Annotated in this window: 46 protein-coding genes and 2 pseudogenes; 28 read left to right on the plus strand and 20 right to left on the minus strand. The window is 73.9% G+C overall.

Annotation, left to right across the window (positions count from 1 at the left end; genetic code table 11):
• Positions 1–202: 202 nt before the first annotated feature.
• The gene (locus tag UW392_RS06915) at positions 203–937 is read left to right on the plus strand and encodes a helix-turn-helix domain-containing protein (RefSeq protein WP_320773980.1); all 735 of its coding nucleotides are present in this window, start codon (positions 203–205) and stop codon (positions 935–937) included.
• Positions 934–1,704, plus strand: coding sequence for an SDR family NAD(P)-dependent oxidoreductase (locus tag UW392_RS06920; protein ID WP_320773981.1), 771 nt, complete (start codon positions 934–936; stop codon positions 1,702–1,704). The genes UW392_RS06915 and UW392_RS06920 overlap by 4 nt, the downstream gene beginning before the upstream one ends.
• 64 nt (positions 1,705–1,768) lie before the next feature.
• On the opposite strand, the gene UW392_RS06925 is transcribed toward UW392_RS06920, so the two are convergent.
• The 4 genes from UW392_RS06925 to UW392_RS06940 all read right to left on the minus strand — a co-directional run bounded on the left by UW392_RS06925 (position 1,769) and on the right by UW392_RS06940 (position 5,365).
• The gene (locus UW392_RS06925) at positions 1,769–2,002 is read right to left on the minus strand and encodes a hypothetical protein (RefSeq protein WP_320773982.1); all 234 of its coding nucleotides are present in this window, start codon (positions 2,000–2,002) and stop codon (positions 1,769–1,771) included.
• A 45-nt stretch (positions 2,003–2,047) separates the two neighbouring features.
• A complete protein-coding gene (locus UW392_RS06930) occupies positions 2,048–2,752 on the minus strand; it encodes a hypothetical protein (protein WP_320773983.1) in 705 nt (234 codons plus the stop codon).
• Between the two features lie 211 nt (positions 2,753–2,963).
• The gene (locus UW392_RS06935; protein ID WP_320773984.1) at positions 2,964–4,241 is read right to left on the minus strand and encodes a sulfite oxidase; all 1,278 of its coding nucleotides are present in this window, start codon (positions 4,239–4,241) and stop codon (positions 2,964–2,966) included.
• Positions 4,242–4,276: 35 nt separating this feature from the next.
• Entirely contained in the window at positions 4,277–5,365 is a 1,089-nt protein-coding gene (locus UW392_RS06940; RefSeq protein ID WP_320773985.1) for an amino acid ABC transporter permease, read from the minus strand.
• A gap of 574 nt (positions 5,366–5,939) precedes the next feature.
• Between UW392_RS06940 and UW392_RS06945 the strand changes: the two genes are divergently transcribed.
• The 10 genes from UW392_RS06945 to UW392_RS06990 all read left to right on the plus strand — a co-directional run bounded on the left by UW392_RS06945 (position 5,940) and on the right by UW392_RS06990 (position 14,936).
• Positions 5,940–7,067 (plus strand): LLM class flavin-dependent oxidoreductase, encoded by a 1,128-nt coding sequence (locus UW392_RS06945; protein WP_320773986.1) that lies wholly within the window; start codon positions 5,940–5,942, stop codon positions 7,065–7,067.
• A complete protein-coding gene (locus UW392_RS06950) occupies positions 7,064–7,585 on the plus strand; it encodes a GNAT family N-acetyltransferase (protein WP_320773987.1) in 522 nt (173 codons plus the stop codon). Before UW392_RS06945 ends, UW392_RS06950 begins: the two co-directional genes overlap by 4 nt.
• The gene (locus UW392_RS06955; RefSeq protein WP_320773988.1) at positions 7,582–8,514 is read left to right on the plus strand and encodes an ABC transporter substrate-binding protein; all 933 of its coding nucleotides are present in this window, start codon (positions 7,582–7,584) and stop codon (positions 8,512–8,514) included. Before UW392_RS06950 ends, UW392_RS06955 begins: the two co-directional genes overlap by 4 nt.
• Before the next feature lie 19 nt (positions 8,515–8,533).
• A complete protein-coding gene (locus UW392_RS06960; RefSeq protein WP_320773989.1) occupies positions 8,534–9,565 on the plus strand; it encodes an amino acid ABC transporter permease in 1,032 nt (343 codons plus the stop codon).
• Positions 9,562–10,326 (plus strand): amino acid ABC transporter ATP-binding protein, encoded by a 765-nt coding sequence (locus UW392_RS06965; protein ID WP_320773990.1) that lies wholly within the window; start codon positions 9,562–9,564, stop codon positions 10,324–10,326. Before UW392_RS06960 ends, UW392_RS06965 begins: the two co-directional genes overlap by 4 nt.
• Positions 10,327–10,400: 74 nt before the next feature.
• Positions 10,401–11,381 (plus strand): ABC transporter substrate-binding protein, encoded by a 981-nt coding sequence (locus UW392_RS06970; RefSeq protein WP_320773991.1) that lies wholly within the window; start codon positions 10,401–10,403, stop codon positions 11,379–11,381.
• 89 nt (positions 11,382–11,470) lie between these two features.
• Positions 11,471–11,554, plus strand: coding sequence for a putative leader peptide (locus UW392_RS06975; protein ID WP_320774022.1), 84 nt, complete (start codon positions 11,471–11,473; stop codon positions 11,552–11,554).
• A 114-nt stretch (positions 11,555–11,668) separates the two neighbouring features.
• On the plus strand, positions 11,669–12,346 hold the full coding sequence (locus UW392_RS06980; RefSeq protein ID WP_320773992.1) for a winged helix-turn-helix domain-containing protein: 678 nt from the start codon (positions 11,669–11,671) through the stop codon (positions 12,344–12,346).
• 137 nt (positions 12,347–12,483) lie between these two features.
• Positions 12,484–13,755: an acyl-CoA dehydrogenase family protein gene (locus UW392_RS06985; RefSeq protein WP_320773993.1), complete on the plus strand. Its 1,272-nt coding sequence runs from the start codon at positions 12,484–12,486 to the stop codon at positions 13,753–13,755.
• A 284-nt stretch (positions 13,756–14,039) separates the two neighbouring features.
• Positions 14,040–14,936, plus strand: coding sequence for a glutathione S-transferase C-terminal domain-containing protein (locus UW392_RS06990; RefSeq protein ID WP_320773994.1), 897 nt, complete (start codon positions 14,040–14,042; stop codon positions 14,934–14,936).
• A 144-nt stretch (positions 14,937–15,080) separates the two neighbouring features.
• Here the strand turns inward: UW392_RS06990 and UW392_RS06995 are convergent, their stop codons facing one another.
• From UW392_RS06995 to UW392_RS07025, 8 genes are all read right to left on the minus strand, one after another.
• Positions 15,081–15,983 (minus strand): ABC transporter permease, encoded by a 903-nt coding sequence (locus UW392_RS06995; RefSeq protein WP_320773995.1) that lies wholly within the window; start codon positions 15,981–15,983, stop codon positions 15,081–15,083.
• Positions 15,970–16,767: an ABC transporter ATP-binding protein gene (locus tag UW392_RS07000; protein ID WP_320773996.1), complete on the minus strand. Its 798-nt coding sequence runs from the start codon at positions 16,765–16,767 to the stop codon at positions 15,970–15,972. The genes UW392_RS06995 and UW392_RS07000 overlap by 14 nt, the downstream gene beginning before the upstream one ends.
• A 74-nt stretch (positions 16,768–16,841) precedes the next feature.
• Positions 16,842–17,948, minus strand: coding sequence for an aliphatic sulfonate ABC transporter substrate-binding protein (locus UW392_RS07005; protein WP_320773997.1), 1,107 nt, complete (start codon positions 17,946–17,948; stop codon positions 16,842–16,844).
• A 163-nt stretch (positions 17,949–18,111) separates the two neighbouring features.
• Positions 18,112–18,219, minus strand: coding sequence for a putative leader peptide (locus tag UW392_RS66925; protein ID WP_414495698.1), 108 nt, complete (start codon positions 18,217–18,219; stop codon positions 18,112–18,114).
• A gap of 138 nt (positions 18,220–18,357) precedes the next feature.
• Positions 18,358–18,816: an Rrf2 family transcriptional regulator gene (locus tag UW392_RS07010; protein WP_320773998.1), complete on the minus strand. Its 459-nt coding sequence runs from the start codon at positions 18,814–18,816 to the stop codon at positions 18,358–18,360.
• A gap of 136 nt (positions 18,817–18,952) precedes the next feature.
• On the minus strand, positions 18,953–19,417 hold the full coding sequence (locus tag UW392_RS07015; RefSeq protein WP_320773999.1) for a DUF3618 domain-containing protein: 465 nt from the start codon (positions 19,415–19,417) through the stop codon (positions 18,953–18,955).
• Positions 19,414–19,863: a phage holin family protein gene (locus UW392_RS07020; protein WP_414495701.1), complete on the minus strand. Its 450-nt coding sequence runs from the start codon at positions 19,861–19,863 to the stop codon at positions 19,414–19,416. Before UW392_RS07020 ends, UW392_RS07015 begins: the two co-directional genes overlap by 4 nt.
• Positions 19,864–20,007: 144 nt before the next feature.
• Positions 20,008–20,307 carry a hypothetical protein gene (locus tag UW392_RS07025; protein WP_320774000.1) on the minus strand — a complete coding sequence of 100 codons (300 nt, stop codon included), beginning with the start codon at positions 20,305–20,307 and terminating at the stop codon, positions 20,008–20,010.
• Between the two features lie 270 nt (positions 20,308–20,577).
• Between UW392_RS07025 and UW392_RS07030 the strand changes: the two genes are divergently transcribed.
• Positions 20,578–22,731 carry a SpoIIE family protein phosphatase gene (locus tag UW392_RS07030; protein ID WP_320774001.1) on the plus strand — a complete coding sequence of 718 codons (2,154 nt, stop codon included), beginning with the start codon at positions 20,578–20,580 and terminating at the stop codon, positions 22,729–22,731.
• 16 nt (positions 22,732–22,747) lie between these two features.
• Here UW392_RS07030 and UW392_RS07035 read toward each other — a convergent pair whose 3' ends face one another.
• The gene (locus UW392_RS07035) at positions 22,748–23,074 is read right to left on the minus strand and encodes a helix-turn-helix transcriptional regulator (RefSeq protein ID WP_320774002.1); all 327 of its coding nucleotides are present in this window, start codon (positions 23,072–23,074) and stop codon (positions 22,748–22,750) included.
• Positions 23,075–23,243: 169 nt separating this feature from the next.
• On the opposite strand from UW392_RS07035, the gene UW392_RS07040 reads away from it, so the two are divergent.
• From UW392_RS07040 to UW392_RS07055, 4 genes are all read left to right on the plus strand, one after another.
• Positions 23,244–23,588, plus strand: coding sequence for an STAS domain-containing protein (locus UW392_RS07040; protein WP_320774003.1), 345 nt, complete (start codon positions 23,244–23,246; stop codon positions 23,586–23,588).
• A 293-nt stretch (positions 23,589–23,881) separates the two neighbouring features.
• Positions 23,882–24,673: a class I SAM-dependent methyltransferase gene (locus tag UW392_RS07045; protein ID WP_320774004.1), complete on the plus strand. Its 792-nt coding sequence runs from the start codon at positions 23,882–23,884 to the stop codon at positions 24,671–24,673.
• Positions 24,670–27,219: an amidohydrolase family protein gene (locus UW392_RS07050; RefSeq protein ID WP_320774005.1), complete on the plus strand. Its 2,550-nt coding sequence runs from the start codon at positions 24,670–24,672 to the stop codon at positions 27,217–27,219. The genes UW392_RS07045 and UW392_RS07050 overlap by 4 nt, the downstream gene beginning before the upstream one ends.
• A 659-nt stretch (positions 27,220–27,878) precedes the next feature.
• The gene (locus UW392_RS07055) at positions 27,879–28,082 is read left to right on the plus strand and encodes a DUF5302 domain-containing protein (protein ID WP_320774006.1); all 204 of its coding nucleotides are present in this window, start codon (positions 27,879–27,881) and stop codon (positions 28,080–28,082) included.
• A 96-nt stretch (positions 28,083–28,178) separates the two neighbouring features.
• On the opposite strand, the gene UW392_RS07060 is transcribed toward UW392_RS07055, so the two are convergent.
• Positions 28,179–28,682, minus strand: a complete 504-nt coding sequence (locus UW392_RS07060; protein WP_320774007.1) for a DinB family protein — start codon at positions 28,680–28,682, stop codon at positions 28,179–28,181.
• 103 nt (positions 28,683–28,785) lie between these two features.
• On the opposite strand from UW392_RS07060, the gene UW392_RS07065 reads away from it, so the two are divergent.
• The 6 genes and pseudogenes from UW392_RS07065 (at position 28,786) to UW392_RS07090 (ending at position 32,534) form a co-directional block, all read left to right on the plus strand.
• Positions 28,786–29,520, plus strand: coding sequence for a phosphotransferase (locus UW392_RS07065; RefSeq protein ID WP_320774008.1), 735 nt, complete (start codon positions 28,786–28,788; stop codon positions 29,518–29,520).
• 332 nt (positions 29,521–29,852) lie between these two features.
• Positions 29,853–30,248 carry a DUF485 domain-containing protein gene (locus tag UW392_RS07070; protein ID WP_320774009.1) on the plus strand — a complete coding sequence of 132 codons (396 nt, stop codon included), beginning with the start codon at positions 29,853–29,855 and terminating at the stop codon, positions 30,246–30,248.
• Positions 30,245–31,873, plus strand: a complete 1,629-nt coding sequence (locus UW392_RS07075; protein ID WP_320774010.1) for a cation acetate symporter — start codon at positions 30,245–30,247, stop codon at positions 31,871–31,873. Before UW392_RS07070 ends, UW392_RS07075 begins: the two co-directional genes overlap by 4 nt.
• Positions 31,840–32,058: pseudogene (locus UW392_RS07080) on the plus strand (VOC family protein); the annotation flags it as partial. The gene UW392_RS07075 and the pseudogene UW392_RS07080, both read left to right, overlap by 34 nt.
• Before the next feature lie 15 nt (positions 32,059–32,073).
• A pseudogene (locus UW392_RS07085) lies at positions 32,074–32,255 on the plus strand (alpha/beta hydrolase); the annotation flags it as partial.
• Between the two features lie 39 nt (positions 32,256–32,294).
• Positions 32,295–32,534 carry a hypothetical protein gene (locus tag UW392_RS07090; protein WP_414495708.1) on the plus strand — a complete coding sequence of 80 codons (240 nt, stop codon included), beginning with the start codon at positions 32,295–32,297 and terminating at the stop codon, positions 32,532–32,534.
• Here UW392_RS07090 and UW392_RS07095 read toward each other — a convergent pair.
• Positions 32,474–33,199 (minus strand): alpha/beta fold hydrolase, encoded by a 726-nt coding sequence (locus UW392_RS07095; protein WP_320774011.1) that lies wholly within the window; start codon positions 33,197–33,199, stop codon positions 32,474–32,476. The two genes, UW392_RS07090 and UW392_RS07095, sit on opposite strands and share 61 nt — an antisense overlap.
• 159 nt (positions 33,200–33,358) lie before the next feature.
• Between UW392_RS07095 and UW392_RS07100 the strand changes: the two genes are divergently transcribed.
• From UW392_RS07100 to UW392_RS07110, 3 genes are all read left to right on the plus strand, one after another.
• On the plus strand, positions 33,359–34,198 hold the full coding sequence (locus UW392_RS07100) for a helix-turn-helix transcriptional regulator (protein ID WP_320774012.1): 840 nt from the start codon (positions 33,359–33,361) through the stop codon (positions 34,196–34,198).
• A gap of 354 nt (positions 34,199–34,552) precedes the next feature.
• Entirely contained in the window at positions 34,553–35,830 is a 1,278-nt protein-coding gene (locus UW392_RS07105) for a TfuA-like protein (RefSeq protein ID WP_320774013.1), read from the plus strand.
• Positions 35,820–36,962 carry a YcaO-like family protein gene (locus UW392_RS07110; protein ID WP_320774014.1) on the plus strand — a complete coding sequence of 381 codons (1,143 nt, stop codon included), beginning with the start codon at positions 35,820–35,822 and terminating at the stop codon, positions 36,960–36,962. The genes UW392_RS07105 and UW392_RS07110 overlap by 11 nt, the downstream gene beginning before the upstream one ends.
• A gap of 5 nt (positions 36,963–36,967) precedes the next feature.
• On the opposite strand, the gene UW392_RS07115 is transcribed toward UW392_RS07110, so the two are convergent.
• On the minus strand, positions 36,968–38,191 hold the full coding sequence (locus UW392_RS07115) for a wax ester/triacylglycerol synthase domain-containing protein (RefSeq protein WP_320774015.1): 1,224 nt from the start codon (positions 38,189–38,191) through the stop codon (positions 36,968–36,970).
• A 30-nt stretch (positions 38,192–38,221) separates the two neighbouring features.
• Positions 38,222–39,514: a phthiocerol/phthiodiolone dimycocerosyl transferase family protein gene (locus UW392_RS07120; RefSeq protein ID WP_320774016.1), complete on the minus strand. Its 1,293-nt coding sequence runs from the start codon at positions 39,512–39,514 to the stop codon at positions 38,222–38,224.
• A 238-nt stretch (positions 39,515–39,752) separates the two neighbouring features.
• On the opposite strand from UW392_RS07120, the gene UW392_RS07125 reads away from it, so the two are divergent.
• A complete protein-coding gene (locus tag UW392_RS07125) occupies positions 39,753–41,297 on the plus strand; it encodes an NAD(P)-binding domain-containing protein (protein ID WP_320774017.1) in 1,545 nt (514 codons plus the stop codon).
• Positions 41,290–42,750, plus strand: coding sequence for a long-chain fatty acid--CoA ligase (locus UW392_RS07130; protein ID WP_320774018.1), 1,461 nt, complete (start codon positions 41,290–41,292; stop codon positions 42,748–42,750). Before UW392_RS07125 ends, UW392_RS07130 begins: the two co-directional genes overlap by 8 nt.
• A 76-nt stretch (positions 42,751–42,826) precedes the next feature.
• Here UW392_RS07130 and UW392_RS07135 read toward each other — a convergent pair whose 3' ends face one another.
• The 3 genes from UW392_RS07135 to UW392_RS07145 all read right to left on the minus strand — a co-directional run.
• The gene (locus UW392_RS07135) at positions 42,827–44,107 is read right to left on the minus strand and encodes a cation:proton antiporter (RefSeq protein ID WP_320774019.1); all 1,281 of its coding nucleotides are present in this window, start codon (positions 44,105–44,107) and stop codon (positions 42,827–42,829) included.
• Positions 44,104–45,468, minus strand: coding sequence for a cytochrome P450 (locus UW392_RS07140; protein WP_320774020.1), 1,365 nt, complete (start codon positions 45,466–45,468; stop codon positions 44,104–44,106). The genes UW392_RS07135 and UW392_RS07140 overlap by 4 nt, the downstream gene beginning before the upstream one ends.
• Positions 45,465–46,227 (minus strand): alpha-hydroxy acid oxidase (locus UW392_RS07145; RefSeq protein ID WP_320774021.1); only part of this gene is annotated, 763 nt, incomplete at its 5' end. The genes UW392_RS07140 and UW392_RS07145, both read right to left, overlap by 4 nt.

Genomic DNA, 46,227 nt, shown 5'->3' on the forward strand with positions numbered 1-46,227 from the left:
GCGACGGCGTGACGACGGCGCCCGTCCCGCCCCCGCCCCGCTGCGCGCCGTCCGCCACCTCGCCTCGACGGCAGCCGAGGCCCTGGCCTCCGTGGCGGCCGGGGTACTGGCCTCGGCGACGGGCCGACCGCGCTGAACGACGCGGCGCCACGCGGGCCGCGACAAATGTCCCGACGGGACAATACGGGTGTACGATGCACACATGAGTACGGGTGCCGTCGCCCCCGGTGATGCGGGCGACGCGGAAGAGACGACACCGGACCGCCGACGGCTCCGGTCCCGCCGGACCAGGGCGGCCCTCTCGGCGGCGGCCGTCGACCTCATCCTGGAGGCGGGCCTCGCCGCCACCGGCGTCGAGGCCGTCGCCGACCGCGCGCAGGTCACCCGGCGCACCTTCAGCCGGCACTTCACCGGCAAGGAGGACGCCGCTCTCGACTTCGCCCGTGCCGACGGCGAGCGCATCAACGAGGCGCTGCGCCGGCGCCCCCGGGACGAGCCCCTGCTGAGCGCCTACCGCGCCGCGGTGCACATCTGGCTCACCGACCCCTGCCGCCCCGCCGAACACAGCCGCCCCGGACCGCGGGCCCTCCTCGCGCTGGTCCCGGAGGAACCCGACCTCTTCGCCGCCTACGCGCGCATCCGCGCCGCCGAGCAGAACACCTCGGTGGGCATCCTCGCGCGGCGGCTCGGCGTGGACCCCGCCGCCGACCCGCGGCCCGGCATCGTCGTCGAGGCGGGTGCCGGAGTCCTCGGCACCGTGCTCTACCAGTGGGCCCGGGACACGTCCGCGGGGCCCGAGGACTTGGCCGGGAGAGTGGACCGGGCGTTCGACGCGCTTCTGGAGGAGTCCTTCCTCGCGCGCCGCCCCACGGCCGCCCTCCCGGTCGCGACGCTTCCCGCCCCGGGCAGCGCGAACCAGGAAAGGCGCAACAGATGACATTCCCCGTACTGGACGGCAAGGTCGCCATCGTCACCGGCGCGGCCATGGGCATGGGCGAGGCCACCGCCCGCCTCTTCGCCGAGGCCGGCGCGAAGGTGCTCGTCGCGGACATGAACGAGGAGCGCGGCCGGGCCGTCGTGGAGCAGATCACCGCCGACGGCGGCACCGCCTCCTTCCAGAAGGTCGACGTGGCGGACAGCGCCCAGGTCAAGGAGATGGTGAAGGCCGCCGTCGACACCTGGGGCCGTCTCGACGTCGCGGTCAACAACGCGGCGCTCACCCCCGACGACAAGCCGACCGCCGAGTTCGACGAGGACTACTTCGACCGGCTCATCGCCGTCGACCTCAAGGGCACCGCGCTCTGCCTGAAGTGGGAGCTGCGGCAGCTCATCGCGCAGGGCGACGGCGGCTCGATCGTCAACATCTCCTCCGTCAGCGGCTTCCGGCCGCAGCCGGACAACCCCGCGTACGTGGCCGCCAAGCACGGCGTCAACGGCCTCACCAAGACCGCCGCCGTCGAGAACGGCGCCCACAACATCCGCGTCAACGCGGTCGCGCCGGGCGCCATCGACACGCCCATGCTGCGCGGCGCGCTGGACCAGTTCGGTTTCACCGAGGAGGAGTACGCCCCGCAGCTCAGCCTGCTCGGCCGGTTCGGCCAGCCGCGCGAGGTCGCCCAGGCCAGCCTGTGGCTCGCCTCCGACCAGGCGTCGTACGTGACGGGTTCCGTCATCCACGTGGACGCCGGGTACACCAGCCGCTGAGCGGTACCGCAAGCCGGTGACGCGCCCCGGCGGAGCAGTTCGGGCCGGTGGCGCGCGGTGCAGGTCAGGCCGACAGCGCCACGTTGTCGGGGACGGTGAGGGCGATGTCCGTGAGCACCGGGCGGCCGCCGTGGCGCCGGCCGACCGCGTCGAGGCGCAGCGGACACGGCCCGGCCCCGTCCGGGCCGATCGCCCGGTCCAGGGCCGCCGGAAGGTCCGCCGGCCGAGCCGTGTTGAGCAGATGGCCGGCCTGCGGGTGCCGGACGCCCCGGTGGGCGCGCCGCGAAGGGCGCGCCACCGCGCGATGGGTCCGTCCGGGCGGGTGAGCCGGGTACGGAGTCGCTCACTCGGCCTGCTGGGCCCCGGTCTCCTTCTCGTCCGCCGACGCCTCGGTGGTCTCCGAGACGGTGTAGAAGACGGAGGTGCCCTGCTTGGTGCGCTGCACCAGGTTCTTGGCGACCAGGCCCTCCAGGGTGTTGCGCACGACCGTGGTCTTGACCGGGCGGTCGGCGTGGGCCTCGCCCAGCGCGGTGGCGACCTCGGCGGCGGAGCGCGGCTCCTTCTGGTCGGCCAGCACGCCGCGGATCAGCTCGCCCAGGGTCGGGCCGCCGGTCTTCTTCGCGGCCGGCTTCGCGGCGGGCTTGGGCGTGGACTTGGCGGCCGGCTTGGCGGCGGCCTTCGCGGGCTTGGCGGCAGCCGCCTTCTTGTCGGCCTTGGGCTGCTGCGCAGCGGCCTTCTTGGCGCGGGTCCGCTTGGCCGTACCGCCCTCGGCGGAGGCGGACTTCTTGCGCGGCGCGGGCACCGACGCGGTCTCCGCCACCGTGTCGGCCACGGCGGTGTCCTCGACGGTGGCCTGCGTCGAGCCCAGCGCCTGGCGGATGTTGACCAGCACGCTGTGGTCGCGCTGGAGCGAGGCGAGCTGCTCCTGGAGGGCGGTGATCTCCGTGCTGAGGCGCTCCTGCTCCTTGGCGTTGCGCTCCAGGTCGCCGGTCACCTGTGCCGAGTACTGCGAGGCGAGTTCGGTGGCGGTGGACGCTGTCTCCGACATGGTCGGTCACTCTCCTTGATGCTGACGAAGTCGAACTGTCGGCGGGCAACAGCCCGGTGCCGACGGGCGGTGGGCCGCCCTGCCCGCCGTGTGCGACGGGCGCCGGGACCGGTCTGCTGCGCATGCCCTGAAGTGGAGATACTACGTACAAGTGGTGCCACTTGTTCCTCTCAGGTCGTTTTCCGCTCACTCGACGGTGTCTGACACACCATCAGGTGACGGTGACGGGGTGGCGTACGACCGCGTCGAACAGATATCCCTGGGTGTTGTGGACGGTGGTGTCCGGCTGGGTGTGACCGGCGCCGTCCGTGGCCCTGGCCAGCAGGGTGTACGAACCGGGCGTCCGCGGAAGCCAGTCGGCCGACCAGCGCACCCAGCCGGCCCGGCGGGGCGCGTCGTGCAGCCGCGCCGGGCGCCAGGTCCCGCCGCCGTCGGTGCTCACGTCGACCCGGACGACACCGGCCGCCCCGGACCAGGAGCGGCCGGTGAGGCGGTGTGCGGTGCCGGCGGCCACCTGGGCACCCCACTCCACCTCCCACGCGCTCTTCACCGTCTGCCGGGTGAGCGGAGCACTCCCCTCCACCGGGTGGGCGTCGCCGAACAGCCGGTAGAAGTCGGTGTTCCAGGGCGAGTAGAGGGGCTGCGCGGACACCTCGATGTCCCCCACCCACTTCACGGAGGAGACACCGATCCAGGAGGGCACCAGGACACGTACGGGATACCCGTGGTCGTACGGCAGCGGCTCGCCGTTCATCTCATAGGCGAGCAGCACGTCGTCGAGGGCCTTGGCCAGCGGCAGCGGGCGGCGCACCCGGCCGAGGTTGGCGCCGTCGGCGGTGACGTAGTCGGCGTCCAGGCCGCGCGGCATGACGTCGACGGCGTGCCGCCCGAGCCCCGCCCGGCGCAGCACGTCGGCCAGGCGGACACCGCGCCAGCGGGCGGTGCCGACCGCGCCGAGCGTCCAGGCGGTGCCGCTGACGGTCTGCCCCTGCTGGGTGGTGAAGAAGCTGCGGCCGTTGCCGGCGCACTCCACGAACGCGGTGCGGGTGACGGCCGGGAGCCGTCTGAGGTCGTCGAGGGTGAACTCGACGGAACGGTCGTGGGTGAGTCCGTCGCCGCGCACGGTGAGCACCCAGTCGTCGGCGTCCAGGACGGGGGTGGAGGTGTGGTTGCGGACGAAGAAGCGCTCGTTGGGGGTGTGGTAGCCGGTCTCCGCGAAGGAGGCGAAGCGGGACTCGGCGTTGGTGCCGCGGACGGTGAACCAGCTGTCCGGCAGCGGCTTGACGATGCCCGGCGCGGTGGCCGCGGCGGCGGGCGGGCCGAACGCGGCGGACGTGCCGGCGGCGGCTCCGGCCACCGCCAGCAGCCGCAGCAGGGTGCGCCGGGAGACACCCTCGGCGCGGGCTCCGCCGGTGAGCCACTGGCGCAGTCTGCGGCGGTCGTAGGCGGATTCGGAGAGCTGGGGAGGAAGTGCTTCCGGAGTGTTCACGGGGTGCCTCTCTCGGGAGAACGGAGTGGTGTGTGTCAGGACGGGCGTGGTGCACCGGCCTCGGGCCGGGCGTCGGGTGCCGTCGCCGCGCCCAGCCGCGCGCGCAGGGCGGCGAACCGGCCGCGTAGCCGCCGCACCGGGGTGGGCGGCAGATCGCGGGACGTACCGCGCGCGTAGTGCCGCTCGACGTAGAACTGACCCACGCTCAGTACCGTGGTGACCGCGATGTACCACAGGGTGGCCACCATCAGCAGCGGGATCACCTGGTAGGTCCGGTTGTAGACCAGCTGCACCGAGTACAACAGGTCGTGCACGGCCAGCACACTGACGATGCTCGTCCCCTTCAGCGTGCCGATGAGCATGTTCCCGGCGGTCGGCACGATGGAGCGCATCGCCTGCGGGATCACGATCCGGCGCAGGGTGCGGCGCCTGCTCAGGCCGAGCGCCTGGGCGGCCTCGGTCTGTCCGGCGTCCACCGACAGGATGCCGCCGCGCACCACCTCGGCGGCGTAGGCCGACTCGTGCAGGGTGAGGCCGACGACCGCGGTGAGGGTGGGCCCGAACAGGTTGACCGTCTTCACGGTGACGAACTCCGGGCCGAACGGGACGCCGAGGCCGAGCGTCGGGTACAGCGCGCCGATGTTGAACCAGAACAGCAGCTGCACCAGCAGTGGCGTCGACCGGAAGATCCAGATGAAACCCCAGCTCAGCGTCTGCAGCACCGGGTTGGCCGACAGCCGCGCCACGGCCAGCAGGGTGCCGATCAGGAAGCCGAGCACCATCACGGCGGCCGTCAGCCACAGGGTGAGCAGCAGCCCGTCGACAACGGCGGCGGTGGTGAAGTACCGGCCCACCACCGCCCACTGGAAGGCGTCGTTGCGCACCACGGAGTTGAGCACCATCGCGAAGACCACCAGCGCCGAGGCGGCGGCCACCCAGCGGCCGGCGTGCCGGCGCGGCACGATGCGGGGCGGCTCCGCGCCGGGTGTGTCCGGGGCACGGCCGGGACCGCTGACGACGGGGGAGGCGCCGGCCTCGGAAGAGGCGCCGGCACCAGAGGAGGCGCCCGCATCAGAGGAAGCGCCGGCAGCGGAAGAAGCGGTGACGTCGGAAGGTGTGGCCATCGGGAGGCTCTCCGGGAGGGATGCGCGGGCATGGAAGGCCACCCGGCGTCGTCACACCGCCGCGTCCCTCAACGCGGCGGACCGCACCGCGCGGGGCGGAGCCGGTCCGCGCCGATCGTACGTGCCCCCGGCGCCGGCCTGTCAACAGGGCGCGGGGGCGGTACCGGTATCCGGTCGCTGCTTGACGAGCCGTGAGATGTCCTGCTCAATTAGTTCGCATGACTGCCCAGCAGCGCTTGGTCTCGCGTGACCACATCGACTTCGGTCGGGTGTGGTCCGCGGCGTGTCGCGGCTGACCTCGGCAGCGGGCTGTCCGACCGGCCCTTCCCTCCCTCGGTGACCCCGTCGCGGGCCGAGTCCTTCCTTCCCGCGGGCGCGCGCTGCCATCCCGTTCCCCTTCGCCACTCGGCGTCGTCACGTCCCACCGGTCCGGCACCGGCCGCCCGACCGTCCTGACGCACCACCGGCCCGAACCGACCGGGCCGGCGTCCTCTGACGCACCATCACCTCTTCGTCCACCGGCGGTCGCCCGCCCCGCGCGCGGGCCCGGCGACCCCTGCGAAAGGCCCCTGCCATGCCCGTGGAATTTCTCGGCATCGCCGCCACCAACGACGGCTCGGAGACCACCCCGCGCTCCGGCGCCGCCTTCGACAAGGAGTACACCCTCCGGCTCGCCCGAGCCCACGAGGACCACGGCTGGGACCGGGTGCTCTTCGCCTACGGCTCCGGATCACCCGACCCCGCGCCGGCCGCCGCGTACATCGCGAGCCGCCTGGAACGCCTGGAGATCCTCCTCGCCCACCGGCCCAACGTCTCCTACCCGACCTTCGCCGCCAAGACCTTCGCCACCCTCGACCGGATCAGCGAGGGACGGCTCACCGTCCACTTCATCACCGGCGGCAACGACCACGAGCAGGGCCGCGAGGGCGACACCCTCACCAAGGACGAGCGCTACGCCCGGACCCGCGAGTACATCGGCATCGTCAAGAAGATCTGGACCACCCACGAGCCCTTCGACCACGAGGGCGACCACTACCGCTTCCACGACTTCGTCAGCGACGTCTTCCCGGTCCAGCGGCCGCGCCCCGCCGTCTCGTTCGGCGGCTCGTCACCCGCCGCGTACGCCGCCGGGGGAGCCGAGGCCGACATCTACTGCCTGTGGGGCGAGCCCCTGGAGAAGACCGCCGAGCAGATCGAACGGGTCAAGGCCGCCGCGAAGGCCGCCGGCCGCACCGACGTCCCCCGCATCCAGGCCGCCTTCCGCCCGATCATCGCCCCCACCGAGGAACTGGCCTGGGAGAAGGCGTACCGCACGGTCGGCGCCATCAAGCAGCGCCGCGAGAACGGCCTCGTACGCCACCACCGCGACGGCACCCCGCAGAACACCGGGTCCCAGCGGCTGATCGCCATCGCCGAGGCGGGGGAGCGCTACGACCGCGCCCTGTGGACACCCACCGCCGCCGCCACCGGCGGCGCGGGCAACTCCAACGCCCTGGTCGGCACCCCCGAGACGGTCGCGCAGGCGCTCCTCGACTACTACGACCTCGGCGTCGACATCCTCTCCGCCCGCGGTTACGACCTGCTCGGCGACGCCATCGACTTCGGCCGCCACGTCATCCCGATCGTCCGCGAGGAGGTCGCCAAGCGCGACGCCGAACGCGCCGCCCGCGGCCCCCAGGCCCTCACGGCGGTGCGCGGATGACCGCACCCGTCGAGGCGGCCGACCTGACCTTCGTACGGGTGCCGGTGAGCGACCCCCGGGTCCGGCCGTTGCTGCGCGAACTCGGCGACGAGTACTCCCGGCGATACGGCAAGGACGCCCACGCCGAGCTGGCCCGCTACCCCGACGAGGAGTTCACCGAACCGTACGGCGGCGCCCTGCTGCTGCTCCTGGAGCGCGGCACCCCCGTCGCGGGCGGCGCCTACCGCCGCCACGACACCGCCACCGCCGAACTCAAGCGGATCTGGACGCACTCCGGGCACCGCCGCCGGGGCCTGGCCCGCCGGATCGTCGCCGCCCTCGAACACGAGGCGGCCGCGCACGGCTACCGGCGGATCTACCTGACCACCGGACCACGCCAGCCCGAGGCCCGCGGCCTCTACCTCGCCACCGGCTACACCCCGCTGTTCGACACCGCGGCCGACCCGGAGTCCATCGGCCCGCTGCCGTTCGAGAAACACCTGCCCACCGGGAAGCACCTCAAGGAGAACGACTCGTGACCCGCCGCCCGCGCCATCTGGCCGCCGCCCTCGCCCTGCTGCCCCTGCTGGCGCTGACCGCCTGCGGCTCCGGCGACCCGGAGCCCGTCGGCGCGCAGTCACCGGCACCCTCCGACGACCCGGTCGCCGCCGTCCGAGAGGTCGCCTCCGTCGCCGCGCTGATGCCCGAGGAGGTCCGCAAGGCCGGCACCCTCCGGCTCGGCGGCTCGGTCGGCGCACCGCCCTCCGCGTACTACCCGGACGGCTCCGACAAGGCACCCGCGGGGCAGGACGTCGACATCGCCGACGCCGTGGCCAAGGTGCTCGGCCTCGACATCGAGCGCCAGGACGCGTCGTTCGAGACGATCCTGCCCGCCCTGGAGAGCGGCAAGTACGACGTCGGCACCGGCAACTTCGGCGTCACCACCGAACGTCTGAAGACCATCGACTTCGTCACCTACATCGACGACGGCCAGGGCTTCGCGGTGAAGAAGGGCAGCGACACCCTGAAGAAGAAGGTCACCGACCTCACCCAGCTGTGCGGCCTGACCATCGGCACCAACGCCGGCACCACCTTCGAGACCACCCTGAACGCCCGGAAGGACGTGTGCGCGGACGCGGGGGAGAAGCCGTACGACGTCAAGGTCTACTCGGAGCAGGGAGCCACCCTCACCGCCCTCCAGCAGGGCCGCGTCGACGTCATCATGTCGACCATCAACGGCCTGCGGTACCAGGCCTCCCAGCCCGCCTCGGGCACCGCCTTCCTCGGCGAGTACCACCGCCTCGACGTCGGCTTCGCCTTCAAGAAGGGCTCCCCGCTCACCGAGGCGTTCCGCGCCGCCGTCGACGAACTGATCGAGGACGGCACCTACGCCCGCATCCTCAAGAAGTGGGGAACCTCAGCCTCCGCGATCGACGCCTCGCGGATCAACCCGCCCGAGCACGCGTAAGCCGAGCAGGAACCCCACCATGCGACTCACCACCGACCCCGCCGCACCGCCGGGCACCGCTCCGGCCGCACCGGTCCCCGCCGACCCGGCCTCGCTCAAGGTCGTCCCCGCCCGCCACCACGCCCGGTGGGCCGCGGCCCTCGTCGTCGCCGTGCTCGTGGCCCAGTTCGCCCACGGACTGGCCACCAACCCCGTCTGGGAGTGGGGCGTCTTCGGCGACTACTTCCTGTCCGAGACGATCGTCCAGGCGGTGTGGGTCACCCTCCAGCTCACCGCGTACGCCACCGTCCTCGGCTTCCTGCTGGGCACCGTCCTGGCGTTCATGCGCCTGTCCCGCAGCCCGCTGCTGCAGACCGTCGCCTGGAGCTACATCTGGATCTTCCGGTCCATCCCGATGATCGTCCAGCTGGTGTTCTGGTTCAATCTGAGCGCCCTGTACGAGCGTCTCGGCGTCGGCGTCCCCTTCGGACCGGTCTTCTGGTCCGTCGACAGCGACAGCGTCGTCGGCACCATCGGCGCCGCCGTCATCGGCCTCTCCCTCCACCAGGCCGCCTACGCCGCCGAGATCGTCCGCGGCGGCGTCGTCTCCGTCGACCCCGGCCAGCTGGAGGCCGCCGCGGCGCTCGGCATCCCCCGGCTGCGGCAGATCCGCCGCATCGTGCTGCCGCAGGCGATGCGCGCCATCCTCCCCACCGCCGGCAACGAGATCATCGGCCTGCTCAAAGGCACCTCGGTGGTCTACGTCATGGCCATCGGCGAGCTGTTCTACCAGGTCCAGGTCGTCTACGGCCGCAACGGCCGGGTCATCCCGCTGCTGCTGGTCGCCACCGCCTGGTACGTGGTGCTGACCTCCGTGCTGTCGGTCGCCCAGTACTACGTGGAACGCCGTTTCGCCCGCGGCGCCGACCGCACCCCGCCGCCCACCCCGCTCCAGCGTCTTCGGAACACCGTCCGCTCCCTTCGCGCGGCCGCCGCCCGGCGCGAGGAACCCGTCGTACCGCCGAAGACCCCGTCCGCCGTACGGCCGAAGACCCCGGGAGAGAACCGATGAGCGAGTTCATGGTGGACGTCCGAGGCGTCCACAAGAGTTTCGGTCCGCTCCACGTGCTGCGCGGCGTCGACCTGCAGGTCCGCGCCGGACAGGTCACCGTCGTCCTCGGGCCCTCCGGCTCCGGCAAGTCCACCCTGCTGCGCACCGTCAACCACCTGGAGAAGGTGGACCGCGGCTGGATCAGCATCGACGGCGAACTCATCGGCTACCGCCGCTCCGGCGACAAGCTGCACGAGCTGAAGGAGAAGGACGTCCTCAGGCAGCGCACCCACATCGGGTTCGTGTTCCAGGACTTCAACCTCTTCCCGCACCTGACCGTCCTGGAGAACCTCGTCGAGGCACCCGTCTCCGCGCTGCGACGCCCCCGCAAGGAGGCCGAGGAGCACGCGCACCGGCTGCTGGAGCGCGTCGGCCTCGCCGACAAGGCCGGTGCCTACCCCCGCCAGCTCTCCGGCGGCCAGCAGCAGCGCGTCGCCATCGCCCGCGCCCTCGCCCTGGAGCCGAAGGTGCTGCTCTTCGACGAACCCACCTCCGCGCTCGACCCCGAACTGGTCGGTGAGGTCCTCGACGTCATCAAGGACCTCGCCGGCACCGGCACCACCATGATCGTCGTCACCCACGAGATCGGCTTCGCCCGTGAGGTCGCCGACACCGTCGTGTTCATGGACGGCGGTGTCGTCGTCGAACAGGGCACGCCCGCGGCCGTCCTGGACGCCCCCCGCCACGAACGCACCCGCGCCTTCCTCGCCAAGGTCCTCTGACCTCTCCCTTCTTCCAGTGATCTGCCCCTGATCTGCCCCTGACCGTCCCCTTCTTCCACACCAGGAGAACCGCCGTGCCCGCCCTCGCCCGCACCGCCACCGCCGTCGCCCTCGGGCTGTCCTCCGCCCTCCTCCTCGCCGGCTGCTCCGACCCGTCCGACGGGGGCACCACCGAGATCGCGGACACCTCGGGCGCCAGGACGAGGATCAACCTGAGCGCCGACCAGAAGCGGATCACCACGGAGAAGGTCGACTCCATCGCCGCCCGCCTCCCCGCGGAGATCCGCGAGCGGGGCACCCTCAAGACCGTCGCCTCCTCCACCTCCTCCGCCCCGCTGACCTTCTACGCCACCGACAACAAGACCCAGATCGGGGTCGAGACCGACATCGCCCACCTGGTCGGCGACGTCCTCGGCCTGAAGATCGACACCACCCCTGTCTCCTGGGAGAACATCTTCGTCGGCCTCGACAGCGCCAAGTACGACGTGGGCTTCAGCAACATCACCGTCACCGAGGAGCGCAAGGAGAAGTACGATTTCGCCACCTACCGCGAGGACAACCTCGGCTTCGAGGCGGAGAAGGGCAGCGGCCTGGAGGTCGACGGACCCGAGGACGTCGCCGGTCTGACGGTCGCCGTCAGCAGCGGCACCAACCAGGAGAAGCTGCTCGTCGAGTGGTCGAAGGAGAACGAGGAAGCCGGCCGGAAGCCGGTCGACATCAAGTACTACCAGAACGAGAGCGACACGTATCTCGCCCTGCGGTCCGGGCGCATCGACCTCTACCTCGGTCCCAACCCGACCGCCGCGTACCACGCGGCCACCAGCGGGAAGACGGAGGTCGTCGGCACGTACTCCGGCGCCGGCGACACCCTCCAGGGGCTCATCGCGGCCACCACGAAGAAGGGCAGCGGACTGGTCGAACCGCTCGCCGACGCGCTGGACGAGGTCATCGACAACGGCACCTACGCGAAGGTGCTCGCGCGCTGGGGCCTGGCCGACGAGGCTGTGGAGAAGTCGGAGATCAACCCGCCCGGCCTGCCGAAGACCGATGAGTGAGCGCCCGCCGGACGCGACTTCCCTATAATCCCTACCGGATTTATAGGAAAGCGTTGACTAAGGGAGGCGGGGTGCGCAGGATGGAACACATGTCCAGCACGCAGCAGCCACTGGTTCGCCGTCGGCATGTCGACTTCTGTCGCGTCGCCAGCGCCGTCTGCCGCCGCGCGTGACGCCCCCGGCGACGCGCTGGACCCGCGCCGTCACCCCCACCCCCTCAGCCGCTCGCTCCCCTTCCGGCCGCCCCGTGCGCGCGGCCGCCCGGCGCCCCCGACGAGGAACCCGTCATGACCACCGCCCTGCCCTCCGGGGCCCCGCTCCCCGGTGTCACCGACCCCGGCCCCCGCCATCTGCGGCTCGTGCCCGAACGCCTGCCCGGCGGCCGGGAGACGGCGGGCGCCGAACCGCTCGTCGGCTACCTCGTGTTCGTGCCCGAGGGCACCGACCCCGCCCGCCTGCTCGTCGAGGGCGGGCCGCGGCCGGTCGTCCACCCCCTCACCCCCGTACCGGCCGCCCCCGGCACGGACGGTCCCGCCACCGGGAGCGCGTCCGGCAGCGCGGCGGGAGCGGACGCCGAGGACGCGGCGGGACCGGAGGCCGGTGGCGCGGCGCGACCGGAGGCAGGCGGCGGGGCCGAGGAGGAGCCCGGCATCCGCGTCGACACCGTGCGGCGCGTCGCGGAGGTCGACGGACGCGTACTGGACCTGACCTACCTGGAGTTCGAACTCCTCGCCCACCTCGTCGCCCACCCCGACCGGGTCCTCTCCCGCGAGACGCTCATCGGCAGCGTCTGGGGGTACGGCCACGTCGGTGACGGCCGCACCGTCGACGTGCACATCGCCCGGGTGCGGGCCAAGCTCGGCCGCGCCCACCGGCACCGGATCGTCACCGTCCGGCGGATCGGCTACAAGTACACCCCCGGCCGGCGGCCGTGTTCCGGCGCCGCGGCCCGCGGACAGTCCTGAGGAGGAACGACAGTGGCACAGCCCGAGCCCGGCCCGGTGTCCTTCCGGCACCGGCCCACCGCCCCACGGCCGAACGGACGTGCCAGAACCACCGGGAGCCGCCCGGCGGCCGTCCGCTCCGGCCGGGCGGGCCGGCCGTGACGCCGACGTGCCCCGCCCCCGACGGAGTGCGGGACCGCGCCCACTGGCTGCGCGTCGCCCGCGAGGTGGCCGACGACCTGGCGACCGACGCCATCGTCCGCGACCAGGCGGGCAAGCCGCCCTTCGACGAGGTGGCCCGGCTGCGCGAGGCCGGCCTGCTCACCCTGCTGATCTCCGCCGAGCACGGCGGGGGAGGGGCGGACTGGGCCACCGCCCACGCCGTCGTCCGTGACATCGCCGCGGCCGACGGTGCGATCGGCCAACTCCTCGGCGGGCACTACGTACTGTCCTGGACCGCCCGCTTCTTCGCCGGACCCGAACCGGCCGAACGGGTCGCGCGGGAGTCCGCCGCCGGGCAGTGGTGCTGGGGCGGCGGCTTCGCGGCCCACGAACCGCCACTCCGGCTGACCCCGGACCCCTCCGGCGGCTTCGCGCTGAACGGCCGTCAGGGCACCGTCGGCGGCGCCCGGGTCGCCGACCGGCTGGCCGTCCGCGCCGCCCGGTCCGACACCGGCGAGCCACTGGCCGTCCTCGTCGACCCCGCCCGTCCCGGCGTGACGAGCGGCGACGACGGGGACGCGTTCGGCCAGCGGCTGTCGGGCGGCGGCAGCGTGGAGTTCGACGCCGTGCCGGTCGCGGACGACGCGGTCCTCGGCTCGCTCTCCTCCGACGAGGGCGCGCTGCCGCCGTTCGCCGGCCTCGCCGCCGCCACCGCGCGCCTGGTCTCCGCCCAGCTCTGCCTCGGCATCGCCGAGGGCGTCCTCGCCGAAGCCCGGGAGTACACCAGGACCCGGGAGTACACCCGGGCCGGTGAGTACACCCGGGCCGGTGAGTTCGGCCGCCCCGGCGAGTACGCCGAGCCCGGTGTCCCGGTCTGGCAGGGCGGCCTCTCCCGGGACCCGTACGTCCTCGTCACCTACGGCGAACTCACCGTGGACGCGCGGGCGGCGTCCGCCCTCGCCGACCAGGCCGTGGCCGCCCTCGACGACGGCCTCGCCCGCGGCGAGGACCTCACCGACGACGAGTGCGCCGAGATCTCCGTGCTCGCCGCGGCCGCCGAAGCCGCCGCCGCGCGCGCCGTCCACGACGTCACCACCCGCACCCTGGACGTCATCGGCCCCGGAGCCGCCTCCTCCCGCCACGGCTTCGACCGCTTCTGGCGCAACGCCCGCACCCACACCCTCTCCCACCCCGTCGCCCACGGGCTGCGGGAGGTCGGCGACTACTTCCTCAGCGGCGCCCACCCGCCGTTCGCACTCCCCGCCTGACGGCACCCTTGACGGTTCGGGAAGGCTGATCGACACTCACAAGCAGAATCCCTAGTGAATCGGTAGGAAACATGGGGCGTCAGTCACGGGCAGGAGAGCGTGTCCTTCGCACGCGCCGCCCGTCCCCCCTCCTCACCTCCCGCCGCCACATCGACCTGCTGCGTGTCTGCAGCGCGGCGAGCCGCACGCGCTGAGCCCGGCGCCGCCTCCTCGCCGCACCCGGGTCCGCGCCGACGCCGCCGCGCGCCCGAGCACTGTTCCGAGAGCCGTCCACAGGGAGAGACATGCCCGCGATGCCCCCGCCAGCCGTGCCGTCGCCCCCCGGAGCCACCCCGCCCTTCCGGGGCAGGATCGGCCGGGACGCCCGCAGCGGTCACTACGCCGTGCCCCGCCGCTACCGCCTGCACCTCTCACCGGCCTGCCCGCACTGTCTGGGCATCGCCATCACCCACAGCCTCCTCGGCCTCCACGACGTCCTGCCGGTGACCATGCTCCCCGCCGTGCCCGACGAGAGCGGCGGCGGCCACTCGGCGCTGCGGCCCCTGTACGAGGCCAGCTCCCACCGCCACCCGGGACCGGCCACCGCGCCCGTGCTCAGCGACGACTGGACCGGCCGCATCGTCAGCACCCACACCCCCGACATCCTGCGCGACCTCGCCCGGCACTTCGGCGCGGACGGCCGCGGGGGCCCCGCGCTGTACCCGCACGGCGCGGAGGCGGAGACGGATGCCGTACGGCACCTGTGCGAGCAGGGGATCAACGAGGCGGCGCAGGCGGCCGGGGACGCCGGCACCGACGAGGCGGAGCGCGCGGCGTCCCTCGCCTCCCTGCTGCGCGTACTGGACTCCCTGGAATGGCGGCTCTCCTCCGGGCCGTACCTCCTCGGCGACGGCCTCACCGCCGCCGACGTCCATCTGTGGGTGACGCTGGTCCAGCTCGACACGGTGCACCGGCGGCACCTGGACGCCGCCGCCGTGCACCGGATCGCCGGTCATCCGCGGCTGTGGGCCTACGCCCGGCGCCTCGCCGCGCACCCGGCCTTCGGCGGCAGCCTGGACCTCGACGCCATCGCCCGCCGGCACGACGCCCACTGCCGCGGACCGGAGGCCGCCGGGGCGGCGCTGCACATCCTGGACTGGACCGTGCCCGCCTGCGCCGACGTCCCGGCCGAGGCGGTCTGAGCCGGTACGGACACGAGTCACCGGCCGTATGACGAGTCACCGGCCGTGAGACGAGTCACCGGCCGCACAACGAGGCACCGGCCGCGCGGAGGCGGTGACGCCCCGCACGGCCGGTGCCCGGCACGGTACTTCGACCTGGTCGGTTCAGCGCGTGACCAGCAGCCCCCGCCCGCGCAGCACCCGGCGCTCCAGCGGGCTGAAGACCAGCAGATCGACGGCGATGCCCACGACCAGGATCAGCAGGATCGCCAGGAACACCTGCGACATGCTGGAGTTGTTCCGTCCGTTCTCCAGCAACTGGCCCAGTCCGATGCCCAGATCGGGCGAGGACGCGATGATCTCGGCCGCCATCAGCGACCGCCACGAGAACGCCCAGCCCTGCTTGAGACCGGCGAGGTACCCGGGCAGCGCGGCCGGCATCACGATGTGCCGGGCGCCGCTCAGCCCCGTCGCGCCCAGGGTCCGCCCGGCGCGCAGGAACAGCGGCGGGATCTGGTCCACCCCGGCCACCAGCCCGTTGGCGATGGACGGCACGGCGCCCAGCAGGATCACCGCGTACATCATCTTGTCGTTGAGCCCCAGCCAGATCACGGCCGGCGGCACCCACGCCACGGACGGCAGGGACTGCAGCCCGGACAGGATCGGCCCGATCGCGGCCCGCACGAACTTCACCCGGGCGACCAGGAGTCCCAGCGGCGTCCCGATGACCAGCGCCAGCAGGAAGCCCAGCAGACCCCGGGAGACGGACGTCCAGATGTAGTCGAGCAGGGTGCCCTCCAGCCACGCGGTGGACACCTCGTCCCACACCGCGGACGGCGACGGCAGTTTGTACTCCGGGGCGACCTCCGCCCACACCAGTACCTGCCAGACCACCAGGACCAGCAGGACGGCGGTGACGGGCGGCAGCACCTTGCGCAGCAGGGTCTCGCGCAGCGGCGTACGGCCGACCTGCACCGTGTCCAGTGCGTCGAGCCCGGCCTCCAGGCCGGCCAGGTCCTGCGACGCCTCGTCGTGCTTCGGCGCCGGATCGGTGTCAGTGCTGGCCATGGCGGCGGATCTCCCCCCGTAGTTCCTCGGTGATCTCGGCGGACAGCTCGGCGACCGCGCTGTCCTCCAGGCGGCGCGGCTGCGGGATGCCGACCGTCCAGGACCGGGCGATCCGCCCCGGCCGCGACGACAGCAGCACGACCCGCTGGGCCAGCCGCACCGCCTCGCGCACGTTGTGCGTGACGAACAGCACCGACAGGCCGGTCTCCCGCCAGATCCGGGTCAGTTCGTCGTGCAGCACGTCCCGGGTGATGGCGTCGAGCGCCGCGAAGGGCTCGTCCATCAGCAGCAGCCTGCTGTCCTGGGCGAGCGCACGGGCCAGCGCCACACGCTGCCGCATGCCGCCGGAGAGTTCGTGCACCCGCTTGCCGTACGCGCCCCGCAACCGCACCAGTTCGAGCAGCCGCTCCGCCTCCGGCCCGCGCTCGGGCTTGGTCACCCCGCGCATCTTCAGGGCGAGTTCGATGTTCTTGCCCGCCGTCAGCCACGGGAACAGCGCGTGTTCCTGGAACATCAGGGCGGGCCGGCCGTCCGTGCTGATGGCCCCGGCGGACGGCCGGTCCAGGCCGGCCACGAGGTTCAGCAGCGTGGACTTCCCGCACCCGGAGGCTCCCAGGAGGGTGACGAACTCACCCGGCGCGACATCGAGGGTGATGTCGTCCAGGACGAGCTGCCGCCCACCGGGCGTCCCCGGCGCGGGGAAGGACTTCGAGACATGCTCGACACGGGCGGCGTGCCGGGCGGCCGTGGCCTCATCGGCGGACTTGGCGGTCGCGGTGGCCATGGTCGTCACCTCCTGGGAGCTTCATGGGAATCCGTTCGCCGTCACTCGGTCACTCGGTCACTCGGCCGACGCGGTCACTCGGTGCCGAGACCGGCGTCGTCGACCTCGGACTCGCCCTCGGCCTTGAGGACCTTGTTGAGCGGGGCGAGGTCGTAGATGCCCTTGAGGTTCGGCTGCTCCAGCAGTCCGGCCTTCACGGCGTGCTCGGCCTCGGCGTCGAGGGTGGAGGCCAGCGGGTCGTCCAGGAACGAGATGGACTCCCAGGCCGGGTCGATGACCTCGGCGGGCAGCGCCTTGCCGGAGAGCTTCTCCAGCGCCTTGTTGGCGGACGCCTTGGCCTTCTCGGAGTTGGCGCCGATCCACTCGTTGGTCTTGACCGAGCCGCGCAGCACGGCCTCGACGACGTCCGGGTGCTCCTTGAGGAACTTCTGCGACACGATGATGTTCGTGATCACGAACTTCTTGTCCGGCCACAGGTCGGACTCGTCCAGCAGCACCTTCGCGCCGTCGGCGACCAGCTTCGACGCGGTGGGCTCGGGCACCCACGCGCCGTCGACGGAACCGGACTTGTAGGCGTCCGGGGTCACCTTGTTGTCCGAGCGGACGACGGAGACGTCACCCTTGCCGCTCTGCGCGTCGACCTTCCACCCCTTCTCCGCGATCCAGTTGAGGAAGGCGACGTCCTGGGTGTTGCCGAGCTGCGGCGTGGCGATCTTCTTGCCCTTGAGGTCGTCCTCGGACTTGATCTTGTCCGGGTTGACGACGAGCTTGACCCCGCCGGAGGCCGAACCGCCGATGATGCGCAGGTTCTTGCCCTCGGACTTGGTGTAGCCGTTGATGGCGGGGGAGGGGCCGATCCAGCCGATGTCGATGGAGCCGGAGTTGAGGGCCTCGATCTCGGAGGGGCCGGCGTTGAACGTCGACGCCTTGATCTTCGTGCCGCCGAGTTCCTTCTGGAAGAGGCCCTCCTGGACCCCCACGAGCGCGGTGGCGTGGGTGAGGTTGGGGAAGTAGCCGATCTTGACCTCGTCGGCGGAGAGCTTCTTCGCATCCGCGGCGACGCCGGTCTGCTGGTCGTCGTCCTCGGACTCGGAGCCGTAGCCGCAGGCCGTCAGCAGAAGGGGAAGCGCCGCTATGGCGGCGAGGGTGCGCAGTGCGGTGAACGGTCTGGCGGCAGACACGGGAGTGTCCTTTCGGATGGCGGGTCGTGAGAGGAGCGACTGCGGAGGCACGCGGGCACGCGGGCACGACGGCGCGTGGCACCGGCACGTTCAGGCGCGGATGTGCGCGGATACGCGCGCCGGCGTGCGGAGAGGGGACGGCGATGCGGACGCCGGCCGGGTCTCAGGCGGTGGCGGTGCGACAGACGGCGCTGGACGTGCGGACGAGGTCGATGTGGAGACGGGAGGTGAGAAGGGGCAGCGATCGGCCTGCGCGGCTGAGCGTTCTCATGATCACCCCTCGAAGATTCCTAGTTTTCCCACCGGGTTGATAGGGATCGTGGCAGAAGGTGACGCCCACCCCAAGGGGTTGTTCACATAGTGGTCAGCCGCGTCTCATGAAGTGAGATTCAGGTGATCGGGCACCGCCTCAGGGGTTGGTCCAGGCCCCAGGGGTGTCGGTCAGCGCGGCGACATCGTCGGGCAGCCGGGCCGAGGCGACGTCGGCGAGGGTCACGCCGTCGAGGATCTCCCGCACGTTGGAGCGCAGCGCGATCCACAGCGGCAACAGGGACTCGGCGGGACCGCGGTAGGACAGCTCCGGGGGGCGCACGCCGCGCACCGACACCAGGGGGCCGTCCACGACGCGGATGACGTCGGCGATGGAGATGGCCGCGGCCGGCTTGGCCAGGCGGTAGCCGCCGTTGCCGCCGCGCTGACTGACCACCAGCCCGCCGCGCCGCATGTCGCTGAGGATGCCCTCCAGGAACTTGTGCGGGATGTCCTGGGCATCGGAGATGGCCTCGGCCTTCACCGGCCCGTCATCGCCCGACGCGACGAGTTGCAGCGCGGCGCGCACCGCGTAGTCCGCCCTGGCTGAGATCCGCATACGGGCATTATTCCGCACGTGGGGCCAGGTCCGTCCCCCGCCCGCGCGGGGCCGGGCCGGGAACGCCCCGCACGACGCGGACCGCCCGCCCCCGACCCGTGAGATCGAGGACGGGCGGACCCGGAACGGTCACCGGTCAGTGATCGCGACGACGCAGCGCCAGCCACAGGAACACGACCCCCGCGCCCGCGCCGGCCAGCAGCAGCGCCCGGTTGTCGCCGGCCGCCTTCGCCGACCGGGCGGCCTTCTCCCGCACCGGCTCCGGTGCCTTCTCGTGCCACATCCGGCCCGCCTGCGACGCCGCCTGGGCGGCCTTGTCCCGGACCGGCTCCGGCAGCTTCTCCTGCACCTGCTGGGCTACCTCGGCGGCCTTGGCCTTCGCCTGGCCCGCCACGGAGGCGGCCTGCTCCCGCGCCTGGCCCGCCATCGAGGCGGCCTGCTCCCGTGCCTGCGTCGCCTTCTCCTGGGCTCGGGCCTTGACGTCGGTCTTGGCCGCCAGTGCCTCCACCGTCTCGCCCAGTTCCCGGCGAGTGTGCTCCACCTGCTCGCGCAGTTCCTCAGGGCTCTGCGCGGTCGGCTCGTCGTGCGGCGGCTGGGTCATCGGTGTGCGCTCCCCTTGATCTCGGCCACGTCGGCCTTGACGTTCTCGATGGTCTGCTGCGGTGCGGGCGGGGCGGCCTTGCCGACCTGCTTCTTGCCGGTCATGGCCATCACGGCGGCGATCACCCCGAGCACCGCGGTCACGATCAGCGCCGCGGCCCACACGGGCAGCGGCACCGCCAGCGCGGCGATCGCGGTGGCCACGAGGGCCTGGAGCATCAGGAAACCGACCAGACCGGCGCCGCCGAACAGGCCACCGCCCTTGCCGTACCGCTTCCCCTTCTCCTTCATCTCGGCCTGTGCCAGCCTCAGCTCGCCGCGCACCAGCTCGGTCAGCTGCTGCGAGGCACGCTGCACCAGCTCGCCCACCGGCTCCTGCCCCGGGGCGTGACCGTCCAGCCGGTCCGTCCGCGGGGGATGCGGCTGTGTAGTCGCCACGGTGATCATCTCCCGTTCCGTTCGCCGCTCGCCGGGTCCGCCTCGTGGCGCCCGGCCTCCGTGAGCGCGCGAGTACCCCCGACGGGGCGGTTAAGGACACCCGGCGTGGCTTTGCACGACACGTTCACACACGCGACGGCCGTGGCTCCGCGCTCAGGCGGCTTCCGCCTGAGCGCCCGCCTGCTCGCCCGCCCGTTCGTCCACCCGCGCGGCCGGCTCCCCGGCCGGTTCCGTGGCCGGTTCTACGATCGGTTCTACGGTCGGTTCCTCGGCGCGGCGGTGCCGGTGCTCCGTCGCCGTGCCCCCGATCAGCCGCAGGTGCCCGCGCCGCCGCCCGTGCCGCGCCGTCGACGGACGCGACGGCGGATCGAACATCCGCGTTTCGAGACGGTCCATCCCGAAGAGCAGGAGCCCCAGAAACGGCAGCAGCAGAACGGCGACGACTATCATCACGGGCCCCTTCGAAACCGACGGCACCCCTCCGTGTGCCCCCTGTCCGCCGGGTAAGCCCCCACCGGGGGGCCGGGCGAGGTGAAGGTTCGATGACGGCGGGACGGCCGGCATCCGCCCGCCGGTCGTCCGGCGGGGGGATGCCGCGAGCGGATGGCGTCCCCGAGCGGGGGAAGTCGTACAGAACGCCGGGTTCCCGAGAGGCCCGGCGCGGACGGCGCGGGACCGCGCGCCACCGAAGAACCGCTCTCCCGGTGTCGCTGGAGGTGCCCGGTGACCGTCACCCGTCGACCGTCGGCCGGCCTCGACGCGCTGGACGCCGCCTTCGCGGAGACCGTGCGGCGCACCGGTGCCGCCGTGGGCGCCCTCTACCTGCTCGCCCCGCACGCCCCGATCCTGCGCCTCGACGCCCTGTACGGGGCGCCCGCCGAGTTCGCCGAACCGTGGGCCAGGGTGCCGCTGTCCGCCCCCGCCCCGGTCGCCGACGCCGCCCGGGAGGACCGGCTGGTCTGGGTCGGCGGCCACGAACAGATGGCGCGGTCCTACCCCCGTACCGCCGTCGCCCTGCCCTACCCGATGGCCCTCGCCGCCGCCCCCGTCACCGGCGTACGGACCTGGGGAGCGCTGCTGCTCATGTGGCCGTCCTCCCGCCCGCCGCACATGTCCGCGCGGGAACGCGGCCACATCACCTCCAGCTGCCGGCGGCTGGCCCGGCTGATCGAGGGCGCCGCCGGGCACGGCGTGCTCGCGGCGCCCGACGAGGCACCCCGGGCCGTCCCGGCCGGACCCGCCCGCCGGGAGGCCGAGACGTCCGCCGCGCAGGCCGCCGCGGACTTCGCCGAGCGGCTGCCCGGCGGCTGCTGCGCGGTGGACCTGGCGGGACGCTTCACCTACCTCAGCTCCGGCGCCTGCGAACTGCTGGGCCGCGACGCGGACCGGCTCCTCGGCACCCTGCCGTGGCAGTCCCTGCGCTGGCTCGACGACCCCGTGTACGAGGACCGCTACCGCGCCGCCGTCCTCAGCAGGGAACCGGTCTCCTTCACCGCCTGCCGTCCCCCGGGCCGCTGGCTGGACTTCCACCTCTACCCCGACACCAGCGGCATCAGCGTCCGCGTCGTGCCCAGCGGCGGCGAGCCGCCCCCGGCCCCGGCGCCGCACCGGTTCGTCCGCCCCGCCGCCCCCGCCCGCGCGGGCCGGCTCTACCAGCTCACCCACCTGGCCGCCGCGCTGGCCGAGGCCGTCGGCGTACGGGACGTGATCGAACTGGTCGCCGACCAGGTCCTGCCGGCCTTCGGCGCCCAGGGCATGCTGCTCTCCGCCGCCGACGCCGGCCGGCTGCGCGTCACCGGGTCCCGCGGCTACGACCCCGCGACCGTCGACCGCCTCGACGGCCTGCCGGTGGACAGCACCCTGACCCCGGCCGGCCGCACCCTGCGCAGCGGCGTCCCCGCCTTCTTCCCCGACCCCGACTCGCTGCGCCGCGCCTACCCCGACGCCCCGCTGATCACCGACAACCGGGCCTGGGCGTTCCTCCCGCTGGTCCTCTCCGGGCGTGCCGTCGGCTGCTGCGTCCTGTCCTACGCCGACCCGCACGACTTCCCGGCCGAGGAACGCGCCGTCCTGACCGCCCTCGCCGGCCTCGTCGCCCAGGCACTGGACCGCGCCCACCTCTACGACACCAAGCTCGACCTCGCGCAGAGCCTCCAGCAGGCGCTGCTCCCGCACACCCTGCCCGCCGTCGACGGCCTGCGCGTCGCCGCCCGCTACCTGCCCGCCACCCGGGGCATGGACATCGGCGGAGACTTCTACGACCTGATCCGGCTCGGCGACGGGTCCGCGGCGGCCGTCATCGGCGACGTGCAGGGGCACAACGCGGCGGCCGCGGCGCTCATGGGCCAGGTTCGCACCGCCGTCCACGCGGGCGCGACCCGCGGCACACCGCCCGGCGAGGTCCTCTCCAGCACCAACCGGCTCCTCACCGACCTGGAACCCGACCTGTTCACCAGCTGTCTCTACGTCCACCTCGACTTCGCCCGCGGCCGGGCGACCCTGGCCAGCGCCGGCCACCCGCCGCCGCTGGTACGGCTGCCCGACGGCCGGACCCGGCCCGCCGACGTGGTCCCGGGACCGCTGCTCGGCATCGACCCCCGCGACGTCTTCCCGCAGAGCGAGCTGCCGCTGCTGCCGGGTCTTGTGATGCTCCTCTACACCGACGGCCTCATCGAGGTGCCCGGCGTCGATCTCGACGACTCCATCGACCGTCTCGCACAGCAGCTCTCCCGGGCCGACGCGGACGACCTGGACCTGCTGATCGACCACCTCCTGGCGAAGGCCGGCTCCGGCGGGGCGCGCACCGACGACGTGGCGCTGCTGGCCCTGCGGCAGACCGCCGACGACGCGTTCAGCGCCGCCGGGGGAGCGCCCTAGGCCGGCCCAGGCCGGCCTAGGTCTTGGGGCCGCGCCGCGCGTCGTGGCTGGCCAGTATGGACAGGATGGCGGCGACGGTCAGACCGGCCTCGGCCTCGGCGGGGTGCCGTAGGGGGACGCCCGGCTCGACCCGGTAGATGTTCGACCGTCCCTGCCGCGTGTGCGAGAGGTAGCCGTCCTCCTCCAGATCGGAAATGATCTTGTGGACGGCGCGCTCGGTCAGCCGGCAGTGCGCCGCGATGTCCCGCACGCGCGTGCTCGGATCGTCGGCGATCACCGCCAGGACGCGGGCGTGATTCGTCAGGAACGTCCAGCCGGTGTGTGGCTCAGGTACTCCACCCATGACAAGCAAGTATGACGTGTGTTTCATGCATCAGTACATAGGAACTAAACTTCAGGTATCTATTGACAGGCCAAGCCGCCGGGACCGATCCTTGCATTCATACCGAGCCGGCGCCGCCCCGCTCGCCATGAGCCCGCCCGCCACGAGTGTCGAAAGGACGACATGGGCCATGACTCCGCAACCGTTCTCCGCCGTACGCTCGCTCACGCCCGACGGCGTGACCGTGGTGACGCTGCGCGGTGACATCGACCAGGACGTGGGTACCGAGGTCCGGCAGGCCCTGCTGCCCACCGGCACACCGGACCCGTTCACGGTGGTCGACCTCGCCTCGGTGTCGTTCATGGACACCGCCGGCATCAACGCCCTGATCCTGGCCCACCGCGCCGCCGCCTCCCGGGACGGCTGGATAAGGCTCGCGGCGTGTTCGCCCACGATCCTGCGCGTGCTCGACGTCCTCGGCATCGCCGGGGTCATGCGCTGCTACCCCACCGTGCAGGACGCCCTCGGCGACTGACGGACCGTCCCGGCGGCACCGTAGTGCGGCGGGTGGGGCGGGACAACCGCACATGAGGGGAGGGGGCGACCGGTGGCGGCCCCACCGGACCGGACCGGAAGCTGTCATCCGGACGGGGGGCGGTCGAAGCGCACGGTCCGGCCACGGCGCCCCCGGGCGTGCGCGCGCACCGGCCCGTGCTTCCACGCGCTCTGTCCGGGCCCCGCGACCAGCGCGCCGCTCACCCGCCACGCGGCCCACAGTGTCACTGTGCCAGTCGTCAGTGGCACGGCCCGCGAAAGGGGACCCCAGACATGGAGCCGCACAGGACCGTTCCGACGGGCGGTCTGCGGACCGACGAGGACGCCTACTACGACGCGTTCACGCTGTTCCTCTCCCACAGCGACGAGAAGGCCCTCACCCACGCCTACTTCGACGACGTGGTACGCCACCTGCCCGCGCGGCGTGTCTTCCTCGACGTGGGCGCCGGTGACGGCGTGACCTCCCGGTACGTCGGCCGCTCCTTCCGGCGCACGGTGTGCGTCGAACCGAGCGCAACCATGCGCCGGGCCATCGCCCGTGCCTGCCCCGACGCGGAGGTCGTCGCCGAACCGGTGGCGCGGGCTCGCCCCGGCGTCCTCGCCGACCTGGCGCTCCTCTCCCACGTCCTCTACTACGTCCCCCGCGCCGAGTGGGCGGCGACGGTCCGCCGCGTCCTCGGCTGGGTCGCCCCCGGCGGCACGCTGCTGGTGCTCATGCAGGACCCGGACAACCCGTCCATGCGGATGGTGCGCCACTTCACCGGCGCACGCTTCGGCCTGGCGGACCTCGCGGACGAACTCACCGCCGCCGACGGCGCCGGTGACCTCGGCGATCTGCGGCTGGAGTCCGTGCCCGCGCTCTACCGCAGCGCCGACCTGGAGGAGACGGTCACCGTCGCAGGGTTCCTGCTCAGCGTCCCCGCCCACCACCGCCCGGACCACGGCACGGAGCCCACCCGGGACGCCGTACGGGAGTACGCGCGGCGGTACTTCGCGGACGGTGACGGCACGTACCGCATCGACCACCGCCAGGACGTCCTGCGCATCCGGCGCGCCGCCACGTGAACCGGCCGGAGCGCGACGCGGGCGCACGCCGCAGGACGGACGGCGGGGTCAGCCGACGCGGCTTCCTCGGCGCGGCCGGCGCGGCGGTCGCCCTGCCGGCGGCGGTGTCCGGACCGGCCGACGCCCGTGTGTACGGCGGCCGTTCCGACGGACCCACCGTCACCTTCACGGAGGCGACCGGCGGCTCGGTCACCGGCGTCCCGGGGTGCGGCTTCCTGGTCGCCGAAGTACAGGGCGTGCTCTGGCGCGTTCCCCGCGAGGGCGGCACGGCCGTCAGGCTGAGCGAGTGGGACCTGGAGGCGACCCGCCCCGCGCTGTCGCCCGACGGCACGGCGGTGGCGCTGGTCGCCTACCGCGGCGGCGCCTTCCACCTGTGGGTGACGGGCGTCGACGGCGGCGGACCGCGGCGGCTGACCGACGGGCCGTGGGACGACCGGGGCGTGGCCTGGTCCCCCGACGGGACCCGGCTCGCCTTCTCGTCCGAACGGGGCGGCGACGACGTGACCGGCACCGCCTACGGCTTGTGGACCGTCGGCCGGGACGGCACCGGGGCACGGCGGGTGACCGGTGGCGGCCACGACGACCACGACCCGGTCTGGACACCGGACGGACGGTCGCTGGTCTGCGTACGCGCGGGGCGGCTGCCGGACGGTACGACGGACGGCGGCCGGACCCTGGTGCGGGTACCGGTCGCCGGGGGCAACGCCGAGGTACTGCACACGGTGGCCTCGGGCCGCCTCGTGGGCCCGGCCGTCTCCCCGGCCGGCCGCGTCGCCTGCGTGCACCTGTCCGGCACGGGCACCTCGCCGTCCGAGCCGGCCGCGCGCACGGTCCTGCTGGTCGACGGCCGCGCCGTCACCGACGACGAGGACCTGGCCGCGGCGCCGCCGTCCTGGCTGGACGCCCACCGGCTGCTGTACGTGGCCGACGGCCACATCCGCGTCCGCACCGTCACGACCGGGCCACCGGCCCCACCGGAAGCGACGGCGCCCGCTGCGTCGGCGGAAGCCGCGGTGCCTCCCGTGCCGGCGGGGGCCGCGGTGCCTTCTGTGTCGGCGGGGACTGCGGTGCCTCCTGTGTCGGCGGGGGCCGTGGTGCCTTCTGTGTCGGCGGGGGTCGTGGCGTCCCCCGCACCGGCGGGAGTCGTGGCGTCCCCGGCTTCCGCCGGGCCGGGGCTGCTCACCCTGGACGGTGACGGCGCAAGCACCGTTCGCCCGGCGGGTCCGGCCGGACCCCTCACGTCCCCCGCGCCGGGCGCCTCCCGCGAGCCGCTGCGCGTCCACGCCGGACAGCTCTGGGACGGCACCGGCACACCCCCGCGCCACGACGTCGACATCCTCGTCCGCGACGGCCGCGTCCACGCCGTCGAACCCCACCGCACCCGCCGGCCGGGCCACCGCACCCTCGACGCCTCCGCACAGACCGTGCTGCCCGGCCTGTTCGACAGCCACACCCACCCCTACAGCGCCACCTACGGTGCCCGGCAGCACCTCACGGCCCTCGCGTACGGCGTCACCACCACCGCCTGCCTCGGCGCCTCCCTCTACGAGGCGGTCCGGCTCCGCGAGTCCCTGGCCGGCGGCCACAGCACCGGCCCACGTCTGCTGGCCTGCGCCGAACTCATCGACGGCGCCCGCACCGCGTACAGCACGGGCCGCGCCCATCGCACCGGCGCCGGGCTGCGCCGGACCCTGGACCGGGCCACGGCGCTCGACGTCGACTTCGTCAAGACCTACGTACGGGCCTCCGGTTCCTTCATGGCGTCGGCCGCCGAAGCGGCCCACCGGCTGGGTGTGCCGTGCGGCAGCCACCTGTGCGCTCCCGGCCGGTCGGCCGGACAGGACCTGACCACCCATCTGCAGGCCACCCAGCGCCTGCCGTACGGCCACGCCACGACCCCCGCGGGCCACATCCACCAGGACCTGGTCGAGCAGTACGCGGACGGCCGCTTCGCGATGATCGCCACTCCCTTCACCGCGCAGATCCTGCTCGCCGCCGACCCCGGTCTGGCCGACGACCCCCGGGTCAGCGTCCTCATGCCGCCGTGGGACGCCGCCGCCGTCCGCGAGCGGGCGGACACCCCGGCCACGGCCGCGGAACGGCACGCGCTGGACGTCGAGATGAGCAACTACCGGCAGCTCGTCGAGGCCGGTGCCGCGCTCGCCCTCGGCACCGACGCACCGCTCGTCCCGCCCGGCCTGTCCCTGCACCTCGCGCTCCGCGCCCTGCACGCCCACGGGTTCTCCGCCGCGCGGGCCCTGCAGACCGCGACCACCGTCCCGGCCCGCCTCTTCGGAGTCGCGGCCGACCTCGGCACCGTCGAGCGGGGCAAGGCGGCCGACCTCAATCTCGTCGACGGCGACCCGTTCACCGACTTCTCCCACCTGATCCGTACCTCCGCCGTGCTGCGCGCCGGGACCCTCTACCGTCAGGCCGACCTGACCACCGCCCACCGCGCCGTCACCCGACGGCCGCCGGACCGCTCCACGTGGCTCGACGTCGCCCACCGGCTCCGGCGCGGCTCCTGCTGCGGTCCCGACGACTGACCCGGGTGACCCGGACGGACGGAAAACGCGTTGCCGCCGCCACCCCGTCCATGTCAGCGTTGCCCCGCGACTGTCGTCGACCAGCGGAGCGGACATGCTCATCCAGGACGTTCACCCGACCCCGCGGCCCGTCCCGGCCGCCTCGATCGCGGACGTTCCGGAGCACCCGCATGCCCACGCAGACCACCGCCCGCGCCGTCACGACGGCGGACCGCGGACGGCTCGTCCCCGACTCCGCCGGCCGCACGCTCGCCAGGGGTGAGCACAGCGGTCGACACAGCGGCGAATACACTGGTGAGCACACCGGTGCGGCAGCCGGTGCCGCAGCCGCCGCCGTAACCGCCGCCGCAGGAGAGAGCGGCGGCCTCGTGGTCCGCACCGACGGCGGCGCCGGCAACTTCCGCAGAACGCCGAACGGCAGAACACCGTACGGCAGAACGCCACACGGCAGGACACCGTACGGCTGCCGTCGCACCGGACCGTCCGGCGGAGCGTCGGCCACGCCCCGGCCGTCCTCCTCGCCGCCTGCCCCGCCACCCTCGCGGCGGTTCCTCAGGACCGCCGGTGCCGCGTGTGCCGGCGCGGCGACCGCCTCGCCCTCCCGGCCGCCCGACCCCCCCACCGACCCCCGTACGAACCCGCAACGAAGGAGGCACCACATGACCGACGACGTCACCCCGCAGGAGACCGAAGGTTCCGAGGAGACCAAGGAGTCCGAGGCCAAGCGCAAGTTCCAGGAGGCACTGCGGCGCAAGGCCGGCGCCAGCCGGGCCCAGCAGGCCCATCAGGAAGGACGCCAGAAGATCAAGGGGCTCAACGGGCCCAAGGGTCAGAACCGTACCTTCCGCCGCAAGTCCGGCTGACACCCGTCCGCCACCGCCCTCGGGCCGCCGTCCTCCCCGTTCCCGCGGGGAGGACGGCGACCGAGGTGCCCGGACGATGTCGATGACGGGGCGCCCTCAGACGCCCGTGACCCCGTCGAGTCGCTCCCTGATCAGGTCGGCGTGGCCGTTGTGCCGGGCGTACTCCTCGATCAGGTGGACCAGGATCCAGCGCAGCGGGGTCCGCCCGCCGCCGAGCGGGTCGTCCAGCGACGCGCCGGCGATCAGCGCCCGGCCCTTGTCGATCTCGTCCCGCCAGACGGCCGTCGCCTCGTCGAGTCCCCGGCCGGGAAGGAGCAGGAACCCGTCGGGGTTGTCCTCGCCGAACACGGGCGGCACGTCCAGGCCCGCGAAGACGCCCTGGAACCAGTGGCGTTCGACCTCCGCCAGGTGCTGGACGAGGCCCAGCAGCGTCATCGGCGACGGCGGGGCCGAGGCGGTCCGCAACCGGCCGTCGTCCAGGCCCGCGCACTTGTGGACGAGCGTCGCGCGGTGGAAGTCGAGCCACGCCTCCAGCAGAGGACGCTCGGCGGCGTGCGTCGGCGGGACGGGCCGGCCGTCCGGTGTCGTGGTCGTGGTCATGGCGGCCACCCTGGCAGCCGCGGACACGGCGCACAGCCCGCTTCCCCGCCGTTTCCCCGCCGTTTCCCGGATGCGGACGGCCGCGATCCGGCAGGGTGGGGGGATGCTCGAACTGCCCTTGCCAGGAGGCTTCGTCAACACCGTCGTCCGGGTCGGCGACACGGTCCGCCGCCCGCCCCCGGACCGCGCCGACTTCGTCCACGGACTGCTGCGGCTGCTTCAGACGCGGGACTGGCCCGGAGCGCCACGGCTCCTCGGGACGGACGAGCGGGGCCGCGACATCTTCGGCCACCTCGACGGCCACGTCGCCTGGGAGGAGCGGCAGCCCGCCGACGTCACCTCGGACGAGAGTCTGGCGGCGGCCGCCCGGCTGGTGCGCGAGTTCCACGACCTGACGGCCGGCACCCCCCTCGCCGGGGACCGGGAGGTCGTCTGCCACAACGACCTGTCGCCCAGGAACACCGTCTACCGCCCGGTCGAGGGCCGGCTCCGGCCGGTGGCCTTCCTCGACTGGGACCTCGCGGCACCGGGCCCGCGCCTCCACGATGTCGCCCACGTCTGCTGGCAGTACGCCGGGCTCGGCCCGGCCGCCGACGCCGCGGACGCGGCCCGCCGGGTCCGGCTGATCGCCGACGGCTACGGCCTCACGGACCGGCGCGACCTGGTGTCCACGGTCCTGTGGTGGCAGGACCGCTGCTGGCGCGGCATCCAGAGCGGCGCCGACGCGGGCGACCCCGCGATGCGGCGGCTGCGCGACTCGGGGACGGTCACCCGCGTGCGCAGGGCGTACCAGTGGACCGCCGATCACCGCGGCGCCCTGGAACGCGCGCTCCTCTGAGGACGGCGGGGGCGGGGAACACCCGGGCCCGGCGCGGGACGGCCCGCCACCGCGGCGGACGTAGCGGACGCCGTTCCGCCGTCCACCGGCCACCACCGCCCGGCGGACGGGTGCGTGAACACCCGTACGACATACGGGGGACGCGCGCCGCGCGGAGCGAGCCGCACAGGTCGCTCACGTCGCTCCCGCCCCAGCCGCCCCACCGGCAACATCCGAGGTCAGCGGCGCGCTCCACCCCCGCCGGGAAGTTCAATGGAAAACCCTCCGTGCGGCGTGGCACCCGCATAGCGTGCGGTCCAATGTCGGGCCCTCGCCGCGCTAGGAGACTGGGGATGTCCTACCACAGCTCGGAGCCGGACCCGGTTCGACAGCACGCCGGGCCGCCCCCCGCCGCCGGCGGACACCGCCCGGCCTCGTGGTCCGGGTACCACCGCGCCCTGCGGGTCCTGCGCCGCGCCTGCCGGTGGCAGCGGCGGGTCGCCACCCTCGCAGCCCTCGGCTACTTCGCCGTCTTCCTCACCCTCACCGTCGAGGCCCCCGCCCTCATGGCCCGCCCCGCGGCCGGCGGCCTGCCCACCGGACTGCTGCTGGCCCTGGTGCAGGTCCCGGTCACCTGGCTGGCCGTGGTCCTCTACGAGTACGCGGCGAGCCGGTACGTGGACCCGCTGGCCCGCCGGGTCGGCAGGTACGGCCGTCCGGCCGGCGGCGACGGACAGCCGCGCGGATGACGGACATCGGCGGCTCCGCGCAGTCCTGGTCCCTCGTCGCGTTCTGCAGTGTCGTCACCGTGACGCTGCTGCTGTGCGTCCTGACCGGCCCCGACCGCGACGACCTGGAGGAGTTCTACACCGGCTACCGTTCGCTGTCGCCGCTGCGCAACGGCCTGGCCGTCGCCGGTGACTACATCTCCGCCGCGACCGTCCTCACCATCGGCGGGGTCATCGCGCTGTGCGGCTACGACGGTGTCGTCCTGGCCCTCAGCACCCTCCTCTCCCTGCTCCTGCTGATGTTCCTGCTCGCCGAACCCCTGCACAACACGGGGCGGTTCACCATGGGCGACGCCCTCGCGCGGCGGATGCCCGGCCGGGCGGTGCGCGTCACGGCGTGCGTGGTCACCGTGTTGTCTCTGGTACCGATGATGATCGTGCAACTGGCGGGCGTCGGACAGCTGCTCGCCTTCATCCTCGGCTTCTCCGACAGCGCCATGAAGACCGGGTGCGTCATCGGCGCGGGGATGCTGATGATCAGTTACGCCGCCCTCGGCGGGATGAAGGGCACCGCCCTGATCCAGATCCTCAAGACGGTGATCCTGCTGGGCTCCGGACTGGTCGTCGCCTTCATCATCATGCACACGTTCGGCTGGCACCCCGGGACGATGGTCGACACGGCCGCGCGGCGCAGCGGGGCCGGTGAGGCGTTCCTGCGCTACGGGCTGCAGTTCGCCGACGGACCGCACCCCGCGGCCGACATGATCAGCACCCAGGTGGCCATCGTGCTCGGCGGTGCCTGTCTGCCGCACGTCACCATGCGCATGTACACGGCGGGCAGCCCCCGCCAGGTCCGGCGGACGATGTCCTGGGCCGTGTCGTCGGTGGCCCTGTTCATGCTGGTGATCACCGTCATCGGCATCGGCGCCACGGCTCTCGTCGGCCGGGCCGGGATCACCGCGGCGGACCCGCGCGGCAGCACGGCGTACCTGCTGGGGGCCCGCGCCGCGTTCGGCCCTGAGGTGTCCCGCGCCGAGAGCCTGCTCTTCTCCACGGTCACCACGGCGATCTTCCTCACCCTCCTGGCGTCCGTCGCCGGGATGACGCTGGCCTGCGCCAACTCCCTCGCCCACGACGTCGCCGCCTCCCGCCGAGCGGGCCTCGCGCCGATGAAGGAGATGACGCTGGCCCGCGTCTCGGCGCTGATCGTCGGGGTGCCGGTGGTGGTGCTGGCCGCCCTCGCCCAGCACCGCAGCCTCCAGCCGCTGGCGACCCTCTCCTTCTGCATGGGCGCCTCCGCCATCGCTCCCGCGCTGGTCTACACGCTGTTCTGGCGGCGGTTCGGCCGCACCGGCCTGCTGGCCACCCTGATCGGCGGCTCGGTCACCACGCTGGTCCTGATGTCCGGCACCCGGCTGGTCTCCGGCTCCCCGACCTCCGCCTTCCCGGAGATCGACTTCAACTGGTTCCCGTTCTCCACGACCGCCCTGGTGTCGGTGCCCGCGGGCTTCGCCTGCGGCTGGCTCGGCACCCTCCTGGCCGGACGGCGGGCCGCCCAGCGCGAACGCGACCGGTACGCCGCCCTCGAACACCTGGTCCTCGCCGGCCCCCCGCGCCGCCGGCCGGGGTGGAGCCCCGACGACTGACCCACGGGGCGGGCCCCGACACCACCGAGGAGCAACAGGCCGAGGTACGGCGGCTGATCGGCCTCGGTGCCCGCGCCGTCGACTGGGACCTGTACCCGGCCGACCCCGACTTCGTGGTCCTCGCCGACCCCGACGGCAACCTCTTCTGCGTCGTCGACCTCAGCAGCGCCCCCAGTGGTGGGTGATGTGCGGTCTTCGTGACCGTCGAGGACATCGACGAACTGCTGGCGTCACTGGAGTCCGACTACCTCGGCTGGTCCTCCGCGACGGCCCCGGTCGTCATGGGCAACCCCGACCGGCCCGAGCTGGGCCAGGAACTGCCAACAGCTTCTGCGCCACCGACCCGGACATCCCGCGCGCCGGGGGAGCCGCCGAGTTCCTGCGCACCCCCGGCGACACCCTGCTGCTGTACACGGACGGCCTGACCGAGGCGCGCAGCGGCCGCGCGCGGGACGGTTTCTACGGCGAGGAGGCGCTGCGGGCCTACGCCGTGACGCACGCGCCCGGCGGCCCCGGAGGGATGATCGCCGCGCTGACCGGTCCGCTGGACAGCTTCGGCGACGGCCTGGACGACGACACCGCGCTGCTCGCCCCCGGCCCTCAGGCCAGTTCGAGCAGCAGCCCGGTCAGTTCCTCGGGCGCGGTGACCATGCAGTCGTGACCGGCGGCCAGCTCCCGCACCCACGACGGGGAACCGTCGGCCTGCACCGCAGGCACCGGCCGCCGGTCGAACCCCTCCGGCTTGCCCACCGTGCAGTGGATGTGCGCCCGCGCGACCGTCCGGGCCCGGGGGTCGCGCAGCCGGACCGGCTGCTGGAGGCAGCGCACCGGATGGTCCGACAGCATCGAGCGCACCCAGGCCACGTCCGCCGGGTCGGTGATCCCGAAGAGCCCCGCAGGCGGCGGCAGCTCCGGCAGCGGCGGTACCCGCCAGCCGCTCTCCGAGCGCAGGGCCGCGTCGATCAGCCGCCGGGTCACCGGCATCACGTCGGCCGCCGTCTCCCCGTCCTCGGGCACCATCGCGTCGAGGTACACCAGCCGGGCGAGCCGCTCCGGGACCCGTTCGGCCACGGCCGTGACGACCAGCCCCGCGTAGCTGTGACCGACGAGCACCACGTCGGTCAGGTCCTCCTCGGCGATCAGACCGGCGATGTCCTCGACGTGCGTGTCCAGACCGACCTCCGGGCCGAGCAGGTGCGCCTTGTCGCCGTAACCGGTCAGCGACGGCGCGAGGACCCGGTGACCGGCGGCCGTCAGCAGCGGCACCACCCGCTCCCAGCACCGTCCCTCGTGCCACGCGCCGTGCACCAGTAGATAAGTCGACATAGCGTTTCTTGCCTTTCGTGGGGTACGCCGGTCCCGGCCCGGTACGGGCCGCCGGCCGCCGCCCACGCTGCCGGGCGCCGCGCGGCCGGCCCAGAGCCCCGGTGATCCTGGGGGTGACAGGACCAGGCACCCGGCGCCCGCGCGCACTACGGTGGACGGATGTCCGATGCACCGAACCCGCTGGGCGAGTACGTACGCGCGCGGCGCGAGCTCGTCACCCCGGAGCAGGCCGGCATCCCCGCCGCGGGCACCCGTCGGGTGCCGGGACTGCGCCGGGAGGAGGTCGCGATGCTCGCCGGTATCAGCGCCGACTACTACCTCCGCCTGGAACAGGGCCGCGACCGCAACCCCTCCGCGCAGGTCCTCGAAGCGCTCGCCCGCGTCCTGCGGCTCGACGACGACGCCACCGCCCACCTGCTGCGCCTCGGCGCCGCCGCGTCCGGGCGGCGGACCCGCCGGCCCCGGGCGCACACCGTCCCGGCGGGTATCGCCCAGCTCGTCGCCACGCTCCACCTGCCCGCCGTCCTGGAGGACCGCCGCTTCGACATCGTCGCGGCCAACCCCTTGGCGACGGCGCTCTCACCCCGGCTCGCCGAAGGCTCCAACCGCCTGCGCGACCTCTTCCTCGACCCCGAGGAGCGCGCCTTCCACCCGGACTGGGAGGACGTCACCGCGGGCGCGGTCGCCGTCTTCCGCGAGGCGGCCGGCATCGACACGGACGACCCCCGGACCGTGGAACTCGTGGCCGAGCTGACCCACGCCAGCCCGCGGTTCCGCCACCTGTGGGCCCGCCACGACGTACGGGCGTGCGAGGGCGGCCCGCTGCGCCTCACCCACCCGCAGCTCGGCGAGGTCCGGCTCAACCGGGAGAAGCTCGACGTCGGCGGCACCGACGGCCTGACTCTCCTCGTCCTGCACCCGGACCCCGGCACCACCGACGCCGACAAGATGGCGCTCCTCGCCTCCGCGGCCCGCACCCCGGCCCGAACCGGCGGCTAGACCCGCCTGCGGCCCTCCCCGCCCGCTGAACCCGCGGACCGGCCTTCGAAAGCGCGTACCGAAGGCCACGGGAGGCCGCCCCGCGCCGGCCCGTCGGCAACACCTACCGCCGGCCACCGAAACCGGACACCGCCCGCTGGACGTGCGGACCGGCCACCGGGAGAGTCGTGTGCCGGGCGCCGGGGGTGCGCAGCGGTTCGTGGTGTGGGGGTGCGGCGGTGCATCCGGTGGCGCCGCTTCCCGGGAAGCACCTGCCGGAGGTGAAAGCCCCACCGGGTCCGGTGCGCGCACGCACCGTTTCCGGCGGCCCGCTTCCACCGCGACCCTGCCGCCCCGGACGAGAGCCTCGCCCTCATGATCCACGTGTACGTCGGTCCGACCCTCCCGCCCGACGAACCCCTGCTGCGCGGCCCCGCCGTGCGCGTCCGCCCGCCCGCCCGCCACGGCGACCTGCTGCACGACGCCATAGCGGGCACCGACACGGTGGTCGTCATCGACGGCCTGCGCCGCCCCGGGGCGGCCCTGCGCCACGAGGAGGTACTCACCGTCCTCACCCGCGGCGTCCGCGTCATCGGCGCGGGCGGCGTCGGCGCGCTGCGCGCCGCCGAACTCCACGGCTACGGCATGGAAGGCGTCGGCCGGATCTTCCGCGGCTACCTGTCCGGCCGGCTGACCGGCGACGACGAGGTAGCGGCCGGCCCCGACCCCGACGACGGCGGCACCGCGGCCACCTGGGCCCTGGTCGACCTGCGCTACGTCCTCGGCCTCGCCGTACAGGACGGCGTCGTCCCCCAGGACACGGCCGACACCCTGCTCCGCGCGGGGGCGGACGTCTACTACGCGCGACGTACCCGGGCCGTGCTCGACGCCCTGTGCGCGCGGCACGGAGCCACCGCCCTGACCGAGTGGATCGCCGAACGCCGCCGACAGGACCCGTACTTCGGTGGGCTGAGACGGCTCGACGCCCTCAAGGCGCTGCGCGCGGCCCGCTCGGGGATCGCGCCGACCGTCCGCGCCGGAGTCCCCGACGGCCCGTGGCCGACCGCCGGTCACCGCGGCCGGCAGGCACACGCCGCCACCGTCGGCGTCGACGGCCTCACGCTGCCGACCGGGCTCCGCGTCGCCTACCAGCAGGTCTTCGACCCCGACTTCCCCGAGGTGTGGCACGCCCACCTCGACCGCCTCTCCCGCGAACCCGGCGACGGCGCCTCCGGCCTGCCGCTGGCGGAACGTCTGCGCCGGCTCACCGGCGACTCCGGTGGCGCGCCCCCCGCGTACGCCGTCTTCCGTATCCCCGTCGACCTCACCGACGACGCCACCGTCACCCGCCTCCTGGCGCACGAGACGGAGCCCGACCGAATGGCCGTGGCCCGCTGCGCCGCCGAGACCGCCGCGCTCCGCCGCGACCGGCCGGGTCTCGTCCTCGCGTCGATCCACGACCGCGAGGCGTCCCGAGCGCTGGAGAGCCTCTGGCGGTGCCCCGCGGCGCGCCTGGAACACGCCGCGGCCGCCCGCGGCTTCGACAGTGCCGCCCAGGCGGCCGAGACGATGAAGATCTTCCTCATCGGCCTGCCGCACGATCCCGAGCAACCGCCCGGACGAGCCGAGGAGCCGGCCGCCCATGTCCACTGACCTCCTCCACCTCGACGGCACCGTCCGCGCCCGCGACCCCGAGGACACCTGGCGGGCCCTGGTCCCGCGGCTGGCCGACTACGGCATCACCCGTGTCGCGGACCTGACCGGCCTGGACCACCTGGGTCTGCCCGTATGGGTGGCCCACCGGCCCACCGCCGCCGCCCTCACCGTCTCCCAGGGCCGGGGAGCGACGTCCCGGCTCGCCGCGGTCGCCGCCGCGATGGAGGCCGTCGAACGGTGGCACGCCGAGCAGCAGCCGACCGTCGACGTCCACGGCAACGCCGGTGAGATCGGCCTCGACCACCCGCTCGACGCGCTGCCGCTGCGGGTCCCCCCGCAGTCGATGCGGGACCTGCGCGGTCTCGGCCGCGTCCCGCAGGACTGGACGGCCGGACAGGGCCTGCTCACCGGCCGCCTGCTGCACGTGCCCTCCGGCCTCGTCTCCCGTGCCCCCGGCCCGCTGTGGGCACCGGGGCTGTGGCGTGCCACGAGCACCGGACTGGCCTGCGGCAACACCTGGCACGAGGCGGTCGCGCACGGCCTGTTCGAGGTGATCGAGCGGCACGCGCTGCACGTCGACGAGCAGGCCGGCGGCCACTTACGGACCCCCGTCGACCCGGACAGCGTCGAGAGCCCCTACGCCCGCCGTCTCGTCGACCGGCTGGACGACCGGGGCGCGCTGGTCCGGCTGTACAGCGTCGGCAACGCCTTCGGGCTGCCGGTGTGCCTGGCCGGGGTGTGGTCCGAGGACTACCCGGCGTGGTTCGTCGGGGCCGGCTGCCACCTCGACCCGCACATCGCCCTGACCCGTGCCCTCACCGAGGCGGCCCAGGCCCGCCTCACCAGCATCGCCGGGCTCCGCGACGACCTGCCCAGCCGGGCCGTCTTCACCGACCCGCAGCCCGCGGACCCGCCGTCCAGGGAGCAGCCGAGCAACTGGACGGCCCTGCTGCGCACCTGGCCGACGCCGGCCGACTACACCCTCGCCGACCTGGTCCGTACCGCCGCCGAACGGCTGCGCCGGGTCACCACGTACGAACCCGTCGCGGTGACCCTCTCCCGGCCCGACGCCCCGGTCGACGCGGTGAAGGTCGTCGCACCCGGCGCCCGCGGCGGCGCCCGCGACTGAACGGATCAGCCGACGGCCCGCACCCAGTACCGGGGGAGCGCGGTGGTGTGGGGCCGGGCGGCGTCGGTGACGACGGTGCAGCGCACGGTGTCCGGGGTGCGGGTGAAGGACACGTACACGGGCCGCTGTTCCGTGTCGGCGATGTGCAGGAACAGCGAGGCGCCGGCGAGCCGGCCGCCGAAGCAGGGGAACGCCTCCGGGAAGGAGACACTGCTCACGGCGAGGGGGTAGAGCCGGATGTTGACCGCGGCGCGCACCGCCAGGACCGGGGGCGCCAGAGGCCCCGGCAGGGACTGCACGGTGCGCAGGGCGTCGCGGCGCAGGGTGCGCCGCACGGCGTCCGTCTGCCGCCGCACCTCCGCCACGGAGGCCGCGAACGTCGGTGCGGTGACCGGGAGATGGAGCCGGTGGTACGCGATGTGGTTGCCGGGCCGCAGGCGCTGCCGCGGGCCGCGGGTGGACATCGCGACCAGCGTCCGGGCGGGTACGGGGGCGTCGGGGAGCGACAGTTCGGCGCTCCAGGAGCGCAAGGCGAGGGACAGCGCGGCGAGGGCGGCGTCGTTGACGCTGGTGCGGTGGGCGTCGGCGAGGGAGCGCAGCCGGGCGAAGGGGACCTCGCCGTGGGCCCAGCGCGCCGCGGCCGCCTCGCCGGGGCCCGCGGGGAACCGGCGTACGGCGTGCCAGGGCGGTCCCGGGCGGAGGGCGGGGGCCGCCGTCTCGCGGGCGGCGCTCAGGACCGCGCGGAGTCCGCTCGGGGCGGGCGGGTAGAGGCGGGGCCCCCGCGCGGGGGTGTCCGCGAGCAGCCCCAGGACGCTGTGCGCCGCTCCGACACCGTCTTGCAGCGCGTGATGGGTCCGGAAACAGATCCGGAAGCGCGCGCTCCCCGGCGGGCCGGTGAGCAGCCAGCAGTCCCACGGCGGGTCGCCCCGGCCGGGCAGCTCCCGCGCCAGGAGCGCCTCGCAGAGGTCGGCGAGCTCCTGTTCCGAGGACACGGCCCGGTGGTGGACGTGCACGTCCGGATCGACGGGGGCGGCACGGGGCGACCAGTGCCGTGCCCGCCGCTCCGGCAGGAGGTGGGTGAGCGCGGGGAGCGCCCCGGCCCGGGACACGACCCGCTCCCTCAGTCCGTCCGGGTCGGGGGCCGGGCCGTGGAAGTCGAGGAAGAAACCCGCGACGGGCGGCCGGCGCATGGCGAGGAAGGTGCGGTCGATCGGTCCGATGGTGTACACGCGCGGGCAACGATTGCGTCGGCCGGGCGGTCACGTCGCCACGACGCCCACGCCCAGGGCACGTTCCGCGGTGCGGCCCAGGGCGTCGGCGAGGTGCTGGGTCTGCTCGGCGGTGAAGAAGGCACGGGGCAGGGCGAGGGTGAGGCTCAGGGTGCTGGTGTGGTGTCCGGACAGGGCGACCACCGGCACCGGGCCATGTGTCTCGACGTACCCCCACGGCGTGGACGCGGTCAGTCCCGGCGGTGTGGTGAGGACGGGGGTGTTGCCGGTGAGGTCGGTGACGGCCACGCTCATCGGCAGGGCGGGGCCGCGGGTCAGGGCCTGGGCGGCCAGCTCCGGCAGGGCGGCGATGGACAGGTCCAGCTCACCGCTGCGGACCGTGGCGCGCATCTGCTCCCACACCTGACCGGCGACGCGGACCGGATCGTCCCCGTCGGTGACCGAGACGCTCGCCTCCATCGCGCCGGCCGCCATGACCAGCCGGTGCGGCGGCAGCGGCGGCGTGATGCGGCGCCGGACGTCGAGGGCGGAGGTGCAGGTCAGCGTGCGCGTACCGGGGGTGTCGTCGGCGATGTCGCGGACCGCGGTGAGGATCAGGCCGCAGGCGAGGCTGTGTGTGCTGACACCGCCGTCCCGGGCGGTCCGCACCAGGCGGTCGGTCTGCTCGCGGCCGAGGTCGACGCGGCGGGTGTGCACGCCGTGCGCCGGACCGTAGGGGTCGCGGCCGGCGGCCTCGGCGGGGAAGCACAGCGGGGCGAGAGCCTGCACGTGGGCGGCGCGGCGGGCCAGGAAACCGTCGAGTTCCCGCCGGGTGACCTTGCCGCGGAAGTACGGCTCGACGGGCTGCGGCAGTCCCGCGGCGGCGGGCGGCAGCCGGGGGGCGCGGCCGGTGACCCTGGCCGTGTAGATCTCCCACAGCAGCGCCAGGGCGGTGAGGCTGCTGACGCCGTCGGCGATGGCGTGGTGGACGCACAGGACGAACCGGCGCTCCCCGCCGGGCCGGCCGAGCAGCGCCGCGCGCACCATCGGCGACCCCGGCACGAAGGGGGCGGTGGCGGTGGCGAAGTCGGTGTCGGGCTCGGTGCGCAGCGTCGGCGGCGACGCCGGGCAGCAGGTCAGCAGATGCCCCCCGGCCACGGGGCGGCACCGGGCGGTGAGCACGGGGTGGACCTCGGCGAGCACACCGAGGGCCTCGTCCAGCACCCCCTCGTCGACCGGCCCGCTCAGCGAGTGACACAGCGTCATGGGCATACCCGACTCGACGAACATCGCCTCGCTGACGGCCAGCGGACGCTCGTACACCGCTGTGGTCGTGATCGACACGGTCAACCTCCTGCATGGGGCGGGCCGGCACCGCACACGCCGACTGCCATGGGTCTTGCCACCCCGCACTCCTGACACGCCCGCCCCCGGCGGCGTACGGAAGCACCGGACACGTCCGCGCGAGCCGGTGCGCGCGGGGCGCGGGGACCCGGCGGCGGGAGCGGAGGCCGTGCTCCGGCCGGAGCCGGCCCGCGCCAATCTCAGAGCCCTCTGAGTTCACCCGGCTAGCGTCCCGTCCATGGTGCGCGATTACCTGATCATCGGGGCCGGACCGGCCGGACTTCAGCTCGCCGCTCTGCTCGAACGCGACGGGCGCGACTACGTCGTCGTGGAACGGGGGAGCGGACCGGGGACGTTCTTCACCCGCTTCCCCCGGCATCGGCAGCTGATCTCCATCAACAAGGTGAACACCGGATACAGCGATCCGGAGCTGAGGCTCCGCATGGACTGGAACTCGCTGCTCAGCGACGACCCGGAGCTGCTGTTCACCAAATACAGCGACGACTACTTCCCGCACGCGGACGACCTGGTGCGCTATCTCGCCGACTTCGCGGCGAGCACCGGCGTCCGCGCCGAGTACGACACGGAGATCGTCCGGATCACCCGCGAGGACGGCGTCTTCCGGGCCGTCGACACCGCGGGCAAGGTTCGGCAGGCCCGCCGGATCGTCGTCGCCACCGGCGTCTCCCGGCTCAACGTGCCGCCGATCCCCGGCATCGAACTCGCCGAACGCTACGACGACTTCGACACCGACCCGGCGGCCTTCACCGGCCGGCGGGTGCTGATCATCGGCAAGGGCAACTCCGCGTTCGAGACCGCCGACGCCCTGCTGCCGAAGGCGGCCGTCATCCATGTCGCGGGCCCGCACACGCTCAAACTGGCCTGGCAGACCCACTTCGTCGGCCATCTGCGCGCCGTGAACAACAACTTCCTCGACAGCTACCAGCTCAAGTCGCAGAACGCGCTCCTGGACGGCACCGTCGAGTCCATCGAGAAGGCCCCGGACGGCGGCTTCCGGGTCCTCTTCCGCTACGCCCGCACCGTCGAGCGGCTGCGGGAACTGCGCTACGACAGCGTCGTGCTCTGCGCCGGATTCCGCTTCGACGCGGACCTCTTCGACGAGACCTGCCGCCCCGCCCTCGTCATCGACGACCGGTTCCCCGAACAGACCTCCGCCTTCGAGTCGGTGAACGTGCCCGGCCTCTACTTCGCGGGCACCCTGACCCAGCAGCGGGACTTCAAGAAGGCCACCAACGGCTTCATCCACGGCTTCCGCTACGGCGCCCGCGCCCTGCACCGCGTCCTCGGCTCCCGGTACCACGACACGCCCTGGCCCGCCCGGAGCGTCCCGGCGACCCCCGAGGCGATCGCCGACGCCGTCGTGGAGCGCGTCAACCGCTCCTCCGGCCTCTGGCAGCAGTTCGGATTCCTCGGCGACGTCGTCGGTGTCGACGGCGACACGGCCGTGTACCAGGAGGAGGTCCCGCTGGACCTCGTCACCGACGGCGGTCTCGGCGCCGCCGCGCACCGGTTCACCGTGAACCTGGAGTACGGGCCGGGCCACGACGACGTCGACCCGTTCGACATCTCCGTACCGCGCGTGGTCGAGAACGACGTCGAGCACGCGCAGGACTCCGTCTACCTCCACCCCGTCGTCCGCCACTACCGCGACGGCGTCCTCGCCGGGGTCCACCACCTCGCGGAGAACCTGGAGAACGACTGGGACATCCCCGAGATCCACCAGCGGCCGCTCGCCGCGTTCGTGAAGGACTGCCTTGACTGAACAGTTCCCCGGCCCCGTCCTGGACCTCCTCGACGCGGCCGGCGACCGCGTGGTCTTCGAGCACCCCGGCCGCGCGGTCACCGGCGCACGACTGCTGTCACTCGTGCGCCGGGTGACGGCCGGTCTACGTGAGCGCGGCGTCGGCCCCGGGGACGGGGTCGCCCTGCTGCTGGGTGTCAGCCCCGAGGCGTTCGCCGCCGTGGTGGCGGCCCACACGGTGGGCGCCCGCGTCGTCGGGGTGCGCCCCGGCCTGACCGGGCGTCAGCGGGAGCACCTCCTCACGGACGTCGCCTTCCGGATCACCGACGCCACCGGCGGGCAGGGCACGGACGCCCCGCCCGCCGGCCCCGGCACCGTCCTGGCCCTCGACGACCTGCTGTCGGCACCGGACGACGGCGTCCGGCCGCGGGTCACCGCACGCCCCGGGGACGTCGCCCGGCTCATCCACACCAGCGGCAGCACCGGCCTGCCCAAGGCGTGCGCGCAGACCTACGCGGCGATGACCGCCGCGTGGGCGCTGCGCCCGGACGCCTGGCCGCCCGCGATCCGCGAACTCGCCTCCCGGCTCGAGAGGTTCCTGGTCTTCGGCACCCTGGCCAGTCAGGTGATGATGGAGTACGGGCTGCTCACGCTCGCCGCCGGCGGCACCCTCGTGACCGCCGACCCGCCCGCCTTCCCCGACGCCCTCGTACGGCACCGGGCGACCGCCAGCGTCATCACCGTGGCCCGGCTGACGAAACTGGTGGCGAGTCAGCGCGAGTCGCCCGTGGACCTCGGTTCCCTGCGCGCGCTCATGGCGTCGGGTTCCCCGCTGGAACCCGACCGGCTGCGCGAGGCCACCGAGGTCCTCGGGCCGGTCGTCTTCCACGGCTACGGCCAGACCGAGACCGGCATGATCTCCATGGCGGTCCCCGGTGACGAACCGGGCTCGCTCGGCGTCCCGCCCGTCGACCTGGAGGTCCGCGACCCCGCGGGCCGCCCCGTACCGCCCGGCACCGACGGCGAACTCTATGCCCGCACCCCCGCGCAGAGCAGCGGCTACTGGGGCGATCCCGCCCTGAGCGCCGAGGTGTTCACCGGCGGCTGGGTCCGTACCCGCGACCTCGGCCGCCTCGACGGGCACGGCCGGCTCTGGCTCACCGGACGCGCCCGCGACGTGATCATCGTCAACGCCAACGTGTACTACGCCGGACCCGTCGAGCGGCTCCTGGCCACCCACCCCGCGGTCGCCGAGGCGTACGTCACCGCCGTCCCCGACGACACCACCGGGGAGGCCGTGCACGCCTTCGTCGTCCCCGCCGAGGGGCAGAGCCCCGGCCTCGGCGAGCTGCGCGCCCTGGTGACGGAGCGGCTGGGCGAGGCGAGCGCGCCGACCCGGCTCACCCTCATCGGGGAGGTGCCGCTCACCCCGGCCGGCAAGCCGGACAAACGCCGGCTGGCCGCGGGGATCTAGGTTCCGTCGTACGACGGACGGCCCCACCGCCACGCGTCACGCGCGGCGGTGGGGCCGTCCCCGTTCCTGCTGTCGCTCAGTGGCTCTCGGCCACGACCGCCGGCCGCGGCCGGTCGTCCCGCTCCCCGGGCTCCTCCCGGCCGCGCTGGCGCCGGTCGATCAGCGTGAGCAGCGGAGTCGCCATGACCGTCGTCACGATCGCGACGACGACCAGCGCGCTGAACATCGCCTGCGTCACGATGCCCGCCGCCAGCCCGAGGTTGAGCGCGATCAGCTGCATCAGACCGCGCGCGTTCATCAGCGCGCCCACCCGCAGCGCCACCACGTTGCGCTCCCCGGCGAGGCGCGCGGCGAGCCAGCAGGCGCCGAACTTCCCGGCGATCGCCACCAGCAGGCACCCGGCGGTGAACAGCAGCACCGGTCCGGAGCCCAGCAGCGTGAAGTCCGTGTTCAGCCCCGAGTAGGTGAAGAACAGCGGCAGGAAGATCCGCCCCACCGGTTCCAGCGTCCGCACCGAGTGGTCGAGCTGCTCGGAGCGCGGGAACACCAGGCCGAGGGTGAACGCGCCGAACACCGCGTACAGCCCGATCTCGTCCGTGTACCAGGCCACCAGGAACAACGCGCCGACCAGCACCAGCAGCAGGTTCTCCGGTGGCACCCGCTCGGCGAGCAGCACCGTGCGCTGCCGCAGCCGCACCACCACCGCCAGCACCACGATCAGCCCGAACCCGCCCGCGACGGCCAGCGACACCAGACCGGCGCTGCCGCCGGCGATACTGAACACCCCCGCCAGCAGGACCCAGGCGACCGCGTCGTCGACGGCCCCGGCGCCGAGCGACAGCGCCCCGTGCCGGGTGCCCGACAGCTTCCGTTCGGCGATGATCCGCGCCAGCATCGGGAACGCCGTCACCGCCAGCGCCACCCCGACGAACAGCGCCGACACCGTCAGCGACACGCCCGGAGCCATCGCGCCGGTCCGCTCGCCCACCGCGACGATCAGCAGCACGCCGAGGACCACCGGCACCAGCACACCGGCCGCGGAGACCAGCGCCGCGGGCCGGGCCACGCCCCGCAGCCGGTCCACCCGGAAGTCCCAGCCGACGTGGAACATGAACGCGACGAGGCCGATCTGGCCCACCACGTAGAGGATCGGCCGCAGTTCCTGCGGGAAGAGACCGTCCTCGACGGCGGGCAGCAGCGCGCCGAGCACCGAGGGGCCGAGCACGACGCCCGCCAGCATCTCGCCGACGACCGGCGGCTGGCCGACGAGTTGCAGCAGCCGGCTCACCACCCGGCAGACGAGCAGGATGACCACGACGGCGAGGAAGAACGCGGGTGCGAGATCGGTGGCGCTCATCTGCCTTTTCCTTCCGGGTGGGCGACCGGGCAGCGCCCGGCCGGATGCTCCTCGAAGTAACGGCCCGCCAGCCGCAGCCGGCGGGCGTGCAGCACCATCACGGTGCCGAGCACCAGTTGCCGTACGCCCCGCGTGACGTCCTCCACGCCGTCCCGGACCCGCACGAAGCGTCGCAGCAGCGCCAGCCGGGGGCCGGGGGAGAGGCCGTGCGGGACGAGCAGACAGGGCGCGCGGTGCGGGTTGGACCGGGTGTGCGAGGCCGTGGAGTCGAGCCGGTGGCGGGCCAGCACCTCACGGACCGCGGCGCGCAGGACGAGCGGGGAGAGCCGCCACGCGGGACAGGGACGGTTGGCGGCCGCGCCGTACGGGATGTGATGGGCGTCCTTGGCGGACAGGGTGCTCCAGCGGTCCGGATCGAACACCTCCGGCCGGTCGTACCCGGTGGCGTGGTAGTCGGGGTAGCTGAAGCACACCACGGACCCGGCGGGCAGCGTGGTCTCCTCGTCCAGCGCTATCTCGCCCGTGGTGATCCGGTGCGCGATCCCGAACAGCGGGTACAGCCGCATCGTCTCGTCCAGGACGTGGTTCAGGTACCGGTCGTCGTCCGGAGCGGTCCGCAGCCGCTCCTGCGTCTCCGGGTGGCGGGCCAGCGCCAGCAGCACGTGCGCGGTCGCCTCGGACAGCTGCACCACGGCCGTGTTGAACATCGTGCCCTGGAGGTAGTGCACCTGCTCGGGCAGGGACAGCGAGGCCGGCAGCGCGTGCTTCACGTCACCGGCCGCCACCCGCTCGCGCAGGTACGCCGTCAGCCGTGCCCGGCGCCGCGGATGGCGCAGCCCGGTGCACTTCAGCGCGTTGATCACGTCGTCGGCGTGGGCGGTGATCAGGTCCCGGGCGTGCCGGGGGCACGGCTCCTGGAACACCAGTTCGTAGGCGAACTCGGCCCACGCGGGCATCACCAGGTCCCGCAGCCGCACGAGGCTGATCCGGTCCTCCGGCAGGGTGTCGAGGACGCGGGCGACGGCGCGGCCCGCCGCCGCCGTGAGGTCGGCCGAACTCCCCGCCAGCATCCGCCGCGTCGCCTCGGCCACGTCCTCGTAGCGCTCCCCGGGCTCCAGGTGCTCCTGGTGGACCTCGGGGCCCGGCGCCAGCCAGTACCAGAACAGGTCGGACAGGCCCGCGCCCGCGCTCCGGCCGTTCGCGGCCGGGTGGGCGTAGACCCGCTCGAACACCTCGGGACCGTGCGCGGCGCCGGGCAGGGTCACCGTACGGTCGCCGTTGACCTTCTCGAAGATGCGCACCCGCAGCGCCACCACACTCCGCGGCAGCCACCACGTGGCACCCTTCGCCCCGCCGCTCACCACACGCCGTCCTTCCGCACGACCATGTCCTTCGTCAGATCCGTGTTCCGCCGCCCGCCGCACAGCGCGAGCGTGTGGTCGTACTCGTCCCGCAGCGTCGCCAGGACCCGCCGGACCCCGGCCTCGCCCTCCGCGGCCAGCCCCCACGCCACCGGCCGTCCCACCCCGGCGGCGCGCGCGCCGAGCGCCAGGGCCACGGCGACGTCGCTGCCCCGGCGCACCCCGCCGTCCACCAGCACCGGCACCCGCCCGGCGACGGCGGTGGCGATCGCGGGCAGACAGTCCACGGCGGCCGGAACGGCGTCGCACTGACGGCCGCCGTGGTTGGAGACGACGATCCCGGCGACGCCCCGCCCGACGGCGAGCGCGGCGTCCGCCGGGTGCAGGACTCCCTTGACCAGCACGGGCAGGGGAGTCGACCGTACGAGCGCCTCCAGGTCGTCCCAGGACGTCGCCGGGGACATCGGGATGTCGGTGAGGGCGCCGGGCGGGGCCCCGGGCAGGTCCCGCATGTTCTCCGCGGCGTACCCCGGGGGCAGTTCGGTGAAGCCGTTGCGCAGGTCGCGGGTGTGCCGGCCGAACACAGGGGAGTCGACGGTCACCACCAGCGCCGTGCAGCCCGCCGCCTCGGCCCGCCGCACCAGCGCCCCGGTCACCTCCCGGCGGGGGTGCGGATAGAGCTGGAACCACACCGCCGGGCCGTCGGCCCGCTCGCGCGCCGCCGCGACCACGTCGGCGACCGCCGTGGTCGCGGCGGTC

The organism is Streptomyces sp. CRN 30 (genome assembly GCF_034105845.1).

What these genes read in the sequence shown, in the direction of transcription:
- UW392_RS06915 (WP_320773980.1), top strand. Translation starts at nt 203, where the DNA reads ATGAGTACGGGTGCCGTCGCCCCCGGTGATGCGGGCGACGCGGAAGAG.
- UW392_RS06920 (WP_320773981.1), top strand. Translation starts at nt 934, where the DNA reads ATGACATTCCCCGTACTGGACGGCAAGGTCGCCATCGTCACCGGCGCG.
- UW392_RS06930 (WP_320773983.1), bottom strand. Translation starts at nt 2,752, where the DNA reads ATGTCGGAGACAGCGTCCACCGCCACCGAACTCGCCTCGCAGTACTCG.
- UW392_RS06940 (WP_320773985.1), bottom strand. Translation starts at nt 5,365, where the DNA reads ATGGCCACACCTTCCGACGTCACCGCTTCTTCCGCTGCCGGCGCTTCC.
- UW392_RS06945 (WP_320773986.1), top strand. Translation starts at nt 5,940, where the DNA reads ATGCCCGTGGAATTTCTCGGCATCGCCGCCACCAACGACGGCTCGGAG.
- UW392_RS06950 (WP_320773987.1), top strand. Translation starts at nt 7,064, where the DNA reads ATGACCGCACCCGTCGAGGCGGCCGACCTGACCTTCGTACGGGTGCCG.
- UW392_RS06960 (WP_320773989.1), top strand. Translation starts at nt 8,534, where the DNA reads ATGCGACTCACCACCGACCCCGCCGCACCGCCGGGCACCGCTCCGGCC.
- UW392_RS06965 (WP_320773990.1), top strand. Translation starts at nt 9,562, where the DNA reads ATGAGCGAGTTCATGGTGGACGTCCGAGGCGTCCACAAGAGTTTCGGT.
- UW392_RS06975 (WP_320774022.1), top strand. Translation starts at nt 11,471, where the DNA reads ATGTCCAGCACGCAGCAGCCACTGGTTCGCCGTCGGCATGTCGACTTC.
- UW392_RS06980 (WP_320773992.1), top strand. Translation starts at nt 11,669, where the DNA reads ATGACCACCGCCCTGCCCTCCGGGGCCCCGCTCCCCGGTGTCACCGAC.
- UW392_RS06990 (WP_320773994.1), top strand. Translation starts at nt 14,040, where the DNA reads ATGCCCGCGATGCCCCCGCCAGCCGTGCCGTCGCCCCCCGGAGCCACC.
- UW392_RS06995 (WP_320773995.1), bottom strand. Translation starts at nt 15,983, where the DNA reads ATGGCCAGCACTGACACCGATCCGGCGCCGAAGCACGACGAGGCGTCG.
- UW392_RS07000 (WP_320773996.1), bottom strand. Translation starts at nt 16,767, where the DNA reads ATGGCCACCGCGACCGCCAAGTCCGCCGATGAGGCCACGGCCGCCCGG.
- UW392_RS66925 (WP_414495698.1), bottom strand. Translation starts at nt 18,219, where the DNA reads ATGAGAACGCTCAGCCGCGCAGGCCGATCGCTGCCCCTTCTCACCTCC.
- UW392_RS07010 (WP_320773998.1), bottom strand. Translation starts at nt 18,816, where the DNA reads ATGCGGATCTCAGCCAGGGCGGACTACGCGGTGCGCGCCGCGCTGCAA.
- UW392_RS07015 (WP_320773999.1), bottom strand. Translation starts at nt 19,417, where the DNA reads ATGACCCAGCCGCCGCACGACGAGCCGACCGCGCAGAGCCCTGAGGAA.
- UW392_RS07020 (WP_414495701.1), bottom strand. Translation starts at nt 19,863, where the DNA reads ATGATCACCGTGGCGACTACACAGCCGCATCCCCCGCGGACGGACCGG.
- UW392_RS07035 (WP_320774002.1), bottom strand. Translation starts at nt 23,074, where the DNA reads ATGGGTGGAGTACCTGAGCCACACACCGGCTGGACGTTCCTGACGAAT.
- UW392_RS07040 (WP_320774003.1), top strand. Translation starts at nt 23,244, where the DNA reads ATGACTCCGCAACCGTTCTCCGCCGTACGCTCGCTCACGCCCGACGGC.
- UW392_RS07045 (WP_320774004.1), top strand. Translation starts at nt 23,882, where the DNA reads ATGGAGCCGCACAGGACCGTTCCGACGGGCGGTCTGCGGACCGACGAG.
- UW392_RS07055 (WP_320774006.1), top strand. Translation starts at nt 27,879, where the DNA reads ATGACCGACGACGTCACCCCGCAGGAGACCGAAGGTTCCGAGGAGACC.
- UW392_RS07060 (WP_320774007.1), bottom strand. Translation starts at nt 28,682, where the DNA reads ATGACCACGACCACGACACCGGACGGCCGGCCCGTCCCGCCGACGCAC.
- UW392_RS07065 (WP_320774008.1), top strand. Translation starts at nt 28,786, where the DNA reads ATGCTCGAACTGCCCTTGCCAGGAGGCTTCGTCAACACCGTCGTCCGG.
- UW392_RS07070 (WP_320774009.1), top strand. Translation starts at nt 29,853, where the DNA reads ATGTCCTACCACAGCTCGGAGCCGGACCCGGTTCGACAGCACGCCGGG.
- UW392_RS07075 (WP_320774010.1), top strand. Translation starts at nt 30,245, where the DNA reads ATGACGGACATCGGCGGCTCCGCGCAGTCCTGGTCCCTCGTCGCGTTC.
- UW392_RS07095 (WP_320774011.1), bottom strand. Translation starts at nt 33,199, where the DNA reads ATGTCGACTTATCTACTGGTGCACGGCGCGTGGCACGAGGGACGGTGC.
- UW392_RS07100 (WP_320774012.1), top strand. Translation starts at nt 33,359, where the DNA reads ATGTCCGATGCACCGAACCCGCTGGGCGAGTACGTACGCGCGCGGCGC.
- UW392_RS07105 (WP_320774013.1), top strand. Translation starts at nt 34,553, where the DNA reads ATGATCCACGTGTACGTCGGTCCGACCCTCCCGCCCGACGAACCCCTG.
- UW392_RS07110 (WP_320774014.1), top strand. Translation starts at nt 35,820, where the DNA reads ATGTCCACTGACCTCCTCCACCTCGACGGCACCGTCCGCGCCCGCGAC.
- UW392_RS07125 (WP_320774017.1), top strand. Translation starts at nt 39,753, where the DNA reads ATGGTGCGCGATTACCTGATCATCGGGGCCGGACCGGCCGGACTTCAG.
- UW392_RS07135 (WP_320774019.1), bottom strand. Translation starts at nt 44,107, where the DNA reads ATGAGCGCCACCGATCTCGCACCCGCGTTCTTCCTCGCCGTCGTGGTC.